Origin of the sequence: Mesorhizobium sp. M0478, from assembly GCF_040321305.1 — a bacterium.
Taxonomy (GTDB): Bacteria; Pseudomonadota; Alphaproteobacteria; order Rhizobiales; family Rhizobiaceae; genus Mesorhizobium.
Genome location: NZ_JAMYRH010000018.1, coordinates 1 through 57,671, shown reverse-complemented (window position 1 = coordinate 57,671; position 57,671 = coordinate 1). Strand labels below are relative to the sequence as shown.

Sequence of the window (57,671 nt, the reverse complement as noted above, 5' to 3'; positions counted from 1 at the left end):
CGGTAGAACAGCAACTGACGCCTGAGCTCAACGGATTTCTGCGAACGATGGCGCGTCGCGCGGTGCCGATATCTGCGGTGGGGACAGCGACATGGCTGCTCGCTCGTACGGGGCTTCTGGCAGGTACACGCTGCACGATACACTGGTCGCGGCTCGCTGCTTTTGCCGAAGTATTCAACCAACCCCGCATAAGCGATTCCCTGTTTGTCAAGGACGGCCAGTTTTCAACCTGCGCAGGAGAACTGGCAGCTTTTGACCTGGCCGTCGATCTGATCGGCAGCCATGCCGGCGGGTATATTGCACAGGAGGTCTGCCGCCACTCGACTGTCCAAGGTCAGCGCTCAGGATCAAACCGCCAGACCGGGCCGTCGGGTCTAGCCTTTGCGGGTGTCAGCGACAAGCTCCTGATGTCAATGCGAATCATGGAGGAAAATGTAGAGTTCCCGCTGACAATGGAGGAGGTCGCGCAACGGGCCGGAGTATCGCGGCGCCAGCTGGAGCGCTTGTTCGCTTCCCATATCGGAGTTCCGCCAGTGCGTCACTATCTCCGCATTCGCACAGACCATGCGAAGCGCCTGATCGAAGGCACACGAATGCCCATCATTGACGTTGCCATGGCCTGCGGGTTTACGTCTGCTTCGCATTTCGCAAAGTGCTTCAGAGCCTTCAATCGAATGTCTCCGCAGCAGTGTCGAGCGATAGTGCCGCCTTGGGTTGGGCCCGGCTTAAGATGATAGTTGGTGTTTGAATTTAGCGGAGAACAGCGCCCCCTCTATCCATGGCAAATGTTCGGAGTCGATCTGCCCAGCAACAAATCAGAAAGCGTTGCAACAATACGCCCGGATCTTTGGCCTCAAAGCGGCGACATGCGCCTACTCCGTTGTCCTCTTCTCTGTCGACCCAAGTTCACCGGGCGACCATTTGATTGAGGGCTTTTGACAACGCCCCGATGATGGTGGCGCAGGACGATCACGATTGTACCATGCAGGGGTGGCGAGGATTTCATTTCGCAAGAAGATCTCTCCGATTGCGTTATTGCGTTGGGAAGATGCTGTAGCTTCTCCGTGATGGCCGTTCGAACAGTCCAGCGCAGCTGCGGTTGGTGACGACTATGCGAAGATCACGCAGCGCCTTGTGGCATTCTAAGGCCGTCAGCTCTGCTTGCTAAGACCGGCCGCAGTTATGCGGGCCCGGCTTATGGCGGAGTCTCCAGGTCAGAATGGCGCGCAGCAGACGGACAAAGCGATTGAGCTAGGACAATGACGAAGAACATGCCGCCTCTCTTCGAGACATTTCTGGAAAAGTTGTCGGAGAGTGTCGATGAAACAGATTTCCGGGATGCCATGGCTGGGGCGGCCGCAGCACTTGATCTACTCACCTTTGCCTATCTGTCTTTGCCGTTGCAGTCTTGTGGCGAGCCCAAGCTGATCTCAAATTATCCACCTCCCTGGACCGCGCACTATCTGCAAAACCAGTATCAGAAAGTCGATCCCGTCATTATACGTGCGCGATGTGGCGGCTCCCCATTTCAATGGCCGGGGTCGGATTTGCGTTGCATTGAGATGTTGCCGGCTCAAGAGAAGCTATTCGATGAGGCGGCCCAGTTCAGCATCCGGTGCGGTTTGACAATCCCGATTATCGATCGCAGAGGCTGTGTTGCAGCTATCACCTTTGCCGCTGACAAGCCCAATTCCGCCTCCCTGCGCGTTGCTGGGCGATACGAACAGGCGCTCCAACTCATGGCGACATGTTTTCACATTTATGCTCGTCGAAAGCTGTCCGGCAATCGAACAGTGGACGGCGTTCCGTTGACACCTCGTGAATATGAATGCCTTCAATGGGCCGCGCGCGGCAAGTCCTCTTGGGCTGTCGGCTGCATCTTGGGCATCAAGCCGCGTACCGTCGATTTCCACCTCGACAATGTGAAGAAGAAGCTCGGCGTGCACACCAAGGATCAGGCCGTAGCCCTGCTGGCCTCATCACGATCTTCAATTCTCTGAGAAGCTGAATTCGTCTTTGGTTCTATTGAGCATGAGCAAAGGCTGTTTTCGGCTGGCCATTCGCCTCCAATGCAAGGTCATCCCTTCCTCTAGACGCATCATGATGCACTTATTGCGGCTGGTTGGTACTGACTTGGCAACGAATTACATGCACCCTCTACGATACCGCGTTTTCAAGGGGAGGCCCCACGGATGTGCGGACGAATGTCGGGCGGGGCGACCATGTTTTGCGATACTGTTTGTGCTGTTGGAAGGAAAGACGGCGCCCAAGGAACCGAGCGTCTGGGAAAGCACCGCCGTGCGCTCGATGTTACGTCATCCACCCCCGAAGCGAGCGGGTAGCGTTCTGTTGGTTTACGAGCTCTTCACAGCTATGATCGAGTTCGGCCCGTCCCGCTGTGCCGGCCCAATTGTCACCGTCACCCATCTGTCCATGGAGCGCATGCTTCGCCGCGCCGGCCGCGCGGACCGGAAACCCACACAAAAACCCGCGGCGTGGCCGCATATCAACGGCTCCAACGAGACGGTGGATGCCGTTCGGCTATGGCGGGTTCATGAGCCGGCGATGTGATGTCGGGCCGTCGTGATCCTGGCGGGCCCGGGCCATGAACTGGGCAGAAGGCAGCGCCGCCGGCCGGCCGGACCGGTGGAAGGCTACCACACCATCGTCGCGTCGCGCGTCGACCTAGCGCGTTAAGGCGATTCTGTCTCGCGGACTCTCTCAGGCGTGATGGGGCGACATCTCCAATCCCCGAGTTCGAGGAGTGGTGCTCAATCCGTACGTCGCCATATGGACCCTATCGATCTGCCCGCCTGGCAGTTGAGACACCGGCTGCGGGCCTTTAATGTATATCATCTTTTTAGCTACGCCCGGATGACTGCCAGATCCTTGTGTCCACCGCAAGCGCGTGGCCGTCGCCTCTGCCTCGTCCTCCAGGCCTTCGGCGGTTCGCCTGCCGGTGGTGGAACGGGAAATGGTTGTGTGCGTCAAGTTCTGCAAAATGGGGCGGCTATGATGCTGGTCATGCGGCTTGGCGCAGAGCGAGCTTCTTGTGCTCGCGCAGGTCGTCCATGTTGATGTATCGGTTGGCCTCCATCCAGTTTTCATTGGTCTCGACGGCCAACGCCCTGACCAGGCGCAGGCGGCTTTCGGTGTTGGGGAAGATGCGCACGACATAGGTGCGCCGGCGGATTTCCTCGTTGAGCCGCTCCAGCATGTTGGTGGATTTGAGATGCTTGTGGTGCTGTCTCGGCAGCCTGAAGAAGGTCAGGGTTTGTTCGATGGCATCCTCGGCCCAGCCTGTCAGGCGCGGATAGCGTGCCGACCATTTGGCAAGCCATGCGGCAAGATCAGCCCTGGCCTCTGCGAGATCGCGCCGGTCGTAGAGCCAGCGCAATTCCTGCAGGCAGTCGTCGCCGTGCTTCCTCGGCAGATGATCGAGCGCGTTCCTGAGGAAGTGCACGTAGCAGCGTTGCCAGGCGGCTTCGGGGATCACCTCGCCGATCGCTGCCACCAGGCCGGCGTGATCGTCGGACACAACCAACTCGACGCCCTTGAGGCCGCGCGCCTTGAGGCCGACGAGGAAGTCCCTCCAGGCCGAGCGGCTCTCGCGATTGGCCATCTCCACGGCCAGGATCTGGCGCCTTCCGTCCAGTCGATACCGACCGCGATCAGCACCGCCTGGCTCATGACAACACCGGCTTCACGCACCTTCTCGTAGCGCGCATCGAGGATGAGGTAAGGAAACGGCTCTTGAAGGGGGCGCCTGGCAAAGGCAGCGAGGCTCTCGTCCAGCCGCTTGTTGATGGCCGAGATCGACGAGGCCGAGAAGGCATGGCCGCACAGTTCTTCCGTGATCGCCTTCACCTTGCGGGTCGACACGCCCTGCACATACATCTCCGCCAGTGTCGCCACCAAGGCCCGCTCGGAACGCTGGTAGCGCTCGAACAGCTCGGTGGAGAAGCGCCCGGCCCGGTCCTGCGGAACCCGCAGCTCGAGCTTGCCGACCCGCGTCACAAGGGTACGGCCGTAATAGCCCGAGCGATAGCCAAGCCGTTCGGGCGTGCGCTCGCTCTTCGAGGCACCCAGCGCCTCGTCCATCTCGGCCTCAAGCACCTCCTGCATCACCGCACGGAGCACTTCGTGCAATCCATCCGGGTTCGAAAGCAAAATGTCTTTGACGGCAGCGCTGGCGGTCTTAACTTCAGTCTTGGTCATGGTGGCGTTCCTTCGCGGGAATCAGGTGACGTGAACAATCACCAGCCTGCCATGACCGCCCCCTCTCAGCGAATTTGCAGAACTCTCAGCACACTACCTGGGAAATGCCGAAACCCTGATCGGCGAGCGAGGTTCAGGCCGGCCGGTGAGCATCCTGCCGACTCTGCGTGGAGGCGTTCGCCGCGCCATCCAGGACATGGAGCGCACGGTGTAATTGTTCAGCCGGCGAACAATTCCTTGTAGCCAGTAGTGACCATCCAGTTCGCACGGTCGAGATGGCTACGAAGAGCCTTCCTGGCGCGCTCCGGTTCGCGTGCTGGATCGATGCCGAGGATGACGTGGGCCATCTCTTCTTCGCTCGCATCATCGGCGGAGGCGTCTAGGAGCCGCATATAAGTCGTGAAATGCGATTTATCGTAGACCGTGAGGCTGTCCGAGCAGTGCACTTCGTCGGCAATTGGCGTGTTCGACTTAGGCTGTAACATCGCTGGTTATACCTCCGGAAAACGGCCTCCGCGAAGCCCTCCGCCAGCGGATTTAGATGCTCAATGTGGATTACATATTATAGTTGATAAACTCAAGCTGCGTAATCCGCTGGCTGTCGTGCATGGATATGCGCAGGTTAGTCGGACGTAATGTGCAGAGCATCAGGCTAAGGAAGCGTCTGACGCAGGAGCAGCTTGCCGAGATTTCCGGGTTCAGCCAGCAGTACATCAGCGGCTTAGAGAAAGGCCGAAGAAATCCGACGATCATCACGATCTATGAACTGGCATTGGCTCTCGGCGTCAGCCACACGGATCTGGTTCGGCCCGACAAACAGACCTGACCCACCCGACTTTCAAGTAATTGCTACGGGCCCGCGTGCGTGACATCGCGGAACCGCGCCGGTCTTCTTCGCAGGCCCAGCCATCTTGTCCCGTTCGGCTTCGCGCCCCTGGCCCGGGCAGCCTATCGGTGACGCCGAGCCCGAATAACGGCTTCTTCAAGTCTCCCGACAATCGGCTGTTATGCGCTGGATGAAGTCGGCGTGGAAAGGGCGCCTGAGGCGCCCTTTCATCTCAGATCGGCTGTCGCACCTTTGCGTCGCGCATCAGAAGCGGTAGGTGACACCTGCGCCTATCAGCCAGGGATCAAGCTCCGCCTTCCCCGTCTGCCTCGCGCCGTCGACGGTGACCTCGAAGTCTGGCTTGAGGAACAGCTTCTTCACGTCGAAGTTAACACCCCAGTGCTGATCCACCATGTAGTCGAATCCGACCTGCAGCGCCGTGCCGAAGGTGTTCTCAACATTGAGAGCATCGGCGCTGCCGGCATCCTGGTCATAGAAGATCGTGTAGTTCACGCCGGCGCCTACATAGGGCTTGAACGCGCCGAAATCGGTAAAATGATACTGCAATGTGAGCGTGGGCGGCAGCAGCCAGACCTTGCCGATATTGCCCAGCGCGCCGATCGCTCCTTGGCCCTCGATGTTGGCGTAGGTGGTGCCGAGGATAAGCTCGGCGGCGATGTTGTCCGTGAAGAAATAGGAGATATCGAGTTCCGGCGTCAACGTGTCCGAATAGGAAAGACCAGAGCCGGGCACCGCATTGACGTGACCCGAATCCTCAGGGATGACCCCCAACCCACGCAGCCGGATCTGCCAAGGGCTTGGCGCTTCCGTGACAAAGGCTCCTGCCTTCGGGACGGTAGCAGCTTGCGCAAGGTCCGCCGCAATGGCCTGCTGTCCCATCACGATGAGGACAACGGCCGCTGTTACTCCCCGCGCGGCCCGCATTTTGTTTCTCGCCATGATATTGTCTCCTTGCTCTTCAGAAATAATGCATTCAACTACGAAAAGTCATGCTCGAATTGCGTGATATTGGCGGAGCGCTCACGCGCAGTGTGCGTGGGACCGCGCACACACATTTGCGCCGTGCTCGCAATCATCCACCTGTACTCACTTACAAGTAAGCGGGATAACCAGAGGCCTGCAGCTTTGCGACCATCTTACGCGCGTGGCCTGGGTGGGCGCGTTCGGCTCGCTTCGTGGTGGCGAGCAGGATCTGCGTAGGCGGCAATGGTGGTCCCGGCCCCACAGCGAGGGCGGATTTCTGGCCGTCTTGCCAGAATTGTAGAGGTACTGACCGCGCCGCATGAACACGGGAATCTTGTCGGGACGGTCGAAGATCGCTGTCAGCGCGTCTTGGTCACGATTGAACTGTGTTCCACCGAACTGCCCCAGGGTCCTGGCCTGGCTGGCGGCCCAGGCAATTGTCTGTTCTCCTTCCACATCTTCGAGCCAAAGATAGGGATCATCGTGCGGGGCATTCAGCGTTGGTTGGAAATCGAATACGGTCATGTCCGGATATCGTGAAGTATGGTGTCGACTGGAAAATAACCGCAACGTCCTGTCGGCTCGGAAAGGCCCGGTTTTCGCAGCTGCGACTGCATGTTCGGCGGGCTCGATCATGATATGATTTCTCCTCAGTCCTTGCCGCAGCGCGTTTGCGGATAGTCTTGCACGTGTCGTGCCAAACGAGAAAACCATTTCACAACAATGACATGGCTCTGACTGCCGTGTGCCTCATGTCGACTTTGTCGCAGACCCGACAACGAGTGCAGCCGTGACCGCCCTGGTAGAATCTCCTGTGCGAGCTCGTGGGCACTGCGGAATAGCAGTGAAGCTCACCGCGAACTGGCCGAGCTTCGGATCGACATCGGCGACGGGACGATTGACGACCACGACGTTGCCGGTGTCGGGCACGGCACGGCCTGAGGAGCTCCGCGGCAGCGATCATCGAAAGCCTGCGTTTACGAGGGCTCCCATTCCTGGCTGACCGGTAGGCGCGCAAAAGACTGCTGCCTCATCCCTCCGCCTGGATTGAGCCGCAGGGATGGAATGGCGTCGTGCTTTGGACCGGCAGAATAACCAATTCTGTTCCGGCTATCTGTACAGAGATTCATTGATGCGCTTAGGCCGGGCATCCGCCCATCCGCGACCATCTGAGCATGAGCATCGATCCTTCACCAAGAAAGAGAATTGCTTCCCATGAGAGAGGCCTCGCGGCGGACATGAGTTTGCGTCACTCTTCGTGATCGCGGCCTCCGAGGATGTCGGGATCGAGCCAGTGCAACGGCACGATAGGGCGAAGGATCTGGCAGCTCTTGCAACTGCTGAGCTCGATGGACACGGCATATCGTGATCTGTCCGACAGAGACGCAGGGTTCTGCACTGTCCGTTCATGAAGACTGTGCTGGTCCCCACAAGATAGAAGTATTCTGATGCAGAGGGTGCCCGATTAGCTATTCGGAAAACTATTTTATCCGAAGTGCAAATCGGGCGCCGCCCTGAAGCGTCCCCCCTCAATGTCGGATGTCGGACAGGATCGTAAATCCGCCAACCCGTTGTTTAATAAAGATTCCTTCTCTGGCACGGCCCATGCATGGGACTCTGCGAACGCATCAGCGAGACGTCGTCCATGATCATGCGCACCGAAAATGCCGTCGCCGTAGTGAACGTCGCCGTAGTGAACACCGCGCTCTCGCCTGCCATCAAGCCGCCGAAAGGCCGGCGCGTCATGGTCGGGCCGGCGATTGGGCCGGCTTCAAACACCTTAATGAGCCTGCAAAGCGTCTCGCGTGACGGCGACGCGGGCATCCAGACGAACGGAAAGACATACGTCGTTGCCCCACGTCGCCGGCCTGACCCCTCGATTTCACCGCGCTGGAATGCTCCGGTCTACATTCGACGACGCGAACGCGCTGGACAAATTCTCGCAAACCCGGTCGGGACCGGTGCTCCGAACGTCCGCGAGGGGGCCTAATGGCTGTGGCCGATATTCGCCGCGAACAAGCCGTCCAGTGGGAAGACTCTATAGGAGGAAGCAGTGGAGTTATCTTGCGTTGGGATCGGTGCTGGCCCGTCCAATTTGAGCCTTGCGTGTCAGCTACACGAGCAAGTTGGGCAAGGAGCGGTGTTCCTGGATCGGCAGGTCGACTTCCGCTGGCATCCAGGCAGTGCATTCGATTCCTCGGAGCTCCAGGTCAGCCACTTCAAGGACCTGGTCACTCTAGTGAATCCGCGATCAGCCTACACTTTCGTAAACTTCCTGCACGAGAACGGGCGTCTGTATCACTTCCTGAACGCACAGTTCGATGCCGTGCTCAGAGTGGAGTTCGAACAATACCTGAACTGGGTCTTCCACAGGAACCCACTTGTGCGTGGCGGTGAGACAGTACGCGAAATCCGCTTTGACGGCGAGTTTCGGGTGCGGACGGATAAGGCGGTTCTCGGCGCCAGAGACGTCGTGGTCGGCATTGGCAAGCAGGCGCAAATTCCGCCTCAGTTCCAGGGCTGGACTGGACGCAACCTGTTCCACTCATCTGTTTTACTGCACATCCACCCTGAGGTGCGGAGAAAGCATGTCTGCGTGGTCGGCGGAGGACAATCGGGAGCCGAGGTGATGTTGCATCTTATCGGCCTGCCGAAAGAACGGCGGCCTGCCTCGATCACTTGGGTCTCGCAGCGCGAAAACTATCTGCCTCTCGACAACAGCCCGTTCACAAACGAGTTGTTCATGCCCTGCTTTTCGGATCGTTTCGCGGCCATGAGCGAGTCGCAGCGTAAGCTGCTCCTGCGGCGTTTCGTGCTTGCCTCGGACGGCATTTCAGAAAGCACGTTGCGGGCGATCTATCAGGCGCTCTACCGCCACGCATTTTTCGAGCCAAACCGATCCGACATCACACTGCGGCCGGGCTGCACCGTCTCGAACTGCATCAACGCCGGCGCGGGTCACAGGCTGACCCTGCAGCACGGCATGGTCGAGGTCGAAGAAGTCAGGGCTGATATCGTCGTGCTGGCCACCGGTTACGAGAACGCGATCCCAGACTTCTTGGAACCTATCGCGCACCGGCTGGAGCATATCGACAATGAATTAGCTATTAGCGAGGATTTTTCGGTGAGCTGGGACGGACCGCGTGACAGGCGCATCTTCGTACAAAACGCGAGCCTCGGGCAGCGCGGCCTGGCCGATCCGAACCTAAGCCTGCTGGCCTGGCGCGCGCGCCGCATCCTCGATAGCCTTCTTGGGCGCGCGCCATGCGCGAACCCCGAGCATCCTGGCTTCATCAGCCATACGTCGATCGAGAGCTGGCCCGCCTCCGTAGCCGAAGAAATGGGCAGCGGGATATGACTCGTAAACTTCTGATCATCGGCGGTGGCATCCTGGGAATGATGTCCGCCTCCGCTGCGAAGGCCGGAGGCTTCTCCGAAGTCATCGTGACCGAACAAGTTCTTGGACCAAGCGGCGCATCGCGTTATTCTGGCGGCGTGCATTTCCCCTACCGTTGTCAAGGCCGTACCAGGTCGCGCACTCGAAAGAGCGCCGTGGTCTTGGGGGCCATGGCTGGGTCGGCGGTCAGCGGATGGTGCCGGCCTTTAGCGATGCGTGTCGTGGCTGGACCGGGTGAAGCGGTTGATCCGGCCCAGTTTACCGAAGCCCTGGACCCGGCCGAGCATGACATAGGCAGTCTCGCGCCGAGCTTCACCGGACAAAATCCGTCGGAGCGGAACGCACTTAGCATCGCCGTCCCACATGCGTGGGCGTCTCCGTGGACCGCAACTAGCCACCGACTGCCCTAATTGGGGTCCGACCAACCAGTCTTTCCAACAGGAGGCTTTTCGCATGTTGACTGATACACAAAGAGACAAGTGGCAGAAAGACGGATACGTCAGGCTCGAAAGCTTCTTTGCGCCAGCGGCTCAGGAAGATATCTCTAATTTTGTCGAAGATGTGTCACGCTGGGATGTCAGCGATGATAAATGGCTCTTGTGGTTCGAGAAGACGACGGACAATCGAAAGATCATATCCAAGATCGAGAATTTTCTCGACTTCCATGATCCATTGCTTCGTTTGCTCTTAGAAGATCAGCGCATAAAGTCAGCAGTCGATGATTTGCTTGGAGAAGATTCGCGCAGGCTCAAGGAGTTGCTGATTTTCCACTACCCCGACAGCGGCGGCTATCTCCCGCATCAGGACATTTATCACATTCCACACAAACTCCCCGACCGGATGGTCCATGCCGTGGTTGCCATAGGCATCGACGACTCCGACCCGGAAAACGGCGGGCTTTTCTTCAGCCCCGGCAACCACAAAAAGGGGGTCTTTCCCATGGATGCCGGTGGGGTGATCTATCCTCAAGTCGCCGAAACGTTCTCCTGGGAACCCGTAGTATGGAAGGCTGGCGACATCTTCATCTTCGACGATTACGCACCGCACTGCTCACGACCGAACAAAAGCAATCGTTCTCGGCGGACACTCTACTTGGTGTTCCAGCGTGCCTCAACCGGTGGGCCGACCCGCGCTGAATATAACGTGCTTAAGCGCGCCCTTAACCCGCCCGAGGGCAAAGTGGCCGATCTCGACAATCTCAAGCCCCCAAATGGGATCTTCTATCGCGATTGAGCTCACGCAGCCAGGCGGAGGCATGCACACGAAACTGATCGACCGCTCAAAAAATGCGCGGACGGTATGGCGGTCTGATTTGCGAGCTCGCGGAGCATCGGACGCTTCGGCCACGTGGATTGTGGAGGTGGTCGCAGGCGGTCTTCTGTGTGCCTACAGCCCGACTAGCGCCCCCCTTGGTCGCCCGCCTGCCGGCCCAGAGCTGCACTATCCTGGCCGGGCCGCCAACGGGTCGGACTGCCGTTTCTCTCCATGAAGTGCACTTGAGGCTGTTCGTTGCAGCCGAAGGTCCGGCCCACTCTTCAACAGCTTAGGTTCGTTGTCATGCGCAAATACACGTTTTCTCGAACGGAGCTGTCGCGGGCGTTCGGTATCGACACGGCCACGCTTGGAACGGGCAGCGCTCGCACGGGGTTTTCGTTCGGAAAGGTTGGACCCGGGGTCATATCCGAGCCCCATCGGCACGACGAAATCGAGGCCTTCGTGGTCCTGTCTGGCGCGGGCAAGGTCACCACCGACCTTGGGGAAATCTCGGTCGCGGCCGGCGACGTCGTTCTGTTCCATCCTTTTGAAGCGCATGTGCTGCGCAACGACGGGAACAAAGACCTAGATTTCGTCGCTGTCTACTGGCGAGACGGCGAGGCCGCCCTTGATGCCGCTGCAAAGTTCACGGCTCCACGCGGCCCAATCTTCGTCTTCTCCACGCCGCCAACGCCAAATGGCGATCTGCATCTGGGGCATCTTTCTGGCCCCTATTTCGGCGCTGATGTCTATACCCGTTTCCTGCGCATGAAAGGACTCGAGGCCTATCACCTGACCGGAAGCGACGATTACCAGAGCTACGTCGCGACACGCGCCGATGCCGATCAATCGACTCCTGCAAACGTGGCGCGCTACTACGCCGACGAGATACGCGCCACGCTTGCACTTCTCGATTGTGAACTCCACAGCTTCCAAGCCACAATGGGCGATGACGGTTACGGCGAGTTCCAAACCGCGTGTTTCCGGAGTCTTCTGAGCAGCGCGGCGGTAGATTTGCGCCAGAGCCCTGCGCTTTTTGATGCCGTGACAGGCCACTATCTTTACGAGCCGGATGTTGGCGGCCTCTGCCCCGATTGCGGCGGCTCCGCCGCTGGCAACATCTGCGAGGAATGCGGTGCCCCAAACCTTTGCCACGACTTAGGTGCAGCGCGGTCACGGAAGTCTGCAAAGGCGCCGGTGGTCGGCTCCCTCCGCCGTCCGGAACTTGCCATGGACCAATGCTACGACAATATCGACCGGCATCTAAGGGCGTCGGGCGTCCCGCTACGGATCTTGGATCTCTTCGCGCGCCTGCGCCAACGCGGCGACTTCTCAGTGCCCATTACCCACCCCTCGGACTGGGGCCTGCCGGCCGAGGGGTTCCCGGGGCAAGTGATCTGGGTGTGGCCGGAGATGGCATTCGGTTTTCTGTACAACATCCAGGCGCTCGGCCGCTCGATGGGTCGCGACTGGAAGGCGGAAATGCCCGGCAACGACTGGCAGATTGTCCATTTCTTCGGCTTCGACAATTCGTTCTACCACGCGCTACTCTACCCCGCTCTTTACGCCGAGGTCTTCTCCCACTGGACGCCACGCATCCGCTATCACGTCAACGAGTTCTACCTGCTCAACGGCAAGAAATTCTCAACCAGCTGCCGCCATGCGGTCTGGGGCAAGGAGGTTCTGAGCCCAAAGACAGTCGACGTCGTGCGCCTCCATTTGGGCCTGACACGCCCAGAAGGTGAGCGGACGGATTTCACGCTGGACGCGCTGCGCCGCACTGAGAACGAGGTGTTCCAAAGGATCTGGCTGAACTGGCTTGAGGCGTTGAACCAGGAAATCAAGCAGGATTTTGCCGGCCGTGTACCCGATGCAGGCGATTGGAGCCCGGTCGACCGCGCCTTCTTTGCTCGGATAGAGATCTATCGCGCGGCGATGGAGCGCGCCTATTCGGACGAAGGCTTCTCGGTTCGGCGCGCGGCCGCTCAGGTCTGCGATTTCGTGCGCGATTGTGTAATCTACCGTGGGGCGCGAGACTATACGGCGGCCCGACGTTTCTATCCCGCCCGCAATCGGACTTCGACAGCCCTTCAGACGACGGCCGCTGCGATCCTGGCACCGACACTCGCTCCGCTGATGCCCCGCTTCGCCAGAACGCTGGCGCGAGGCATCGATGGCGTCTCAACCGAAACATGGCCCCGATCCGCCCAGCGCCTTGCGCCCGGAACGCGCTTTGATCTCGGACCCGTGTTGGTGTTCTACGCCAAATCCGGCAATCCTCATCTTGATGAGGAGGAAGCACTATGAGCCCAAAGGTGCACCAGTGAGCTGTCCCAATCTCGACCAGATCTGCGCGGTAATCAAAGCCGACGATGCCAAATATCTTGACTCGCTGTCAGTGGCGACCGAAGCCGCTATCAAACGGTAGAGACCAGAGTAGCGGACCAGAACCAACGCGTCGTCGACAACCCTGGCCCGCCCTTGGAGGACCGCCCGGCCGATCGCTTCCCAGCCCTTGCTGTTCGTTCCGCAAATGCCGTGTGGGCTCGACTGCGCTGACCAACCTCTTCGGCATCGGGATTTCCGTCCTCCAGCCGGTCAAGGCTGTCATGCGGTTCGACCCGCTTGGTCTCCTGGCGAACCCTGGGTCGTGCGCCGATCACTACTGTGAATGCTGAATGCGAATGCCTGCGTGATGCTATCTTCGGTTCTGTCCGAGTCTGTACCGGCACGGCAGTCGGCCGAAGAACAACTGAGCTACTGACATCGGAAGGTAGCAAATTCTGCCCTACAAACCCGCTACTGCTCGCAACCAGCGTTCACGGTGGCGATGGTGCGCAAGCTTCCAACCAGACCCGCGCAACCACAGCCCGTCGCCTCAGGCGAGGGCCGCCAAAAATCGCGAGCGTCGAGAGATACATCCAGTTTTTTAGGGTCGGCTAAGCTGTGTCTAACGAAAGTAACGTGACATGGACTCAATCTTCAAGCCAAGTACCTCGTACCTGTCCGCTCTCCTGCGTCTGCAATGACTGCGGAGCCGATCTTGACGATCAGCCTGCGAGCCGACTCTTGGGCCGTCCTCGTTGGAACTTTTTTTCTAAGCTCTTCTTGCATCCAATAGCGTTTAGTTGGTGAGCAGCCAGAGACAAAAATTGGGATCTCTCATCAAATTGCGTCTCTCTGTCTCGCGCTTTCGATTGGATCAATGTTCCGAGACGATCACCTTTTGTCTGGTGCCACCTGCGCTGGTGCGGAGAGTTGAGGGGCCGCACACTGTTCCTGATCGCCGGCGGTCGGAAATGGTGTGATCGACCAATCGATTAAATCGACGGCCTGCTGAAGTACCGCCTCGGTACGAGCCCGGATGGGTGAGGCGGCGATAACATGTCCGATCCAGTCCCGGTGATCGCCTTTCCTGACGATCCGCGTCTTGGGCCCAATATAGAATTCGACCTCGGCGACGCCTGGGACAGCAGTCGCCCGACTGTCCCCGTCGATCCAATCGAGCGTGCCATCGCGATCCGGAACTAGGATTCGCGCAGCCGCAATCTGCGAATGCCTTCTACGCAAATCCCATTCCTCGCCGATGACAAGCTTAATGTGCTCGGTGATTAGGTCGACACCATAAGCCAGCTGAATCATTTGAGGATTGGGCAAACCCGCCATACGCGGATTGACTTCAATGACGACTGGCCCACGCTTCGTCCACCGGAGTTCAATGTTCGTTGGCCCCCAGCCAAGGCCGAGAGCTCGCAAACTGTTTTGCGAAATATCTACGATGCGCTCATTCTCATCATCTGTCAGCGGGGCCGGTAGAGTCAATTCACGAAAGACGAAATGCGGTGGGGGGCCGAACTCTCCGGCATAAATCCCAATGACCTCATTTCCCATTATGTCGGCGCAATAGTAGGGGCCTTGTACGAATTCTTCGACCAGTATCCTCGGTGACGACCGCCACATGTGCTTCCCACCCAACAGATAGGTCGTATGTTCGGCCACCTCATCGATGTCGCGGCACAATCGGACACCACTGCTGCCGACTCCTACGGCTGGCTTGAGAACCACCGGAAAGCCGATCTCCCCGGCAGAGCGTGTTACATCCTTCGCATCCGTTGCCAAGCGATAAGACGGCACTGGAACGACGGCCTCCCTGAGGAGCTCACGTTGAACGAATTTGTTGCAACATCGTTCAATAGACGTTGCGTCTGGCCCCGGTAGATCGAAATAGCGGCAGAGCTTGCCAACTGTCGCATAGACCGACTCATTGGCGCACGTAATGCCAGCAATGCCATAGGTCGCACGAAGCCGGGAACATTCGTCGGTCAAGGCATCGAGGTCGGCTGTATCGACACGGATTGCCTCGGCCTCTTCCCTCGCAATATAGTCATACTGAGCTGGATCAGCCGATAGGGTAATCGAATGAAGGCCAAGACGCTGGGTTGCCTGGATGTATAACAGACCAGTCCTCGAGCCTTCAACCAGGATAAGTACTCTTTTGGTCATTGGCTTTTGCATTTTTGATGCGCCCTAATCTCAGACCTGTCGTGAAATTATCACGGGTCGACGATTTACGGTTGTGAAGTTGTATGAATGAATTGTAAACGGCTGTTAATGTGGCCGCTGGATCCTGGGGCGGAAGCGGTGGCGATGGAGGCTAAGAGTGTTGGCCGCTATCGCCGGCATGGGCAAGTACGTTCCTCACCAAGTGGATGCGATAGCGCTGCCATATGGCCGACAAAACCTTGGTGCGCCGCGTTCTTGGCTTCATGGGCATTGGAGACGCCGAGTCGCGAGGCCGCAACGGGTCAGCTTGCGCAGGAACTCCGTCCAATTGGCTCGCCCTCAGACGAGACGTGCCAATCTTATCCCCAGTACCTCGCGTCGTCCGTCCGCGTGACGCCGACGGTATGACGACGGCGACCGAGACGATCGGCCCACCACGGCGGACCTTCGGGCAAGTGGCGTCAACCCACAGGTATGGCCGATCGCCCTCGATCGGCCGCTCGAAGAAAGGCCTCACGTTGATACCAGGCTGCCGCTCACCCCTTGGCGTCAATCGCCGGGTCGAGATGGGCTCAAAATATAGCTTCCTGGATGACGGCGGTCAGCGCGGCGGGGGTTCGAGTAAACCCGGGGAGTACTTCCTTCCTGAGCTTCGGTGCGCAGCTCGACGGCGCCGGAGCGCGCCTCCTTGTCGCGCTCGCGACGTTGCGGGTGGGCGGGGCGCAGCGGGTTCTTCTATAGGCGGGGCCGATGGCTGCGCCCACCTCCATTTCCATTCGCCGTTCGGCAAGCCGACCATCTGCGCAGACATGTTGCTCAACTCCTGATCCCTTTTTGGGGTTGCCCGCAAGGCAAATGCCCGCAGGCGGCAGCGTCCGCATTCAATGGGCCATCAAGAGTCGTGCCATTTTGCTCGCTGCTGCTACTGCTGGCAGCCGTTTGTCAGGGTGTGCATCGCGCACAACGAAGGGACTCGAGGAGCCACCAGCGATCAGATCGCTCGGTCGAAAACGCGCAGTGACCTTAAGGATCTGGATGTCTTGGCGGTGTCGAACGTTCCGCAACATTCCCCTTTGAACGTTTATCCATTGTCGGAAAGCGGACAGAACCGCGTTCGCGCAGACAAATTGAATGAGGACCTCGGAAGCGAACGGTGTTGAACCGAAATTGTTTTTCGACTTGGCACAGCTCATGCGGTTGTACAGTGAAGTTCATGCAGCAACGGACTAGCGACGAAACATTGCGCGAGGTGATGAGCGTTGGTGGGAACTGCCCACTTACTGGCATGCTCCAGCCTTTCGATGAAGCAGGGTAAGGCGACCGTCAGCTTGCCGCTGTCGACTTTTGGCAGCAATCACTGTCCGGGCGCCAAGGTATTTAAGCCAGTCCCGGATACATCGACCGGCCGCCACTCAGGAGATCATGCGACTCGCAAATGAAGACCCTCCGTCGCCGCCGGGCTGCTCAGCACGTCGGCTGCACGGGGCGGATGCGTAAGAACTCGAGAGCTTTGGAGAGAACCCAAATGAAGATGCTGACGATGCAGACTCTAACGCCGACCCTCTCGGGTCCGCGCCGGCCGTTGCGTTTTGGGCGCGAGTCGTTAGCCAACCTCATCGCAAAGAATTTGGACAGGTTTGCGTCGAATATTGCTGTGCGCACGAACGATAATGGCGACGTGAGTTACCGCGAGTTGGGGATGTCCGCGTCCGGCCTTTCAGGGCGCCTGAAGGCTGCTGGGGTCGGCCATGGTGATGCGGTCATTGTCAAACTTCCCCGATCTGTAGAACTGGTTGCGACCATTTTGGCTACTCAATTGCTTGGTGCAGCCTTCGTTCCTATTGACCCAGCGGAAACCGACCAGCGATTGGACTATATCCGCCGCAACACGAAACCCAAGGCCATAGTCGAGCACCATTCCAATGGTTCGATCCGCGTCGAGCGCCTTTCGCAGAGCGGCGGCATCAAGTCAGCCTTCTCGGAGATCGCCTATATCATGCATACCTCCGGAACCACTGGAATCCCGAAAGGGGTGCCGGTTTCCCAGGCAGCTCTTCTGAATTTGGTCGACTGGTATGTCGACATGATCGATTTCTCGGAGCGAGCTAGCATTTCGCAGCTTACGCGCCCTGCGTTCGATGTTTCCATTCCCGAATTCTTCGTACCATTCGTGACAGGCGGTGCGATAGTCTTGCCATCCACTCAACTGCAAACACAGATTATTCAGACGATCGAGTTTCTGGCTCATAGCCGAACCAACGTCGTTCAGATGGTGCCGACGCTGCTGCGACGGTTTCTTGGAACTGTTGAACGTCTGCCTCATATTGCTGAGCAATTCACCGATCTAAAATATCTGGTATGCAATGGTGAGTCCTTGCCAGATTCAGTTAGGCGGCGATTCTATTCGTGCCTTCCCAATGCCATTCTAATAAATAGTTATGGTCCTACCGAGTGCTGCGTTGCCGTTAGTTACCACTATTGCCCTCGAGGTGATGAAGCCAGTCCGATGTTCATCGGCAAGCCAGCGTGCAACGTCGATTTCTTTGTTGTCGATGAGAACGGGTCCAATGTTGGCCTTGAGGCCGAGGGCGAGCTCTGGGTGGGAGGCGTGCAGACGTCACATCGCTATGTCGCTGATGAAGCACAATCGAAATTGCGCTTCGCGCGATGCATAACGGACAATGGTGAGCAAGTTCTGTATCGCACTGGTGATTACGTCATGGCTTCGTCAGAACACGGTCTGCGGTTTCTCGGAAGAAAGGATGAGCAAATAAAGTTTCGCGGAACCAGACTGGAGAAAGGGGAAATCACTAGCGCGATCGACCAGACGGGTGCTTGCAGGGACTCAGCGGTGGTCGTGCTAAATGGAGACGACGACGCGGATCAGGAGCTGGTTTGCTTGGTGACGCCTGCGAGCGCCGACGTGGATGAAATTCAGCGGCGGCTATCCCGTGCGCTGCCGAAAGATCGTGTTCCTCGACTTGTTGTGCCTATTGTCGAGCTTCCCTTCACCGCCAATGGAAAACTCGATCAGCTCGCGCTTGAGAGAGCAGCCAAGGAAGCGCTTCGGGCGAATACTAGGCCTGCCGCAGCTCACCCCCAGGCCGGACAGGGAACGGGGTCACCTTTGGATCATCTACTGAAGGCGGTGCGCGCTGTCACGGAACGACCGGCTTTGCCCAACTGCGCGGCCCGGGAACATGGCATTGATTCCCTGCACTTCCTCGACATACAGCTCATGCTGGCCCAAAGCGGCCTCATGTTCGGCGAAGACGTCTATGAAGCGCAAGGCCTGTCGCTCGAGGAGTGGGCTAGGCGAATTCGACCGATCGACCGCACCGGATTTCAAGCGGGCGCTACTGCCGCGTGCGGGCAAGCTTCCGGATTTGGAAACGAGCTCGCGCAAATTGTTGAATACGTCGAATCACGAGCGCCCAGCACCATTGTCCTGCACTCATCTTTGGTGGCGCTGAGGAACGTAAGTGCGGATGAGGTAACGTCCACTCTTCTGAAAGCATTAGTGCGCGTCTCCGCTTCCTCCACAGTTATTCTCCCCGCGTTCACGTTGAGCTACTGCGCCACCCGGCATTTTCACTGGACGGAGACGAAGTCCGAGACAGGCGTATTGGCCGATCTAGTGTTGAGACAGCTTCCCTCCAGGCGCACCAAACATCCCGCCTATTCGATGGTCGTTATCGGCCCGGGAACGGAACGATTGTGCCAGACAGATTGGTGGCAGGGCAGCCCGTTTGGCGATGACTCGATATTTGGCGAGATCAGCCGCTCAGATGGTTTGATTATCGGCCTCGGCACATCAAGCTTTACACATGTGCATAGGTGCGAGCTGTTAGGGGACGTACCTTACAGCAAGACAATTAACCTAAGGGGGCTCGCTGACTTCGGAGAAGGTCCGGTGGATCTCTCGACCTCGGTTTATGCTCGCGACGTTAAGGGTCGACCCGAGTATTCCTTCTTGGCACACGATACTCAGCGCGACGTTCGCGAAATGAGAGATGTGCTGCGGCAGTTCCCAATAGGCGGGACCCACGCGATGTTGGTGGACGCAAGAGAGATGGAGGCCAAGCTGGTTCCCGTCATGCGGGCCGAGCCATATGGCTTTTTGGACGAGAGAGCCAGAGCCGAGGCGCAACGCGCATATCCGAGCGAAGAAGAGCAGGCCGACCCAGGCTTTCAAGTTTCGACGGAACTTGATGATCTCAGCCCGAGTCCGGGAGTTGAGATATGACCCCTGGCAAGCAAGGTTTCGTCAGCCCACCTAGCTCAAGTCAGGAAACGTTTGATGCGACTCGATCGGATCGCGATTTGCCGACGGTCGTTCATGCGTTTGCGGACGACCGCTTCGCCGGCAATCCGGCGGCAGTCGTGCTCTATGAGAAATATCCGGCAACGGCCGAGTGCCTCCGGCTGGCGCAACGGTTTCGCCAGCCTGTCACCGTCTTTCTTCGCCCGTTGGAAGTTGCAGGTCATTTCGAAATTCGCTGGTTCACGCAGAACGCCGAACTGGATCTCTGCGGGCATGGAACGCTGGCGGCGACATACTGGCTTTATTTTTTCGCCGACTACGGCCGGCACCTTCGAGTGTCCTATCAGTCGCAAAGCGGCCTTCTCCACGGTTGGCTGGAAGGGGACGTCGTGCAAGTCGCGCTTCCGGCAATCGACACGGCTGCGGCAAATTCCATGGAATATGAAACGATCGAACGGTGCATGGGCCTGCCGATCAAGGAAGTTCGGAGGGCGTATGATGATTTCGTTGTCGTCGTCGGCGACGAACGTCTCGTTCTTGACTATGAGCCGAATTTTCGGACCATAGCAGAGATCGATTGCCGCGGTCTCGTTCTCACGGCTCTTGTTGATCCAAAAGGAGCACTCGCCGAGTTTGATATCGTGTCAAGGTTCTTTTCGCCGAGGATCGCTATCAATGAGGATCAGGTCTGCGTGTCCGCGCACTGCAAGCTCTATCCCTATTGGGCAAGGGTCCTGGGGAGGACGGAGCTGCGTGCGCTGCAGGCATCTGAGAGTGGAGGAGTGCTGCAACTCTCATCATCCGATGGTCGTGTGATCGTCGCAGGAAAAGCCAAGCTAGGGAACGAAGGCCCGCTAGATGATCACCACGGATTGCCGTTTGCGTGGAAACGTTGGCCACGAACTTTGCAAGGGCGCGAATAGCAGGTGCCGTGAGAGGCTTATCCGAAATAGTCGCCGTGCGCTCCGGCTAGACTAGGTGTGGATGGAATCTAACATTTGGTGCCCACGTTTGACGGCGGCAATGATCTTGTCGGGGTCGGCGGTCCAACTGAAGGGCTTTGGTTGCTGGTTGTGCTCTTCGAGGAAGCGGTTGATTTGGGCCTGGAGGTCGACGACGGGTGGAAGGCGCCGCGCCTGAGGCGACGCTTCGACAGCTTGGCAAAGAAGCCCTCGACCGCGTTGAGCCACGAGCACGAAGTCGGCGTGAAGTGGAAAGTGAAGCGCTGACGGCGATCGAGCCAGGCCCGCACCTTGGGATGCTTGTGAGCGGCGTAGTTGTCGAGGACGACGTGGACGGCGTTGCTGGCCGGAACATGCGCCTCGATGGCGTTGAGGAAGCGGATGAACTCCTGATGGCGATGCCACTGCACGTTCCTGCCGATAACGGTGCCGTCGAGCACGTTGAGGGCGGCAAACAGCGTGGTCGTGCCATTGCGCTTGTAGTCGTGGGTCATGGTGCCGAGGCTTCCTTTTTTCATCGGCAGGCCCGGCTGGGTGCGGTCAAGCGCCCGGATCTGCTCTTCTCGTCGACCGACAGCACGATGGCGTGAGCAGGCGGATCGACATAGAGGCCTACGACGTCGCGCAGCTTGTCGACAAGCTGCGGATCGTTGGAGAGCTTGAACTGCCGCCAGCGATGCGGCCGCAGCCCGTGCGCCTTCCAGATGCGACGAACAGCGCTTGCGCTGATGCCAGCCGCTTGCGCCATCATGTCTGCGATCCAGTGCGTCGTCTCGCCCGCGGGTCCTGCAACGTCAGCGCCACCACGCGCTCGGCGACTTCAGGCCCGGGTGGTGGAATGCGCGAGGGCCGCGTCTTGCGCGCAACAGTCCTTGGAAGCCTTCGGCGGCGAAGCGCTCCTGCCAGCGCCACACGCAGGTCTTGGACTTGCCGGTTTGCCGCATGATCTGGACGGTCCCGACGCCGTCGCTGCTCAACAGAATGATCTCGGCGCGCCAAACGTGCTTCTGCGTGCGAGATCCCGGATCAGCGCATTCAGGCGCTGGCGATCAATCAACGAAACGGTGAGGGATATTCCTGTGCGCATGCGCCAGACTCGCATGCAAACCCGCGAAAGGGAATCCCAAGCCGGACTCTTATGTCAGGCGAGAACCACTAGTTTCCGTCCATCACTTTGATATTGTTCGGGGGCCCCTAGGTTTTTGCGCAGGCAAGGTCCGGCGGTTTCAGGTACACTTCGCCTCATGGCGCCGAGTCCAAAGCACAATCCGGCACCGCCGGAGCCGACAAGGCGCCGAGAACGCACCGTCCAAGCCAGCATATTCGATCTTTGTCGCCACGCACGAGATCGGCCATGAGTTGAAGGCGGTCTAGTGGCTGGATGAGCACTATGACCTGCTTGGCGCGAGACTTGGTTCGGTGCGGCGTCAAGACCCCCGGGGCAAAGCGGTGCTGCGCTGTGCGTTTCTCGAGCAACACCGCATTCCAACCTCGAAGACTAGCCTCGTTTCGCGCCTTTGCCCGCCTGCCGTGGTCCCTGGAGCCCGCAGAAGTCGGTGCTGCAAAAGACGATCAGCGCAATTCGGCCAGAGACCTGGGAAGAGATCAAACGAGCGCTGCCGTCGAATGCCCCAACTAAAACTGGAAGACGGTGCGGTCGTGCGGCTGGACAGCACTGTGGCCCCGGCGCAGTCCGAACGTTGCTTGCTCAGAACGATCTGTCGAGCATGGCACGTTACATCTGGAACAATACCATCGGCACAGCGAACTCGTTTGACCATCTCCGTCTTGTTCGTGGCTGGTCAGCCTGAGGTCTTTCGCCACTATCGGCCCAACGGTAGGGCAAGCGGCTGACGGCTTCTCGAGCGGTCGAGCGCCGGGCGATGGGCGCGGTCAGGTCCGGGCTGCCGGGTTCGCCACGGTGATTGTTAGTTGCACGTCGCTTTCATGCTGTCGACCGCGGTCGAACCGATGAATCCCACTAAGGACGCGTCGCAATGCTGTTCGTTGCACCGGCAGAGACGACGAGCATGTTAGCCGAACCTTCGCCAACTTGGTGCTGCGCAGGTGCCGCCGGAATTCAACCTGTCGTCACTGCACGTGCCCGGTCAATTGCCGCCCGAGAGTCCCGCAGAGGACCCCAGCCCGACGGCTGCCGTGCCCAGATGCGGTGGGTTTCCCGGAGTTCCTTCCGCTCCCTCGGTGAGGCGCCGAGATTCTCTTGTATCGACAGTACGACAATTTTGTTGCATAGATGACAAAATTTTCCTACAAGAAAATTAGGTCGGCTAGTGGACCGGACGCAATGAGGACTGGACTAGGAGGACTTGATGGATGCCACGGAGAAACAGCTGCACGAGGCCGCAATCATCATTGATGCCGTATGCCCGCTTCTGGATGACCATGCGCGAATTGCGGACTACCAGGCTGGCGGTCTGACTGCGATTGCGCCAACCGTGGGGTATTGGCACGGCGCCGGCGCGACGATGCGGACGATCGGATCATGGCATAGGCTGCTGAGGGAGCGGGATGATCTCGTGTTGGTCCGTGCCGCTGCCGACATTCGGAAGGCCAAGGCACTGGGCAAGACGGGCATCATCATGCACTTCCAAGGGCCGGCACCGATCGAGGACAGTCTCGACCTGATCGACGCTTTCAAAGCGCTTGGCGTTGGCATCATGCAACTCGCGTATAACGTGAAGAACCGCATCGGCGATGGCTGCGAAGAACGCACCGATGCAGGCCTGAGTCGCTTTGGATTGCAAGTAGTCGACCGGATGAACCAAGCGCGCATGATCGTCGATTGCTCGCATACCGGTATTCAGACGACGATGGACGCCATCGAGCATTCTTCTGCGCCCGTCATCATCTCGCACGCAAACGCCAAATCAGTTCATCCGTCGCCCCGCAACATTTCGGACGAGATGATCAAGGCGATCGCTGAGAGCGGCGGCACCATTGGAGTGGTGGGCTTCCCCGGTTTCGTCTCGGGCGACAAGCGTCCGACGATCGACCAGTTTATCGATCATATCGTTTACATGTGCGACCTTGTTGGTACGCAGTGCATCACCCTAGGGATCGATTACTACAGCGGGCAGTCTCCCTACATGGATGATGCCGCTTCGATAAAGGATTATCGTGGGTTCCTTGCCGAAAATATCTGGAGCGCTGACGCCTATCCCGAGCCCCCGCATTTCTATCCCGCAGGCATCGAAACGCCAAAGACCATGTTGGCCCTGACCGAAGCTCTGCTGAGGCGCGGCTTTACGGCTGACGACATTCGCAAGATCTATGGCGATAACCTGCTGCGGATCTACGAAACCATCTGGGGGGATGAAGCAAAAGAAACATGAACGAAACGGTGCATCGGAACTCATTGTCATCGAGAACAGGGGAACTGCAATGAAAAACAAGGTCAGGAAATACAAAGCTGCCGTCGGGCTTCTTGCCCTCATGACAATCGGCCACCCGGCTTTCGCGGGCAAGGCGGACGACACGCTCAATGTTGCCTTTACCAACGAGATCGAGACGCTTGACTACTATACCGGGACCAGCCGAGAATCTCTCTCTGTCGGTCGCATCCTCTACGACGGCCTTGTGTCCAAGGACTTTAAGTCCGGAAAGTTCGTGCCCGAACTGGCCGAGTCATACAAGTTCAACTCCGACACCCAGATCGACTTCAAAATCCGCAAGGGCGTCAAATTTCACGACGGGTCTCCGTTCACCGCCGACGATGTGGTTTTCACCCTAAACCTAGTCTCCCGCCCTGACTTCGGCGCTAAATACGCCATCGCTGTGAATTGGATCGATAAGGCTGAAAAGCTCGACAATGATACTGTCCGACTCACCATGAAGGCTCCTTATCCGTTGGCACTGGAGATGCTCGCCGGCAACGTCCCTATTTACTCCAAGGCCTACTACGAAAAGGTCGGTGCGGCTGGCATGGCTGTCAAGCCCATCGGAACTGGTCCCTATAAACTTGTTGAACTGACGCCTGGTGTCGGAGTCAAGCTTGAGCGATTCCTAGACTACTACAAGGGCGGCCAGAAGGAACAACCGCAGATCGGCAAGATTAACTTCCGGGTCCTGCCGGAAAGCAACACCCAGTATGCCGAATTGCTGAATGGCAACATCGACTGGATCTGGCGTGTTCCCAAAGATGACATCCAGCGGCTTGCCGGTCAACCAGGCGTACACGTCGAAAGCTCGCCTGTTATGCGTTTCGACGAAATCAGCCTCGATCCCCACGTCCCCAACTCACCGCTCGCTGATGTACGCGTTCGCAAGGCCGTCAACTACGCCATCAACCGGAAAGAAATACGCGACGCATTCAAGGGAGAAACTTCTCCGATCATCAACTCGGCCTGCAATCCGGTACAGTTCGGCTGCGAGACCGACGTTACCACCTATGAGTACAATCCGGAAAAGGCAAAGCAGCTGCTCAAGGAAGCCGGATTGGAAAAGGGCATCAACCTGAGCATGGTCATCTCGCCCGAAGGCGTCTCGGTGGCAGAAGCCGTGAAGGCCAACCTCGCCGCGGTCGGGATCAACCTGAACCTCAACAATCTCCAGTATGCAGCGGGCGTAGAACAGTGGCGCGCCCATAAGCAGGACATGTATTATAGTGAATGGGGTTCTTATGGCGTGGGGGATGTCGCGCTGAGCGTTGGTGACTTCTTTGCAGGCACAGGCGACGACGTGGTGAACGACCCTGAGATCGTCGCGCCTGTCGTGGAAGCCTCCAAAATCATGGATAGGGATCGCCGCAAAGCGCTTTATTCAAAGGCTCTGAAGCTGATCGCCGATCGGGCCTATTGGGTTCCACTGTGGGTGTGGAGCATGAACACTGCGATGTCGAAAGACCTCGAGCTGCACATCAATCCAGACGAGTTCATTCCGTTCTACGACGCGAAATGGAAGTGATCTCCTGCCGTCCAGTCGCCACGTGCGGCTGGACGGCATAACCCTTGCAGGAGCGCACAATGTTGCATTTTGCAATGCGGCGGATACTGATGGCTTGCCTCCTCACGCTATTTGTATCGTTTGTCGCTTATTCCTTGATCTTTGCGGCTGGTGATCCTGCGGCTGCCTTGGCCGGCCAAGCCTCGACTGCGGCTGATGCCGATCGACTGCGGCATCTCTACGGTTTCGACCGGCCTATTGTCGTCCAATATGTGCATTGGCTCGGTGGAGTTCTTCGCGGGGATTTTGGAACAAGTCTCTATTTCGGGCAGCCGGTCGCCACGCTTCTTATTGATCGCTTTTCGATGACAGCCCAGCTGGGATTCTTCGCCTTGATTTTGGCGCTGCTCATTGCAGTGCCGCTGGGCGTTGTTGCAGGGCGCTGGCCCAACAGCTTTGTGGATCGGCTGGCTTTGCTATTCGCGGTCGTCGGTCAGGCCATGCCCAGCTTCTGGTTTGCCCTTCTGCTGATCATCCTGTTTTCCGTGAAGCTGGCGATCTTGCCGGCCTCGGGCACGGCCTCATGGCAAAGTTTTATAATGCCTACGGTCGTGCTGGGCTATTTCGCCACCCCGGCAATCATGCGCTTGACGCGTTCAGGCATGATATCGGCCCTTGAGGCTGACTATATTCGCACCGCTCGCGCCATGGGGCTCTCGGAGACGCGGGTTCTATTCGACTACGCCCTGCGCAATGCAGCGCTGCCTGTTATCAGTCTGGCGTCGGCGCAGTTCGGTTTCATGCTGGCAGGCTCCGTAGTTGTCGAGAATGTGTTTGCCATTCACGGAGCGGGCTCTCTAGCCTGGGAAAGCATATCGCGAGCCGATCTACCAACTGTCCAGGCACTCGTGCTCTGCTTCTCGCTGTTCTACGTCGTGCTGACCCTGCTGGCCGATATGCTCAATGCTATGCTTGATCCAAGGATGCGCAGCAAATGACCGACGCCTCAGCATATCCAGCAAGATCGGAACCGATTGCACAAAAGAGCAACTTGCTGCGCTGGCTAAGGCACGGCGGGTTGGTGCTAGGGCTCTTAGTCTTGTTCATCGTCGTTGTTATGGCAGTGTTTGCGCCCTTGCTGGCCCCCTATGACCCGTATCTGCAATCGCTTGCAACCCGCTTTGCCCCTCCAATCTGGTTGCCCGGGGGAAGTTGGGTGCACCCGCTTGGCACCGACCAGCTGGGTCGTGATTACCTGTCACGCATCATCTATGGCGCCCAAATCTCCCTGGTAATCGGCGTTGGGACCGCCGTCGTGTCGGGCATCATCGGAACCACTATCGGGATTTGCGCGGGCTATTTCGGCGGCAAGGTGGACAGCGTGGCGATGTTCGTCATCACCGCTCGTTTGGCAATGCCAGTCATTCTGGTGGCGCTGGCCGTGGTGGCGCTGGTGGGGTCCTCACTTACGGTGGTCATGCTGACGCTCGGGCTCTTGCTTTGGGACCGGTTTGCGCTCGTTACGAGGGCCACGACGATTCAACTGAGGTCAACGGAATTCGTGACCGCGGCGCAGTTGCAGGGCGCCTCCGTCCTCCAGATCGTCAGGCACGAGATCCTCCCAAATCTCCTCAACAATCTGGTCGTGGTGGCTACGCTTGAAATGGCGCAGGCGATGATTCTCGAGGCGGCCCTCTCATTCCTGGGTCTCGGCGTGCCGGCGCCCCTCCCGTCATGGGGCCTGATGATTGCGGAAGGCAAAGCCTCGATCCTGTTTGAGCCTTGGCTTATCACTATACCTGGGGCGTTTCTGTTCACGCTCGTCCTTGGCACGAACCTTCTTGGCGATGGTCTGCGCGATCTGCTGTCGCCCGATGGACGCAATTGAAGGAAGGCCAATGCTTCTCAACGTCGAAAAGCTCAACATTGACATTGCGACGGCGAACGGAACTCTTGCGGCCGTTCAGGATGTAAGCTTCAGCGTGTCGAAAGGCGAAACTCTGTGCATCGTCGGCGAATCCGGCTGTGGAAAGTCGATCACCGCGCTGTCGCTTCTGGGACTCTTGCCCAAGGTGGCAAAGCGGACGGCGCGGGAGGTGAGCTTTGACGGCATCGACATGCAATCGATCTCAAAGCGTCAACTGCGGGGTTTGCGGGGCAACCGTCTGTCGATGATTTTTCAAGAGCCGATGACCGCGCTAAACCCGCTGCACACGATCGGACGGCAGTTATCCGATGTCTATCGGGCGCATCGTTGGGCCACTCGCAGGGAGGCGCGGGAGCGGGCCATCCTACTTCTCGAGCAGGTTGGGATTTCCAACGCGACGCAACGCTTGGGCAACTATCCGCACGAGCTCTCGGGCGGGATGCGCCAGCGTGTCGTAATCGCCATGGCGCTGATGTGCGAGCCCGAGCTGATAGTGGCGGATGAACCGACCACGGCTCTGGACGTCACCATCCAGGCTGAATTGCTGCGACTGCTTATCGACCTGCAGAAGTCTTTCGGGATGGGAATGATCATGATTACGCACGACCTCGGGCTTGTGTCACGCATCGCCGATAAGGTGCTCGTCATGTATGCGGGTCAGGTGGTGGAAACAGCGGCCGCCGAGAAACTGTTCACCAATCCGTCCCATCCCTATACCCGTGCGTTGCTTGGTTCAGTACCTGATCCTTCGCACCCGCGAATGAAGCCGTTGCCCTCTATAGGAGGCACAGTGCCTTCGCTTCTAACGCGTATAGAGAGCTGTCATTTCTACGATAGGTGTCCTCTCGCCTCCGATGCTTGCAGAAGGCCGATTGACCTGGAAGAGATCGGAGACGGCCATCAGGCACGCTGCATAAAGGCCGGCGGAGCAAAAATGCGTCTGAAGGTCGTTGCCTGATGAGCGACAAACCTGTTCTCGAGTTGCGCAAGGTCTCGCACGAATACGGTGGCCGAAGAGGGATTTTCGGCCACAGCGCGCCGATGCGTGCTGTGGATGACGTTTCGATCCGCGTCAGGAAGGGCGACGTTCTTGGTATCGTCGGCGAGTCTGGGTCTGGGAAAAGCACGCTCGCAAAGATCATGCTCGGTCTCCTCCCGCCGACGCAAGGGGACGTACTGCTGCATGGGCGGTCCATCGCCGGCATGACACGTCGGCAGATCGCCCAACGGATGGGGTTCATTTTCCAAGATCCGTATTCGTCGCTGAACCCGCGCCAGACCGTGGGCAAGATCGTGGCCTATCCGCTGTATTTGCGCGGCGAGGGCACGTCGGCGGAGCGGCAAGAACGAGCGCGAAAAATTCTTGACGTGGTGGGTTTGCCGTCACGTTTCCTGGAAGCGTATCCCAGCCAGATGTCGGGCGGCCAACGGCAGCGCGTCGCCATCGCGCGAGCTCTGATCTCACGTCCGAAACTGCTGATATGCGACGAGCCGACCTCGGCGCTTGACGTGTCGGTTCAGTCCCAAGTGCTCAATCTGCTTTTGACGCTGCGCGAGGAATTCGATCTGACATACGTCATGATCAGCCACAACATGAGCGTGATCCAGCATATGACCACGCACGTGGCGGTAATGTACGTAGGCCGGGTCGTCGAAATGAACGTCTCCGAGCGGATCTTCGAAAAGCCGCGCCACCCCTACACACAGCTTCTGCTGAACTCGACGCTGACGGTCGCGCCGGGTGCCGGTGTTCCCGATCTGAGGACTGACGCCGCTGCCCGCCAGGCGATGCGTGATTATCCATCCTACATTGCTCCTTGATGGTAAAAAGACCTCTGACGCCCCAGCCCGATTCGGTATGAGATAGAGATGACGCAGTTGGATTCCATACAGCAGCACAAATATCCACCGGTCGGAGTTACCGTTCAGAAGCTGCGCAAGCAATTCAGGCTCACCCTGAATGACTTGGCGCAGAGATCGGGGCTTTCGATTTCGGCCGTATCAAAAATCGAAAACGGCCAAGTCTCGCCGACATACGACACCATCCTTCGCCTTTCGGTTGGGTTGGGTGTCGATGTGACCGAGCTCTTCGGCAGTATCACCAGCAAACCCGGTGCGGCAGGCCGCCTGGTCGTCACCAGAGGCGGCGAGGGCATTCTGCAACAGACACCTCACTACCAATACGAGTTGCTTGGCGCCGATCTCGCAGCCAAGCAGTTCACGCCTCTGCTGACGCGTGTGCGTGCGCACTCAATCAAAGAATTCACCAAAATCGAGGGCCATCTGGGGGAGGAGTTCTTCTATGTGCTGTCAGGTGAGGTGATCTTGCACACCGAGCACTATGCGCCGGTGCGCCTCTTGCCAGGCGACAGCAGCTACTATGACTCCACAATGGGTCACGCGCTCGTTTCGGCAAGCGAGGAGGATGCACTGATCTTGTGGATCGCCACGCGCGTCCACGGAGTACTGGTCCAGCCCTCTTCAGCCGTTTGAAGCGATCTCGCGCTAGCGCACGATGAACTTTTGCCGAAAAGGCATTCCGGTGATCTGTTCGCATGTGCGCTTTGACGGACGCGCCAAGGGTTTGAGAGGGACAAAATGAATTTGGCTAAGTCTTGAAGAAATTTTATGAGTGACGGAAATGGAAATAACAGCATCGCCGTGATTGGTGCCGGGGTAGCCGGAATCACAACCGCATACGCTCTTGCGAAGCGCGGCATCAACGTAGCTGTCATTGACGCACTCTCCGGCCCGGCCGAAATGTGCAGCCGCGCGAACGCCGGGATCATCGCTGTCGGACACGCGAAAGCCTGGGCAGGACCGCAAGCAATTGGCGCCATGGTGAAAGCCATTGCGGGACGTGACCCGTCGGTCCAAATAACACGCCTGGGAGATCCTGCGCTTTGGCATTGGGGCCTTGAGTTCTTGCTCAACTGCCGCTCTTCGACTCATCTAAGGAACACCGACAAGCTCCAGCGTCTGAGCCGCTATAGCCGCGCTCTCGTCGCCGCGGCCGAAACCGACATGGACCTACCCAAAGAAATCCGACATCAGGGCGGCCTTTATCTGTTCCAGAACAAGACGCAGTTCGACACTTATGTCGCCTCGATCAGGCGTCATGGCGACGGCGCAATCGAGGTGCTTAACCGGAAGGGGCTGATTATGCGCGAACCTGCGCTCGCCGCTATGCCCGATTTGGTTGGAGGGCTGTTCAGTGCAGCAGACTCTGTTGGCGATTGCCGGCTGTTTAGCCAACGAGCAGCCGCCTTCTTGAGCCAGACACACAAGGTAAGTCTGCATTTCGATACCCGCGTCACAGGCTTTCGCCGCGTGGGCAATGCTATCGCGGCGATCGTAACAGACCGCGGAGAAATACCCTGCTCGGCAGTGATCTTGGCCACGGGTGTCGAAACGCCCGACATCACCCGATCGCTCAGCTTTCGCCCCAATATATATCCAGTAAAGGGCTATTCGGGCACTTGGACGATTACGGATCCCGAGGGGGTGCCCACGTTGCCCTATGTCGACGAAACGGAATTGCTGGCTGTCGCAACCTTTGGCGGAAAGCTACGCGTCACCGCGATCGCTGAATTTGCGGCTCGCGATCGCTCTCTTCCCGAGGATCGCATTGAACGGATTGCCGCTTACGCGCGACGGTCTTTCGGGCACGCGGTGGATTTGGCAACGCCGGAATTCTGGTCCGGTCTGCGGCCAACCACACCCGGTGGTCCCCCCTACCTGGGCCGCATCCGGCGGTTCGACAATCTTTGGATCAACGCGGGGCACGGGCAACTCGGCTGGACGATGGCGTTCGGCTGCGGCGAGTTGCTGGCGCAAAGGATCATAGGCGAACAAATATCGTTAGAGGACGTCAGTTCGAGGGCTCGATGGCTTTCATAGCTTTGTGTTGCTGCCTGCAACTTCGACGTGCCGCGATTCTGGACGGAAGCTACGAAGCTCGCCGACGGAGCGATACCACAAGGAGCAAACGGATATGACTGATGCCGCTATCAGGATCATTGATGCCCATGCGACTGCGGCAAGTCTCCCCTTCGATGCACTTGTCGACGCCCTACAGGCCGGTTTTCACAATGGCTGTGTGGTGCCTGCCCGGCATCATCATCGTCTCGAGAAAACTGGTGAGCCGGATGCAACCCTTCTTATCATGCCGGCCTGGGCCAAACCCGAGGATCAGGATCAGTTCCTGGGGGTCAAGCTAGTCACTGTGGTTCCAGGAAACGCAGCCCGAAGCTTACCCGGACTGACGTCCACCTACATCCTCTACGATGCGGTGACAGGCCGACAACTGTCCTTGATGGATGGCAATGTCATCACCTCAAGGCGGACGGCGGCCACGGCCGCATTGGGCGCTCGTTTTCTCGCTCGGGTGGATGCACGCTCACTATTGGTTATAGGCGCTGGTCGGGTCGGCAGCCTCATTCCTGACGCTTACCTCGCCGTTAGACCGATCGAGAAAGTGTCGGTTTGGGATATTCAACATGAGAGCGCTGACAAGCTCACTCGCTCATTGAATGAGCGCGGGATTACCGCTCAGGTCGTGACTGATTTGGAACAGGCCGTAGCCGCCGCGGACATTGTCACAGCTGCAACCCTTGCGACCGAGCCAGTCATCAAAGGACAGTGGATTCGTAAGGGAACACACATCGATCTCATTGGCGCCTTTACCCCGGGAATGAGGGAGGCAGACGATGCAGCGTTGATGATGGCCAGGGTGTTTGTCGATACCCACGAAGCGTTGCACGAGGCGGGTGACCTTGTTCAGCCCATAGGAGGCGGCGTGGTTGCCAAGGAACATGTCCTCGGCACGCTCGAGGACCTTGCAAACGGGAAAGTGAAGGGGCGCACCGCCGTTGATGAGATCACCTATTTCAAAGCGGTTGGATCCGGTTGGCCGACCTTGTCGCGGCTCGCATGGTCTACAAGAGCGTTCGCGCGGCTACCGTGTGTGTTTAGCACAAACCGCATGCGAGCAGTGCGCGAGACGGTGGGCGGCAACGCAGCACCTGCAATTAACTGTCAGGAACGGTTCTCAAACCAGCAACAGCCGGCCCAATTCCCGAAGGGAGCATTGTATGAACGAAAGCGTTGAACCAGCATCGACCAAGCCGGCAGAAGCTCGCTTGCGCGTAGCCATTGCTGGCCTCTTGCACGAGACGAACACGTTCGCCCCGTTTGGCGCCTTCTACGACGACTTCGCTCGGGCCGACGGCTGGCCAGCAATAACGTTTGGCGCTGACATTCTCGATGTCTTTCCTCCCCTTGAGATCCCGATTGGGGGCTTCATTGCTGCCGCCAAAGACACGTGCGATCTCGTGCCCATAGTGTGGGCTGCGGCCGAGCCGACTAGCTTCGTGTCGGACGACGCGTTCGAACGGATCGCCACGGAGATCTGCAGCGGCATCGCGGCCGCTGGGAAGCTCGACGCGATTTTTCTCGACCTTCATGGCGCTATGGCAGTCCAATCATATGAGGATGGTGAAGGAGAATTGCTTCGACGCGTCCGAGCGTTCGTCGGACCTGAGCTGCCCGTCGTCATCAGCCTTGATCTTCACGCCAACGTCACTGAGACGATGGTGGAATTGTGTGATGGCATCGCTCTGTTTCGCACCTACCCGCACATCGACATGGCCGCGACCGGTCAACGCGCCTTTACGCTATTAGGGCACCGCATCCGACATGGCAGGGCTCTGGCAAAAGCGTTCAGAAAGCCGCCGTTTCTGATTCCGCTGGCCGCGCAGTGCACAGACTTCGAGCCTTGCAAGAGCCTGTACCAGAAACTGCCGGACTATCTGGACGCCGCTGTATTCAATGTTGACATGGCGCTAGGTTTTCCTTTGGCTGATATTCGGGACTGCGGCCCGGCGATAGTAGCTTACGGGACAGATGCAGCGGCCGTCGCAGCCGCAGCCGACAAGGCCTGCGCGGCGATGCTCGAGGCTGAAAGCATGTTCGAGATGCCGTTGCTCAGCGTCGGGCAGGCAGTGGAACATGCCCTACTCCACGGAGGCAGGGGCGAAACCATCGTCCTCGCCGATGTTCAGGATAATCCAGGCTGCGGAGGAACATCAGATACCGTAGGACTTCTCAGAGGGATGGTCGAAGGTGGATTGCGGAACAGCGCTCTAGGGCTGCTTTGGGATCCAGAGACAGCAGCGTCAGCTCACGAGGCCGGGGTAGGCGCCGAAATGGACGTACGCCTGGGAGGACGTTTCGGGTATGATGCCGAACCTTACCGGGTCAGAGTTCGCGTCGAGCAACTTTGGGAAGGGGTGTTCACGGCCAATGGACCGTTCCTCGCCGGCGTAAAAGTTGATCTTGGTCGGATGGCGCGCCTGCGAATACTGGACCCGCGTTCCGACGTGCAGGTCGCAGTCTCGACCATCCGATATCAATGCCTAGACCAAGATCTTTTGCGCGCTGTTGGAATAGAGCCGAAGGAGCAGTCCGTCGTCGCAGTCAAGAGTACCATTCACTTCCGCGCGGACTTTGCACCGATGGCCAAAGAAATCGTCATGGTCGAGTCCCCTGGTGCTCACTGGTGCCGCAGCGAGACGCTCCCCTACGAGCGATTGCGGGAGGGCGTGCGCAAAGCCCCGATCTCGCTGACTAGAGACCCCCTTTTGCGCGAAAAAACAGGGTCCCGATTCCATGGTCATTGACAGTTTTCGTCCACATTTCCGCTGTCGAACGTGCGGGCCTCTCGACCCTGGCTGACGGCCAGAAGATCAACTATGAGATCGAGCAGGACCGCCGCACTGGCAAGTCCTCAGCTGGCAGGCTGAGCAAAGCTGGTTGAAATTTTCTCCTGCGTCCTAGCAAGAGTAGGCACGTAGGTCCGGAGGTCCTCACGGCCGCTCGATAGGAGCGAGCAAAAACTGAGGGCAGCAGATTGCTGCAGGCGTCGCGAATTCCTCATGAAACAAAGTTGTTTGAAAGGAAGGCGGGGCTGGCCCCGCCTTTTTATATGACGCGCAGATTAAGCCGATGGCTGCAACGCTCCAGAACGAATCTCGATTGCCGAAATCAAGCCGCGACCTTCTTGCGGGTTCGCTTCGTCGGCGCAGGCTCCGGCGCTTCCGGCGCCTTCGGTTTGCGGCCGAGCCCCATCGTCTTGGCCAATGACGAGCGCGCCGCGGCGTAGTTCGGCGCGACCATGGGATAATCCGCGGGCAGGCCCCATTTGGCCCGATATCCATCCGGCGTCAGCCCATAGTGGGTCGACAGATGGCGCTTTAGCGATTTGAATTTCTTCCCGTCCTCAAGGGAGATGATGTAGTCCGGTGTCACCGATTTCCTGATCGGGACTGCGGGCGTAAGGGCAACCGGCTCTTGCGCAGAGACACCTCCGGCCGTCGCTCTCAGAGCCGCATGCACTTGGCCGATGAGGGCAGGGAGATCCCCCACCGGGATCGGATTGTTGGAGACATAGGCCGACACGACATCGGCGGCAAGCTCAATGAGGGTGTCGACGTTTTTTCCGGCTTCTTCTGTCATGAAACTCTCCAGGCGGTGAAACATAGTCAGCGAAGCGTCGCTTCATAGGGCCGGTTGCCGCTGAAAGCAACAATGTCTCGACAGCGTTATTGCCAATGCTCGTCCAGAAGCGACATCGATGCGCCATATTTCCCGTCGTGACCGCTGAGCCACTCGTTGTTGGCGACCCTGCCGTGGTGCGTGGCGCGTCCCGGCTGTACTTTGCGCCGAAGTTGCTAGTAGTCGAGGCTAAGCGCGCTATTTTTGTCTCGCTTTACTTCTTTGGCTGTGAAATCGAGGGATCGTGATCGCTTGCTGGTGGGCGTCAGGGACGATGGACGGTCATTGGCAATGGCCAAATGTAAGTTCATCGCCCGGTGAGCCGCTCTTCCAAGGGGCTGGGAACCGCCGCTGGTAACCAAGGACATCAATGTATTTCGAGGCGTTTCTTAGCCGGTCCTCGAGAGACGGCAATCGCTGCGGACGACACCTGTTCCACGATATCGAACAGCGCGGCGACACAGGCAGCTTCTCGAATCTGGAGCGGCTTCTCGCAAGTTGGCGCCGCGCCGAGAGGCCGGGCAAGGACAGTGCGTCGCCTGCTTCAATCATACGCGTCAACCAGTCAGCGACGCTGTCCCATACGAATCCCGCGACCGGCCGTGTGATCTCGCCGGTAGTCGCCCCGGCCCTCTGCACGAAGCCTCGGGATGTGCTGATGATCAACCAGGCCACAAAGGTCGACGTCCTGAAGCAGGGATCACATGAGTTTGCCACTATGCGCAGGCTTGCCATGCGCTCCGCGGCATTTTGCGGGGCCTGTGAATTGGGCAAGCTCGACACTTCGATCGACGTGGCGTCAACTCCGGGTCCGTCGCCATCACGCGTTTCGGTCGGGTCCTACGCCGTGACGCTGACGCCGTTCGCGATGCCATTGAACTACCGTGGAGCAACGGCCAGGCGGAAGGGCTGATGAACCGCCTGAAGACGATTAAACGTACCATTGGGCAGAGCGGGCTGCGAACTCATTAGGGCACGCATGCTGCCACTCAGCCCGGCCTGATCACCACACAAAGCGAGGAAGAACCTGGTCAAGTGCAAAGCGACAATTGCCTCGACAGCAGGTCCCGGAAGGTTTATGCTGCCCGATGTTACCGCAATCCTGAATGGCGATTGAGTACCTTCACGACTGAAGGGAGTGGAACTGCTTTGTCGGCCAAATTGTTGACGGAACGCCCGGCGCCCATTGTTGCTACATGTCTAGATTCTTGGGGCGTTTTGGATGATGCAATCCACCATCTCACTCCAAAGGGCAGTGGAATCTGGAACAACGTCGCTTTTGTACGCACTACATCCTTCGTGCCCGATTGGCATATTGTCTTTAACTCTGCTTCTCTTTTTGGGCTCCCTGTTGATATCGAGGCGAGCCCAAACAGGACAATCTTTGCAATCGGCGAACCGCCGACGAAAGCTCATCGTGCATTTCATGAAGGGCAGGGGAAGAATACTATCGTCCTGACGTCTGACGAAGAGCTGGCTGCTCGGCAGAATGCAGCGCGCCGATTCGTTTTGTCTCCACCTATCACTCGGTCTTGGTCTGTAAACAAGACATATGACCAACTTCTGGTCAGCGAAGTCGTGGATAAGCCGTTTCGGCTCTCATGGATTACCAGTAACATCGCCCTGCTAAAAGGACATCGATATCGGCTGGCGTTTCTGGAACGGCTGAGAAAGGAGCTCGATTTTGACCTGTTCGGCCGAGGTTTTCGGCTGATTGGAGATAAATGGAACGCACTCGCACCTTACCGTTACAGTATAGCGTTCGAGAATACTCGTGCTGACTACTATTTTACAGAGAAGCTTATGGACTGCTTCGTTGCTGAAACAATGCCGATCTATTACGGCAGCCCAGCAATCACGAGGTTCTTCCCTTCGGACTCTATGGTTCTGATTGACCCAGAGGACAAGAACGTAACCCAAAAAATTCAAGAAATCATCAACTCAGACCTCTGGAAGGAACGTCGCGGCGCAATAAGAGAGGCGAAGCGGCTAGTCCTCGAGAAATACAATACGTTTGCCTATCTCGCGGGCTTCATCGAAAGCGTTCAGGATAAACCCTTACCGCCAGAAATTATACACATCGAATCGCCTGAAGTTGATTTTTCGATAGACGAATGAAGTACTCCAACGCTCGCTCCGCGTGCCCGGCGGTTGGTGGTCTCACGAGATCGGTGCGGAACGCCCGGCGGAGAATGCCTGCTGCGCAAACGGGCCGGCACGGGCGCACAAGGTCATGCGCCCCCGGCTGCCGCTAATCAGACGAACTGGGGAAGGCCAGGAACGGAATTGAGGACCTCGTCCACGAGTTCGTCGCCGGCATGTTCCTTGGCGCAGGCGATCGTCTCGTTGGCGAGGGCGGCGATCTTTGCCATGCTGAGACCCTCACCCATCAATTGCTGCCCGAGCCCCATAAGGCCGCCACCCTCTGGGTCGTCGCCATGATACTTCGCTACTAATTCCGAAGCTCCCGGAATGGCCTCGATCATGCGCGCGCCGGGACCGTCGGCCGCGTGGCTCCGCAGGAAACCCAGCATTAACCCAACGGCCTTCTCTGCGACAGCCGGGCCGATGCCGGCACCAGTGGCGATGCGCGGTAAGATTTCTTCCATGCAGGGTCTCTCTCTCTTTGATTACGTTTACAAGGGGCCGGTCCGGCGCCGCGCCTTTGGCCGACCCACAATTGAACTCCACAAAATAGGCCAGCGGAGGTGCTATTGCGCCTAAAACCGCCTCTGTCAACGCAAGCTGCGTCGGACGTGCGTGTTTCCCAAACCGAAGATCATTCCAATTCACTTCATTACGCACTGGCAACCGCACAGTTCGCGGTGGCTCGCTTATGAGCCAATGCCCCGCGCCCGTCAAATGATGACGACAACATGGTCATCGCCTAGGATCTGTGGATCAAGGTGTGAGGCAGTTGCAGCGGGTGGACCTGCTCAAGCGCCGCGCCATCCTCGCGTGATGGGATGTTCGTAGAAGCGGAGCTATATGCCGGTGTGACGATCGATGAAGGCAGAACGGCTATTCCGCTACGACCTCCATACTGTCGCATAGACCGTCGCTGCTTAGGTATTGAAACCGCCATCGCTGGTGACATCACAATGTGCAGTCGGCGGGTGTCGACAAGGCCGATTCACGCAATCAGCAGGTCAGGAGGAACGAATGAACCCTGACGTTTCAGAAGCTCACTTTTCGCAAGGCGTGCAGCGCACATCGTGCAAGAGATTGCCAGTCTTGCGGATGCTGTCGACTTTCTCAACCTTGGCTGGAAGATCGCAGTGACCGAATCTACGAAGCCGCCCTCAGGGCGTGCTTTGATGCATAAAACCGGTTGCCAACCAGGGATACTCCTCCTCCCTGAAGTCCAATCGAGAAGAGCGATCACTTCCAAGAGGGTCCCAGCTCAGCTGCGAAAACAGGTGTGAGACCCCGTCCTCTCCCTCAAGCTGATCTAGCTCAGGGCGTTCATGAGCCGCAGATCGCATAATGGCTGCGTGGACGACGCAGGAAGACCAATTATGAAAATCCTATTCAGTACGATGGCTGTCACCTTGCTGGCACCCACCGCCTTTGCTGCGGATTGGATCCCAACCGACCTCAGAGATACGGCATTGGCCACCTTCACGGCTTTGCCATCCACCACGCCGACAGTCGCCAATAACCCGATCACCCCGGAAAAGATCGCTCTCGGCAAGGCACTGTTCTTCGATCCACGCGTCTCGGCGTCAGGCGTCTTGTCGTGCAATTCATGCCACAACCTGGCCACCGGCGGCGACGACAATCACGAAACCTCGATTGGCCATGGTTGGCAGAAGGGACAGCGCAACGCGCCGACTGTACTGAACGCTGTCTTCAATATCGCCCAGTTCTGGGATGGTCGTGCCGAAGACCTGAAGGCTCAGGCGAAGGGACCGGTCCAAGCCGGGATCGAAATGGCCAATACACCGGGCCAACTCATCGCCACTCTCAAGTCCATGCCGCAATATGTCGAGTGGTTCGATGCAGCTTTTCCGGCTGAAGCTGATCGGGTCACCTTCGACAACTTCGCCAAGGCGATCGAAGCCTTCGAGGCGACACTGGTCACACCTGCCCCGTTCGACAGCTTCCTGAATGGTGATGAGGTTGCCATGACTTCCGAACAGAAACAGGGCCTGGTGCTTTTCATGGACAAAGGCTGCTCGTCCTGCCATGCGGGCATCAACGTTGGTGGGCAAGCCTATTACCCATTCGGCCTCGTGGAACGGCCCAGCGCCGAAGTCCTGCCGGACAAAGACAAGGGCCGATTTGAGGTCACCAATGCAGCCGACGATTCCTATGTCTTCCGCGTGGCGCCGCTGCGCAACGTTGCACTCACCGCGCCATACTTTCATTCGGGCAAGGTTTGGGATCTGAAACAGGCCGTCGCCATTATGGGGACCACCCAGCTCGGCGTAGTACTGGCGGACGAAGAAGTTGACCTGCTTGTTGCCTTCCTCAACTCGCTGACCGGAGAGGCACCTGACGTCGCCTATCCCATCTTACCCTCAGAAACGGTGACAACGCCCCGGCCTGTAACGCAGATCTCAGGAAAATAAGGGCCAATCGGCTGCGGACTCGCAATCGAAAATGATTGGCGATTTTTACTTGGCGACACGAATTGCGACGTCCATCTCCGAATTGGCGGGACGCTAGCGATACCCGAACCCTGCCACCTCGCCCGTAGTCTGCGCGATCAACTGGGGGCGGACAGACGCAGCACCATATATTGTCGCTGCCTGAGCGAACGCGCCAAGCAGTCTACTTTGAGAAACGACGCGTGTCCGATTTGTTCGAGGCGCGGGGCCTGTATGTCCCCAAGGAACCAATATTATAGCGTAGTGCCACATTTATATTTCTGCGGGATTAAGACACGTGCCGTAGGGAAATTGCACATTTGCGCCGAGTGGCTCATTTCCAAGAGTGTGCCGGTTTGGCATGTTCACGGCCGACAGGAGCCAGCCGGTAGCTCACCACACGGTGAGGAAGGAGAAGCCTCAGGCCACTTTCTCCCGGAGCGCGCGCGCTGCAGCGACCATGTTCATGAGGGCAGGGCGGACCTCCTCCCATTTGCGTGTTTTGAGGCCACAGTCCGGGTTTACCCACAGTTGGCCGTCGGACAGTCGCTCGCGGGCAAGCATGATTAGGTCCGAAATCTCGCAGACCTCCGGCACACGTGGTGAGTGAATGTCATAGACGCCGGGACCGATCTCGTTCGGATATTTGGAGCTCGTGAAGGCGTCCAGCAGTTCCATCTTGGAGCGCGACGTCTCAATCGAAATGACATCCGCATCCATTCCAGCGATCGCGTCGATGATCTCGTTGAACTCCGAATAGCACATGTGGGTGTGGATTCGAGTCGCGTCCTTTACACCCGTTGAAGCGATCCGGAAGCATTCGACAGCCCAGTCGAGATAGGCTTTCCAGTCAGATTGGCGCAGTGGCAATCCTTCGCGAAACGCGGCCTCATCGATCTGGATCATCCTTGCGCCGGACCTTTCGAGATCCGTCACTTCGTCGCGGATGGCGAGCGCGATCTGGCGGCAGGCTTCGGAGCGGGGTACGTCGTCTCGAACAAAGGACCAGTTGAGAATGGTCACTGGGCCTGTGAGCATTCCCTTCACGGGCTTTTCCGTAAGCGACTGGGCGAATTGCCACCAGCGCACCGTCATCGGATTGCGCCTCGATACGTCCCCGAAGACGATGGGGGGACGCACGTAGCGCGACCCATAGCTTTGCACCCAGGCATGCTGAGTGAAGGCGAAGCCGGACAGCTGCTCGCCGAAATGCTGTACCATATCGTTTCGTTCGAACTCACCGTGCACCAGCACGTCCAGCCCGATCTCTTCCTGCCAACGAATTGCTGACTCGATCTCCTTCTTCAGGAAAATCTCGTAATCGACATAACTGAGCTGGCCCTTCGCATGAGCGGACCGCGCGCGGCGTACCTGCGGCGTCTGCGGGAAGGACCCGATTGTCGTCGTCGGGAACGGCGGCAGCCCGAGCGTGCCGGCCTGGACTCTGGAGCGCTCGCCAAAAGCGCTCTCTCGTCGTTTCATGCTATGGTCAATGCTGGCGATCCGCCCCTCAACAAGCGGGTCATGGATCTTCGTGGACGTCAAGCGAGTGGCGGCAGCCTCGGCAGAAGCTTTCAACGCGGCTGCCACCGCATCCCTGCCTTTGGAAAGGGCCCGGGCCAGCAAGACCAGCTCGTCGGTCTTCTGGGCCGCGAAGGCGAGCCACGACCTGATGTCGGCCTCGAGTTCCGTCTCCATGCGCAGGTCAATCGGCACATGCAGCATCGAGCAAGAAGGCGCGATTTCGACGCGGTCCAAGGGCCAGCCGGCGACGATCGGTTTGATGCGGTCGAGAATGGCGGGCAGGTTCGCACGCCAGACGTTGCGGCCATCGATCAAGCCGAGCGAGAGCACCAGATCCTTCGGAGCGAGCCGACCCACCGTTTCCAGCTGCTCGGGAGCGCGCACGAGATCAATATGCAGGCCGGCCAGGGGCAGAGAAACCGCGGTTTCGAGATTGTCTCCCAGCGACCCGAAATACGTAGCCAGCATGATCTTCAGCTCGGGCGCGGCTTTCGACAGCTGGCCATAGGCGAATTCGAACGCAGCTCGTTCGTTCGGGTTCAGATCCAGGACAAGCGCTGGCTCATCGATCTGCACCCAGTCGGCTCCCGACAGCTTCAGCCTCTGCAGGACTTGCTCGTAAACGGGCAGCAGCCGCGGTAGGAGCGCGATGGGACCGAATCCTTCGGCACGCGATTTCGCCAGCTTGAGGAAGGTGATGGGTCCAAGGATGACTGGGCGTGTGTGAATGCCGAGAGCTTTAGCCTCGAGGAAGTAATCGACCGGCTTCGATGACGAGAGGGCGAACGTCTGATCATCATCGAGTTCCGGCACAATGTAGTGGTAGTTGGTGTCAAACCACTTGGTCATTTCCATCGCGGTTACACCAGGTCCATGAGCCTCCTCCTGGTGACCAGCGTGTCCACAATCCTCCGTCTGACCCTGGTTGCCGCGCGCCATTGCGAAGTAGATGTCAAGTGGGACCTCGCCGCTATTCCAGCCGTACCGGGATGGAATGGCCCCGACCATGGCTGCGGTGTCGAGCACATGGTCGTAAAGCGAGAAGTCGTTCGACGGGATTTTCGACACGCCGCGATCGCGCTGCTCTTCCCAGCTAGCGGCTCGGAGCGCCTTCGACGTCGCAAGAAGGTCGCCAGCGGACGATGTTCCGGACCAGTAGCTTTCGAGGGCGAATTTCAGTTCTCGCCGACGACCGAAGCGCGGCACGCCGAGCGTTGCTACAGGAATTTGCTGAGAGACAGTCATGTCATACCCCGATGGTTGGGGGCGTCGGTGACAAGGAAGGCGCTAGCAGGCCGGCACGCCGGTTGCAGCGGCCACCGAGACACCCCGCCCGTGGACGTAATTCGCCGTGGCAGGTCTCCTGGCTCGCGGGGTCATAGCCTCCACCCGTCTTCCCGAGGGTATTCGCCTCAGTGACATGAGTGGATTGGCTCGCCGCTAACAGTTGCGGGGGCAGCGCCGGCATCGCACCGGCTTCCCTCTTAGCTCCGCTGCGGCAGCACCGTACGCGAGAACCACAACAGCAGACAATCACAGCAACCCGCTCTTTGTCAATGACGCATAATGAAATGTTTATGTCGTTATATGGTCGCGTTTTACGCCTTTGTCTAGCATTGTGAAATATTCAGTCTGCTGCCCGCATTCGGCATCGTGGGACGTGATCGCAAGTCAGGTCCGACCGACGCCGCGAGTTCTCCGTTACCTCAGGAACCTTACTGGCCCCCCAAGCTGAGCTTCTGGAAAATGCTGGTGACGATCTGGAGGACGGTGAATGCCGTCATGGCAAGCACGCCTTGCACCGCTCCTCCAGCGAGCTTCACGGCAGCAGCATGGGTCAGTTCTCCGAAGCGAATGGCTGTCGCTATCAGCGAGCTTTGACACAGTTCCGCCACTGCGGTCATCGCGTCAGTAGGGCGGCTGGTTAGTTGCCCGCGCATCTACAGCAACCCAGCCCCTTCCGCCTCGCGGCGCAAATTCTGCCTTGGCCTTGGGCCGATCTGCTGGATCACCAGGCCGGCCGCCAGCGAGCCAAGGTCGCCGCAGGTCTTGAGGTTGCGGCCCTGCGTGTAGCCATGCAGGAAACCGGCGGCGTAGAGGTCGCCGGCGCCGGTGGTGTCGACCAACTCCTTGATGGCGGTCGCCTCGATGACCACGGTCTCGTCGCCGCGCACGATCACCGAGCCTTTTTCGGAACGGGTGACGGCGGCAATCTTGCAGTCCTTGCGGATCTGAGCCAGCGCCTCGTCGAAGGATTTTGTCTGGTAGAGCGACTTGATCTCGTGGCTGTTGGCAAAGACGATGTCGACAGTGCCCGAGCGCATGAGGTCGAGGAACTCGTCCCGGTAGCGGTCGACGCAGAACGAATCAGACAACGTCATCGACACTTCGCGCCCGGCCTCGTGTGCGAGCTTCGCCGTCTGCCGGATCGCCTCCTTGGCGCGCGGCGGATCCCACAGATAGCCCTCGAAATAGGTAACCTTGGCGCCGGATGCCTTGTCGGCCTCGACATCCTCAGGGCCAAGCTCGACGCAGGCGCCGAGATAGGTGTTCATCGAGCGCTCGCCGTCGGGCGTGACGAAGATCATAGAGCGCGCCGTCGGCGGCTCGCCCTTGAGCGGCCTGGTGTCGAAGGCGACACCCTGTGCATGGATATCGTGCGCATAGATTTCGCCCAGCGCATCGTTGGAGACCTTGCCGAAGAAGGCGGCGCGTCCGCCGAAGCTGGCTACGCCGGCCGCCGTGTTGCCGGCACTGCCGCCGGAGGCCTCGATCGCCGGGCCCATGCGGCTGTAGAGCAGTTCGGCGCGGCGCGTGTCGATCAGGTTCATCGCGCCCTTGATGATGCCGTTGATCTCGAGGAATGCCTCGTCGCACTGGGCGATGATGTCGACAATGGCATTGCCGATGCAAAGCACGTCATAATCCGGCATCAATGTCTCCGCCAAAAAACCCGAGCCGGCTTCTCGCCACGCCTGCCAGGCGCGGGTCTGCCCGGTGGAAATGGGCTTTCCGCTTGCCGATCCGTTCGCCGGCGGCTCTCACGGGGCGGCGAGTCCTGCCTCGCGACGCAATTCGTCCGCCCTGTCTGTCTTCTCCCAGGTGAAATCAGGCTCTTCACGGCCGAAATGGCCATAGGTCGCTGTATTGCGATATATAGGGCGTAAGAGATCAAGCATCTTGATAATGCCTTTCGGTCTGAGATCGAACAACTCAAGAATGAGGCGCTCGATCCTGCTTTCCTCAACCCTGGCTGTCCCGAACGTGTTGACCATGACGGAAACCGGACTGGCCACGCCGATTGCGTAAGCAAGCTGCACCTCGCACACGTCCGCAAGTCCGCTAGCGACGATGTTCTTTGCGACATAGCGGGCTGCATAGGCAGCCGAGCGGTCAACCTTGGACGGGTCCTTGCCCGAGAAGGCGCCGCCGCCATGACGACCCATCCCGCCATAGGAATCGACGATGATCTTGCGTCCAGTGAGACCGCAGTCGCCGCGCGGCCCGCCGACTACGAACCGCCCCGTCGGGTTGACCAGAATTCTGATGCCTTCCGTCTCCAGGTGGGTCGGCAGGACAGGCTTTATGATTTCCTCAATGACGCCCTCGCGGACAGTCTCTTGCGAGACCTGCTCGTCATGTTGCGTCGACACGACGATGGTATCCAGGGCGACCGGGCGCAACCCCTCATAGCGCACTGAGACTTGGGATTTCATGTCAGGACGCAACCAGCCAAGCTGTTGTGCCTTCCGGACATACGCCTGCCGTTTCGTCAAGCGATGAGCGAGCTGGATCGGCAAAGGCATCAGGGTATCGGTTTCGCGGCATGCGTAGCCGAACATGAGGCCCTGATCTCCCGCTCCCTGCTGGAGGTCTTGCCCTCTTCCCTCGTCAACGCCTTGGCTGATGTCGGGCGACTGCTCGGTGAGGGCATGAACGACGGAGCAACGCCGGCCGTCAAAGCCGACGGCCTCGTCGTCGTACCCAATGTCGAGAATCGTATCGCGCGCAACTTGGCTGTAATCCACCTGGGCATCGCTGGTGATCTCGCCAGCCAGAACGACTATCCCTGATTTTACCAAGGCTTCACAGGCGACGCGCGCCTTGGGATCTGTGCGGAGGATGGCATCGAGGATGGCATCCGAGATGTTGTCGGCCAACTTATCCGGGTGCCCCGCGCCAACCGATTCGGAAGAGAACACGAACTGCCTAGCCATGAATACCTCGCTTCGGATGTTGGATGTGGTATGGGCATTTTGCTTGGCCCACCTTACTTGTCGGAGATGCCCGGGACCTCGAACGCAGCGCACAAGTCGGCAACGTCTCTTCGCACGCAGGCATGGAGATCTTCGTCGTCTGGCCGCTGGAGGACGGAGTCAATGAAGCCAGCAATTTGCACCATTTCCACATCGCGCATGCCCATTGACGTCACTGCTGGCGCCCCCAGGCGAATTCCGCTTGTGACCGCCGGATGCCGCGGGTCGCCAGGCACCATATTAAAGTTTGTGATGATTCCTGCCTTTGCTAGTCGCTCGGCATAGGCCTTGCCCGATAGTGGCCGATCGCGAAGATCAAGGATCAGCATGTGATTGTCCGTCCCCCCGGTAACCAGGTCATAACCTCGCTCAAGAAGTGCATGTGCCAGAGCCTTGGCATTCTTGACCGTCTGTTGGCCGTAGCCTCGGAAGGACGGGTTCGCGGCTTCGTGCAAGGCAACCGCTAGCGCAGCGATGGCATTCATGTGAGGTCCGCCTTGCAGGTGAGGGAAGACCGCCCGGTCTATTCGTCTGGCGAGATTGTATTTGCTCTTTGTATGATACAGGGCCTGATAGCGATCTTCGTTCCTTGACAAAATGAAGCCACCGCGGGGACCGCGGATCGACTTGTGGGACGTGCTGCTGACCACGTCGCAATGGCCCACGGGATTCGGGTGCGCTCCCGCCGCAATCAGGCCGCTGATGTGCGCAATGTCGGCTACGAGATAGGAGTTCGCTTCCAGGGCAATTTCTGCCATTGCCGCGTAGTCAAAGACACGCGGGTAAGCGGTTCCGCCGACCCAAATGAGCCGCGGCCGTTCCCGCTTGGCTGTCTCGCGCAAGCGGTCATAGTCAATCTGCTGTGTCTTTTCATCTAGTCCATAGGGCACGCGTTGATAGTCAGTTCCGGAAAAGTTGATGGCCCAACCATGAGTCAGATGGCCCCCTTCCGGAAGGGGCAAGCCCATGACTTTGTCACCGGGACTCAAAAGCGCACGATAGACAGCCTGGTTGGCCGGCGAGCCGGAATAAGGCTGGACATTGGCATGCTCGCTGCCAAATAGCGTTTTCAGGCGCCCAATGGCCAGATCCTCAAGCTCATCAACGATCTCGTTTCCAGCGTAGTAGCGCGCGCCGGGGTACCCCTCGGCGTACTTGTTCGTGAAAATCGAGCCGTTCGCTTCCAGCACGGCCGAGGACGCAAAGTTCTCTGAGGCGATGAGCTTGAGGGTCGTCCGCTCCTGCCGCTCCTGTCTCAGAAGCAGCTCGTGGACGCGGCAATCAACCGCGGCCAAGGAAGACCGCCCGTGGGTGTCCGGCTGTGCGATCGCGCCGTCTGCGGAGTTGTCCATGGTAGCTTCGCGCTCCAATTGGATTGACCTATTTCACGGTCAAGCACGCGGTCCCTTTCGGCCGCGTGTCTCGTACCGCTTCGAGCCGCTGCAGGTCCTGTTTATGATAGCCGTCGCGATGGGGCAGGAGATCGACCAATAATTGAATCAGCCCGCCGTCGTTGGATCCTGCGTTGAGATGGTACGAGCGCCACGGAGGCTGTTCGTTGCAGCAAAGAAAATCGGCTCTGGCGAGCAGCCGGACGTGTCGCGCAACCCGCTCTCGACACACGCTCAGAATCTCCGCTAGCTCGCAGACAGTTAGGTCCGCATGCGCACAAAGGCCCAGGATTCGAAGGCGGTCAGGATGCGCTGCCATGCGTAGGCGACTAACCAGTGTCATCATGGCTCAGGACCAAGTCCTACCGAATTTCTCATTTCGCGTTCTCCGCAGAAGTTGCGATTTCGAAGGGTTGTCCAACGACCGGACAAATCTCGGTGGCCGTGACGACCGTCGATATCCTGTGTCGAACAAACAAATGGGCGCTCTTCTTGCCTTTAGCCGAAATTGCAAGCAGTTCGGCCAGTCGAAGAAGCGGGGCCACGGTTTGGAACCACTGACCTCAGACGTTGCAATAAGCCTACCATTCACAGCGAGCCGGAGTTGCTAAGAGTCTATGAATTTCCTTGAAGGATCTGTTGCAACGTTTGCCCAGCCTGGCCTGCTCCCGGTTTGCAGCGGTCATGGTCAGGCGATCCATCGCCTCTGCGAGCACGATCAGGAATTTGCCCTGCATCGCATCGCTGATCAGCTCCTGAAGGCCGGGACGCAACAGCGACCCGCCGCAGATCGCGCGGTGGGTATTGCTGTCGACGACTGTCCAGCCTTGCTTTTCAGCACGCAAGCAGCAGAGCCGCAACTGATCCTCGATCGAGGCGTCTCGGTGATTGTCAGTTGAGTAGCGAGCGCCAAGCGCGACCTTCATGAGGCGGCCCCTTACTCCGGGACGCGGTCTCGCGTCTGGCTATCCGTTTCGGCTTGAACGAAATCCCGTGCGGCCTGTCGTGCCAGCAGCCGGACCAGATTGACGAAGCGTCGATCGGGCTTCGGCGACGCAGACACAGCCGATTCGCGGGCCGCGCCGGCGACCACACGAAGCTTTTCGGCTGTTGCCGTTTCGGCGCGCTATGATCGCGTTCCTGTCCTGACGCGAAATACTCCGTTTCGAGACAATGATGCCAAGTCACAGTGCTTCGACAAGCTGGAATTCTATCAATAACGCGCGTCGCGCAGGAGCCAGTGCTGGCCGATGACGGGGCACATTGTGCTCCGAAGAAGCCATGGCTATATATCCGGATAGAGAACGGAGGCACGCGATGGGCAACACTGCACAGAAGAGAGCAATTATCGCTCTCGCCTGGCTGAGCGCGGCATCGCGCGGTTCGAGATCCAGGCCTTCGACGCAGACCGCGATCTACTGCGAACTCTTGCCCGAAAATTAACGGAGAGCGGGCCGGATGCCCGACAGCTTCGTCGGACCATACAGCAAGCCGTGGCGGGTGAGCCACCGAAAGCGGGCAGCATTCTCGCCGCGTTGCGTCGCTCGCCTCTGGTTGGCTCCAGTCTCGACCTCAGCCGGCCGCGCGAAGAGGGGCGTAAGACCGACCTGTGACGCGCTACCTTCTTCATGCCAATATCATCAGCAACGTCATAAAGCCGGAGCCTTCGGGCTCGTTGCTGGCCTGGATGGGCGCGCAGAAGGACGAAGACCTCTTCATTGCTTCGCTTACTGTCGCCGAAATTCGCCGAGGCATCCTAGAGAAGCCGAAGGGGAAAAAGCGCAGCAGCCTTGAAACTTGGTTCGAGGGCTCCGAAGGCCCGCAAGCGCTGTTCGCTGGCCGCGTGCTATCGTTCGACGAGAAAGCTGGCCTCGTGTGGGCGCGGCTGATGGCCAACGGCAAAGCCAGAGGCCGTTCGCGGAGCGCCCTAGACACAATCATTGCCGCTGTAGCCGAAGCCAACGAGTGTGTCGTAGTGACCGACAATGAAAAGGACTTCGAGGACGTTCAGATAATCAACCCGCTCCGTAGCTCTGGAAGCCAAGCGGGTGATGATAGCTCCAACGGTCCGGCCGATTCAATTTGAGGATTTCAGCGGCACGGAGTCCGAACGTCTCGTGTTCGCCTACCTTTAGCGATGGCTGGATTGATCTTGCTTAGTTCGGCCAGGGCGTCTCTTCCAGTTCCGCTTTAATGCCATCCCGGTTCATCTAGTCAGCTCGATCTACCAACAGTTCGCTCGCACGAGCGCCGCGGACAAGGCGCGATCGCAGGGACTGCGCGATACGCGTGTCGAGCTCGTCCATCTTACACTCGATCTCGTCTTCGAAGGCCCTCTCGCCAAACGCCACTGTAGTCCATCCCGCGTGCGCCTCGGGGGCCTTCTCATCGAGGGTTTCTCGCCACTGGTCTGGCGCGCTACCAATGGCAAGTTCGCCCGCTGGGAACTCGTCGGTGCACTCCCAGCTCTGGGCATCCACATCAACTGCGGAGCTCTTCATAGCCGTGTTCTGCCTTTAGCTGGCAGCTCTCGAGCTCGACGAGCAGCCGATCAGCGACACCCGCGACCTCAAGTTCGACCCGGTTGACTCGATAACACCCTATTGGCAGATTCAGTCGGGGAGGATCTGCCCACTCCGATCACAAGCCGATCTTTCGACCCCGTAGTCGGGAATTCTCCATGGACCTTCGTGAAGAAGGAATGCAGCGCCGAAAGCCGAAGCGCTTCCGATACATCGAAGCCCCTTCCGAGTCGGAGCCCCGATTAGGCATTCCTGCCACTCTATCTAGCCGACCCCCGTGGCCGCGTTGCCGATCGGTGCGCACTGGTCGCCTACATCGCCCCGGCACGTGAAGATCGTCTCTGCTGACGCTCGTTGACAATTCAGGCCGCCTCCGGCTGGCGTTTGATCAGCGTCAGCGTCAACCAGCGCGCGGTCAGCGCCGGCTTTTTCGAGCCCTCGATCTCAATCGTCACGCCCAGCGCCGTCTGCACCCAGCCCGACGGCCTGACCTTGACGTCGGCTAGTACGAAACGGGTGCGGATGCGCGATCCGGTTTTCACCGGCGCCAGGAAGCGCAGCGATTCGAAGCCATAGTTGACACCCATCTTGCAGTTTTCGAGCGGCCGCATGGTCTCGAAAGTCATCGCCGACAAAAGCGAAAGCGACAGGAAGCCATGTGCGATGGTGCCGCCGAACGGCGTCTCGCGCTTGGCGCGCTCCGGATCGCAGTGGATGAACTGGTGGTCATCGGTGGACTCGGCGAACTGGTCGATCATCCGCTGCGAGACCACCCGCCATGGCGACACGCCGACTTCCTTGCCGACGCTGGCCAGAAGCTCGTCGAGACTGATCGGTTCCAAGCTAATGTCCTCCATTTCAACCGTCCGAGGCGCGAGCGGCTTCATACCGTGAACAGTGTCAGCCCATGCTGCACCGACTGCCGGCCATCCATCGGCAGGATGGCTCCGGTGAGATGACTGCCGTCACAGCTGCACGAATAGAGCGTTCCGCCGGCAATCTCATTCGGCGCACCGATGCGGCCGATCCGAACATGGCTGCAGACGAGCCGGCTTGTACTCGGTCGCGGTGCGCGTCGTGCAGGCCACTGAAAGCAGCTCGTCTTGCTTCCGGTGATCATTCCGCCGGCGCCGCTATGCGGTATTGTCGCAGATTGATAAAATCAATTGTCTGGATAGGAACCATCCGTGTTTCGAATTTGGAGGAGTCCGGCAGACGGGGTGGCTTGGGGTCCTTGTTGAAGCGCGCCGGCCTCATTCACCGGTAGCACTGAGCCGGCAAGAAGCGCCAGTTCAATGACATTGGGTGTCGACACGGCAAAGCGGCATCAGATGCTACTTCATGATGCGGGATGGCGCTTGCTTCAAGAAGCGCTCGGCCTGACGTGGAAGCCAGCACCGGATCTGGACTGTCGATATGCGCCCGATATTCGCGCAGCACAGCCTGCAACCGCAGCGACGATGATCTCAGCCGTTGCGAGCATGCCAACCTTGGTGCCGGCCACTCTGTTAGCTTGAAGCGCAACGCGCATTTGACCCGTCACCAGACCGGGTTGCGTAACTTGGATTTCCAAGGCGTCTTCCTGGGTTTGCACCGTCAGCGCGCTGACAGCAAAGGCAGGTGCGCACGTCAAGGCAAGCGATCGTCTCGATCTCGCGGGCAATTCCAGCCCCACCGCGGGAATCTGACCCGACAAACAACGAGCAGATGCGGTTCTCGCCTCGGCGCCATTGCTCTGTCTTTCGATCCATTCTCGCGTGCGCGCTTCTGGGGCGTCGTTCAGCGCAAAGTCGGTGACCACGGCTGCGCTTTCCGCGCCAGCCTCAAAAAACGCCTTCGAGACGGTCAGGTTGAGGCCGCCGATGCAGACCAATGGGATCGGCGCGACCTGGTGCTCCACCGCTGATCCGCTCGAGTCCTCGCGACGCCCATTCATCTTCTTGAGGCTGTTGGATAGACTGGGGCGAGCGCCACATACTCCGGTTCCGCCACTGGCGCCGTTTCCAGTTCGGTGTGATCGTGGATCGACAGGCCGAGCTTCAATCCGACTTATTTCATCGCCAGCATCGGCGGCAGCCAAATCCTTTTGACCAAGATGGACGAAGTCGCAGCCTTCCACGATTGCCGTGCGCCAAATGTCGTTGACTCACTTGGCAACCATGGACCGCGCAGGCGTCGTTCGCGCGGCGGATTTCCGTCTGCAGTCCTTTCTCGTCCATATCCTTTATCCGGAGCTGCACCAGACTCACGCCGAGCGGAACCAGCCGGTCAATCCAGCCGGCACGTCCACGACTTCATGAGTAGACGGCCCTGCCGATCGTCGGTGGGTAGCGCCGTTCGAGCATTCCCGAGCTGAAAGCTTCACGACCGGCATCGACCGCTTTGCCGAACGCACGCGCCATGCCGACCGGATCGGCCGCCCTCGGGACCGCCGTGTTCAGGAGCACGGCGTCAAACCCCTCTATGACGGTCGCCGCGTACGACGGCCGTCCGAGCCGTGCATGCACAATCAACGGAATGTAGGGGGAATGTCCGCGCATCAACTGGACCTCGGAGCTCAACGCTTCATCGCATTAGAATGAGCGTTCGAAACGCAGGATACCGCCGACACTGCTCTTCTTGTTGGCATTGGTCCAGTTCACTTCGGAAGCTTTCACCTTTCCGACGGCGGAGCCTCCGTAGCGGTCATAGTCGAGTTCAGCCGTAACTGTGAAATCTGGAAGGAACGCATAGGCGACGTTCGCAGCGACACCATAGTTGTTGAGCTGATCACCCGAGAGCTGAAGGTTGAACGAAGCTGACTCGGTGAGCTCGTAACCGGCGCCAGCCCAGAAAGCCCAGTTCCCGCCCCAAGGTTTATAGAAACCGCGACCATGAGCGTCTACCGAATTCGACGAGCCGTAGTTGAGCTGGCCATGGGAACCGTAGCCCAACATTCCGGATAGCAACAGTTCGTTGGTGACATTGATGTCGACACGGACCTTGGCGGCCACCGATTCGTAGTTGCTATCATAAGCTGCAACGCCGGTGATCGCTCCCCAGCCATGTGCGTATTTCAAGCCGCCTACTATGTGGGGAGCGTAGCTGTCGATTGTGCCGACCACGTCCGAGCCTTGTTCCAGCGAAACCACGGCCGAAAAGCCGTTCCCTGCGTCCAAGTAGTACTGAACCACATTGGTATCGAAAGCGCCGTACGGAGCCGGCGTCTGGTTCAGTACATCACCCGCGCAGCCAATAAACATGTCGAAAGCCGACCGGTCCTTACCAACTCGCAGGCCACCAAGCTGAATCCAGGCGATAGTCAGGCCGCTGCCTCCGTTCAAGGCATAGGACCGAGAACTGTCCGAAACCGATGTCTGGTGGCTGCCGAAGTTCACGCGGGTTTCGGTGTAGGTCTTCAACGTCCCGCGTTCGGTCTCCTGGCCGGTCCAGGTTTTCAATGTGAAGCGTGTGTTGTTTTGCAACGCGCTCTGATGCTCACCAGTCCTCACATCCGAGGTTCTTGAGTGGTCAAACAATCCGACGTTGTAACGGACAGAGCCGCCGATTCGCAGGCAGGTCTCGGTGCCTGAAATGTAGACGTAGCCCGAGCCGTAGACGTCGCAGATCTTGACGTACTCAGTCGGGTCAGGCTCGGCGGCGGTGCTGACGGCGCGAGCGTTGGAAACGGCAATCAGTGCCGCAGTTGAGCCGAGGAGGAGGCTCCTAATGGTCATTGTCGATCTCCGCTTTAATAATAAAGTGATGGACGCGAGTGATTCTGTGAACAGCTTTGAAACGTGCGCAGTTTTGCTGCGCGGTCAGCTAAGCCCTGAAGGAAATCCTAGAATGTACTCTGGTGATTGTTGTCCAATATTTGGTTTTAGCTGCCGATAACATAATTTTCGCCGAAATGGAGGTATGCAAAATTTTGTACAATCATCACAGTCAACTCAGCTGGTAAAGGTAGGCGTCACAAAGGGTCCTGCATTCGACCGCAAATGACGTGCCAGCCTGACGACCAGCTGCGGCTTGAAGCTCAATTGTGCGGGCGGACCTTGGTTCGCACTTCCTTGTTTTTGCCTTGCGGATCCACCCAAGCACGAACGGAAAACGTTCGGCTACAGTTCGACTGTTCGCTTCGCGACAGTTTCGTTCAATGGGGACAGCATTGTTTGTGGTGAGCCCGACGTTGAGGCATCATGCGGCGGCACCGCTCGGCACGACGCCGTCATGTTGGCGAGCTGATGCTCGACAACTACGCGCTGCAGCCTTGCACCAAACAACGCTCGGCAATAAGTCTCGACCAGCGCTCAAAGTCCCGATAGGTCCGGCCGTAGGATGGAGTGCGCAGGCCACCCCTTCACGCTGGAATTCTTCGAATGTGATGGCGATACGCTTTATCGCCGAAGATCATCTGTTCGCGGATTGTCGAGCAGAAGACCGAAGTTCGGGGTCGTTACAAGCGCGATTCCAAGTTTCTTTGTCCCCCTAATGATGGCGGTGCGCTGCTCGCCAAGGGTCCACCACGGTTCAATCCGATGATCGTGATTGACGCCGGTTAGAACAACGTCAGCGGTGGCGTCTATGTTGTATGTGCGACAGAGGTTTCGCGCGTTTGGAAGTGAAGCTTCCCGTGTTTGCAATCGATGAGATCGGGCAAGCGCAAGGCGAACACTTTGCCAGCGAGCGGCGTCGTTCGACTGCTTCCATGGTAGATGAGCGGCACGATATCCGCGCTCAATTGGGCAGAACAAACGGCCGTGCGTGGAATGTCCTCAAATCCGAAGCCGCCAACCTCGCGCATCTGCTGCACAAAGAGCTGCGGCTTATGCCGTCGCCAATGCTCACGATTGGCCAAATCTTTGGAAGTTGGCTCTCCGGGATCGATGAATCTGAGAAATACGAATTCGCCATAGCGCTACTCCGGGACGCGGCACTGCCGCATCAAATGCGAAAACGTGATCGGGACCGCGCGGAAGCGCTACACCTCGCAGGTGGGCGTCCACCATCGCTCCGGAATCGCGCCGTTGCTCTGGCGCAAGAACGCGGCGAGGTACGGACTCGCGATCTCACCGACGTCGGCATCCCACGGTGCTACCTCTCCCGGATGTGCGAGGAAGGGCTGTTCGTGAAGGTCGGCTATGGGCGGTATCGAGCCGCTGCCTACGTTGAAGCGAACTGAGCTGGCTAGGCGAGTGACTTCAGGATGACCCCGGAAGTATTATCAAATAGATCGTTGCGGAAAATTCAGATTGGCATGTGCTCAAACGTGATCCAGAATTTCCGTTGAGCAAAGTTGGTAGTGAAAGCGCGTGACCTCGTCGGCGTGTGGCAGAAGGCGATTTCAGCTGTGATTGACAAGACCGCGCCTGCTGGTCGCTGAACGGTCAGCGACAAGAGGCCTGGCACACTAGCACACGTGAGTTCAGGGCTCATGAAAGGGTAATGCTCAACAATCCTGCTCAATGAACGTCGTAATGAATGACGAGCTTGTTCTGAGTATTTAACAGGTGAGCGATTTCAGGGGCGTGAATTCGGTTCATTCAGGTTGTAAGGTCCAAAAAGGTTGCAACTTACTACCGACACCGTCCCGTCATCGCGCAATTGCAATTCGATCTAACCGGCTTATTCTGGCTGTCGGGGAAATGTTACAGCGGAGGGAAACCGTGAACGATTTGCTGAACAAACCGGCTACGCCCAGGTCAAGACATTTCAATCTGAAACTGGCTGTCGCAGCCGTGTCTATCACTTACGCGCTTTTCGGCGTCTACGGCAAATCCTTCGGCGATGCATTCTTCGGCATCATTCTGGCGCTCATAGCCTTCCTCGACGAGTATGGATTTGACACGAACCGTTATGTCGATGCGGCGCGGCAAAAGTTGCAAAGGTTCTATCGGCAAGGTGATAAGATCGCGCGGGTTCTCGTCTTCACTATCGGAGTCGGTGGAACCGCTCTGATCGTGGACTGGATATTCAATCTCAACGTCATCCCGATCGATGCGGTCGATCCATGGATAAAGCGTCTGGCGCCGGCGCTGGTCATTGCCGCGACAACGCTTTTTCTCGTGACTTTCTTTTCCAAGTTTTTCTATCAGCTCAACGTCACCGTCGCGGATCGAATATCGAACCGGATTGAGATCACGCTCTACCTGGCCACATCGCTCTTTATTGTTTCGAACATCGTCTTCTGGATCGGGATTAATGTCGAAAACGCGCTTCCCTCCTCCTCCACCGATCTGAACAGGTATGATCCAGGGCAATGGGCAGATATTTCTCCGTGGTGGCAGAATTTGCTTCTGTCCCTTGTCCTAATCTCCCTGGTTTGGCTGACCGCCAGCTTCATTTGGGCCTTCTCGCGCTACGCGGAATATTATTGGCGCGACGTACCGCTGAACTCCAAGCCCAAGAGGGCTCAGAACCAGGACGGCAGAAGTACGAAATCCAAGTAACAGCCGCAGGTTGGCGGCAGCGATTGATCATGTTCGACCGCAATCGCCGGTGTTAGATAGGAGTGGCTTCTTCGATGTAAAAATGGGCGAACTTCTTGTGGTTGCGTGGAGCCTGAGGTCGGTAAGGTCCGAACCCGGCGCACTGCGGGACGTCGCTGAACTCAAAGCGTGCGTCGACGGTGGGATGGACTACGGCCTCCGGATTGATCTCTCGGAGTTTGGCCTTGTAGCCTAGTTTGGCGGTCAACCATGAGAGCCACGTAGGGGTCCGGCAAACAAAGGCCTGTGATCTTGAGCCGAAGCCAGGGCTTGTTGGCTCACTTGGCTTCGCCCAGTTCCAGCCTCAGCTTGTGCAGGAAGGTTTCGAGAGTGCCCTCGTCTTTCGGCCAATCCGTTGGCATAGACGGTCTTTAAGGCGGAGTCCTTGTAACGGACCGTGCGGCTACGAGCCGGCCTCGGCTACTTTGCGTCCGAATTGGCGTTATGCTAGTATCGGGGATTTATTAGCTAGGTGTGGGACATGGGCATTAACGATATTTCGACAGATCCATTGGCTGACCTCGAGGACGCTTGTGACCTTATGGATGGCAGTTGCGCCGGGCGCACTCACTTCATCCTCCACCAGACCGTGGACGGAAAGCTCACCTACGACACGGTGAAGCCTTGGATTGGGAAAAAGCGTAACAAGTCGCACGCGGTAATTCTCAAAACGGGAGAGGTGGTCCATTTGTGGCCATTCCAAGAGACGAACGTGTGGGCGACGAAGGCAGAGTCCGGCTTGAAGCCAAAGAACGGAAAGCTGCCTAAGTTCGACCTTAAGGGCAAGGCAATTAACATTGAAATAGACTACGAGGAGGGGGGCTCTCCGAACTCGGCGCAGTACACGAGCCTAGCGGCTTGTTATATTGGCGCTTGCCGTACGGTCGATCGAGTTCTCACGATCGTGCCACATATAGAAATCGATCGCGGGATTCCGGACGGCCACAGTGACCCGCAGAACTTCAATTACACGGGATTCTACGAGCGATTGAACGATCTGGGCGTGGACATGGATCGGGTTCCTCGGTTCGACCATGACCGATATTGGGCAAAGGAGTCGTACAAGGTCCCGTACGCGGATGATTGGTTTTCATGGCCACCGGTGCTGACCGGCGACCCGCATGCCAAACCCAAGGGGGTCGAGCGAGTGGCGAGCCCGCACGGCGATCAGCGCGAGTGGGCAGGGATGCTGTCGAAAGATGCCAGCTTTCACCTCGTTTCAACTGGCGCGATTGGGGTCAAAGAGTTCGATCGCCTTATTCGAAGACTTGAGCAGGAGAGGGAGATTCTTGCCGAGGAAACCGAGGAGCGGGATGAAAACTGAGACGACCACGCGCCACGATCTTCCAAACGTTGATCATTACTGGGGCAGCGGCATTCTGAGGCGAGCCAGTGCTCGAGAAGGGTTCGCCGTTCTGCGCGGGCAATCGGGTGTATTTTGGGAATCGGCACGAATGGCGGACGGGAGCTAGCATCTTGTGAGTCATCTAGGAATTGCTGAAACTCCGAGCGCAAAGATGCCCACAGGTGGGCTGCTGATAGCTACGCCTGAAGGAGCGCACTTCAGACAGTCGCTATCGATGTATGAAGTTAGGTCCTTGAGATAAACGCCTTTGGCACTCTTCTGGCTTCTTTCCTGCTCTGGCTAGCGGAAGCTCAATTTTTCCAGCGCTCACTGTACGAAAAAATTGGTGAGCGTCTGTTGTTCGGCAGCCATCGGCAAGCGCTCAGAGGCGCCGAAGGCGCGTTCGTCATGTTGCTCCCATCTGGGCGCCGTCCGATTGCAAAGGAGCAAAGGGCGTGATCGCAAGCTAGTCGAGGCGCTCGGCAAGGCAGCTCCGCCGGTTGTGTGCGTCAAGTTCTGCAAAATGGGCCGGCCATGATGCTGGTCATGCGGCTTGGCGCAGAGCGAGCTTCTTGTGCTCGCGCAGGTCGTCCATGTTGATGTATCGGTTGGCCTCCATCCAGTTTTCATTGGTCTCGACGGCCAACGCCCTGACCAGGCGCAGGCAGCTTTCGGTATTGGGGAAGATGCGCACGACATAGGTGCGCCGGCGGATTTCCTCGTTGAGCCGCTCCAGCATGTTGGTGGATTTGAGATGCTTGTGGTGCTGTCTCGGCAGCC

General features: G+C 58.4%; 42 protein-coding genes, 7 pseudogenes and 1 riboswitch (1 of these 50 running past the window's edge). Of the genes and pseudogenes, 30 read left to right on the top strand and 19 right to left on the bottom strand.

The genetic code is table 11. From position 1 onward, the window contains the following. The 3 genes from NKI64_RS29180 to NKI64_RS29170 all read left to right on the top strand — a co-directional run. Positions 1 to 734 carry the 3' portion of a GlxA family transcriptional regulator gene (locus NKI64_RS29180; RefSeq protein ID WP_023690620.1) on the top strand. It extends 286 nt beyond the left edge of the window, so 734 of the gene's 1,020 nt are visible here — the last part of the coding sequence; its start codon lies off the left edge, out of view; it ends in the stop codon at positions 732 to 734. Between the two features lie 537 nt (positions 735 to 1,271). Further along, positions 1,272 to 2,000, top strand: coding sequence for an autoinducer binding domain-containing protein (locus tag NKI64_RS29175; RefSeq protein WP_031206291.1), 729 nt, complete (start codon positions 1,272 to 1,274; stop codon positions 1,998 to 2,000). Positions 2,001 to 2,031: 31 nt separating this feature from the next. Next, on the top strand, positions 2,032 to 2,571 hold the full coding sequence (locus NKI64_RS29170) for an acyl-homoserine-lactone synthase (RefSeq protein WP_031206289.1): 540 nt from the start codon (positions 2,032 to 2,034) through the stop codon (positions 2,569 to 2,571). 451 nt (positions 2,572 to 3,022) lie between these two features. On the opposite strand, the pseudogene NKI64_RS29165 reads toward NKI64_RS29170, so the two are convergent. Both NKI64_RS29165 and NKI64_RS29160 read right to left on the bottom strand, forming a co-directional pair. Beyond that, positions 3,023 to 4,218, bottom strand: a pseudogene (locus NKI64_RS29165) (IS256 family transposase). A 218-nt stretch (positions 4,219 to 4,436) separates the two neighbouring features. Next, entirely contained in the window at positions 4,437 to 4,703 is a 267-nt protein-coding gene (locus tag NKI64_RS29160; protein WP_023816339.1) for a DNA -binding domain-containing protein, read from the bottom strand. A 122-nt stretch (positions 4,704 to 4,825) separates the two neighbouring features. Between NKI64_RS29160 and NKI64_RS29155 the strand changes: the two genes are divergently transcribed. Further along, positions 4,826 to 5,044 (top strand): helix-turn-helix transcriptional regulator, encoded by a 219-nt coding sequence (locus tag NKI64_RS29155; protein ID WP_023690571.1) that lies wholly within the window; start codon positions 4,826 to 4,828, stop codon positions 5,042 to 5,044. Positions 5,045 to 5,308: 264 nt separating this feature from the next. On the opposite strand, the gene NKI64_RS29150 is transcribed toward NKI64_RS29155, so the two are convergent. Together NKI64_RS29150 and NKI64_RS29145 are read right to left on the bottom strand one after the other, a co-directional pair. Further along, positions 5,309 to 6,004 (bottom strand): OmpW/AlkL family protein, encoded by a 696-nt coding sequence (locus tag NKI64_RS29150; RefSeq protein WP_023690572.1) that lies wholly within the window; start codon positions 6,002 to 6,004, stop codon positions 5,309 to 5,311. A 147-nt stretch (positions 6,005 to 6,151) separates the two neighbouring features. Further along, complete coding sequence (locus tag NKI64_RS29145) at positions 6,152 to 6,553, bottom strand: hypothetical protein (protein WP_352671610.1); 402 nt, start codon at positions 6,551 to 6,553, stop codon at positions 6,152 to 6,154. Between the two features lie 1,120 nt (positions 6,554 to 7,673). Between NKI64_RS29145 and NKI64_RS29140 the strand changes: the two genes are divergently transcribed. From NKI64_RS29140 to NKI64_RS29125, 4 genes are all read left to right on the top strand, one after another. Beyond that, positions 7,674 to 8,018, top strand: coding sequence for a hypothetical protein (locus NKI64_RS29140; protein WP_352671607.1), 345 nt, complete (start codon positions 7,674 to 7,676; stop codon positions 8,016 to 8,018). Positions 8,019 to 8,081: 63 nt separating this feature from the next. Continuing rightward, the gene (locus NKI64_RS29135; RefSeq protein ID WP_352671604.1) at positions 8,082 to 9,386 is read left to right on the top strand and encodes a lysine N(6)-hydroxylase/L-ornithine N(5)-oxygenase family protein; all 1,305 of its coding nucleotides are present in this window, start codon (positions 8,082 to 8,084) and stop codon (positions 9,384 to 9,386) included. Between the two features lie 492 nt (positions 9,387 to 9,878). Further along, positions 9,879 to 10,658 carry a phytanoyl-CoA dioxygenase family protein gene (locus tag NKI64_RS29130; protein ID WP_352671601.1) on the top strand — a complete coding sequence of 260 codons (780 nt, stop codon included), beginning with the start codon at positions 9,879 to 9,881 and terminating at the stop codon, positions 10,656 to 10,658. 324 nt (positions 10,659 to 10,982) lie between these two features. Beyond that, positions 10,983 to 12,986, top strand: coding sequence for a class I tRNA ligase family protein (locus NKI64_RS29125; RefSeq protein WP_352671598.1), 2,004 nt, complete (start codon positions 10,983 to 10,985; stop codon positions 12,984 to 12,986). Between the two features lie 912 nt (positions 12,987 to 13,898). Here NKI64_RS29125 and NKI64_RS29120 read toward each other — a convergent pair. Beyond that, positions 13,899 to 15,182: an ATP-grasp domain-containing protein gene (locus tag NKI64_RS29120; RefSeq protein WP_352671595.1), complete on the bottom strand. Its 1,284-nt coding sequence runs from the start codon at positions 15,180 to 15,182 to the stop codon at positions 13,899 to 13,901. Between the two features lie 1,525 nt (positions 15,183 to 16,707). Here NKI64_RS29120 and NKI64_RS29115 point away from each other — a divergent pair. Further along, complete coding sequence (locus NKI64_RS29115) at positions 16,708 to 19,428, top strand: AMP-binding protein (protein ID WP_245263165.1); 2,721 nt, start codon at positions 16,708 to 16,710, stop codon at positions 19,426 to 19,428. Further along, the gene (locus tag NKI64_RS29110; RefSeq protein ID WP_352671592.1) at positions 19,425 to 20,369 is read left to right on the top strand and encodes a PhzF family phenazine biosynthesis protein; all 945 of its coding nucleotides are present in this window, start codon (positions 19,425 to 19,427) and stop codon (positions 20,367 to 20,369) included. The genes NKI64_RS29115 and NKI64_RS29110 overlap by 4 nt, the downstream gene beginning before the upstream one ends. A 51-nt stretch (positions 20,370 to 20,420) precedes the next feature. Here the strand turns inward: NKI64_RS29110 and NKI64_RS29105 are convergent. Further along, positions 20,421 to 21,495, bottom strand: a pseudogene (locus NKI64_RS29105) (IS630 family transposase). A gap of 157 nt (positions 21,496 to 21,652) precedes the next feature. Here NKI64_RS29105 and NKI64_RS29100 point away from each other — a divergent pair. The 12 genes and pseudogenes from NKI64_RS29100 to NKI64_RS29045 form a co-directional block, all read left to right on the top strand. After that, positions 21,653 to 22,097, top strand: a pseudogene (locus tag NKI64_RS29100) (hypothetical protein); the annotation flags it as partial. Positions 22,098 to 22,738: 641 nt separating this feature from the next. Then, the gene (locus NKI64_RS29095) at positions 22,739 to 23,761 is read left to right on the top strand and encodes a dipeptidase (RefSeq protein ID WP_023685646.1); all 1,023 of its coding nucleotides are present in this window, start codon (positions 22,739 to 22,741) and stop codon (positions 23,759 to 23,761) included. 49 nt (positions 23,762 to 23,810) lie between these two features. After that, complete coding sequence (locus NKI64_RS29090) at positions 23,811 to 25,331, top strand: ABC transporter substrate-binding protein (protein WP_352671589.1); 1,521 nt, start codon at positions 23,811 to 23,813, stop codon at positions 25,329 to 25,331. A 59-nt stretch (positions 25,332 to 25,390) separates the two neighbouring features. Then, on the top strand, positions 25,391 to 26,308 hold the full coding sequence (locus tag NKI64_RS29085) for an ABC transporter permease (protein ID WP_023685644.1): 918 nt from the start codon (positions 25,391 to 25,393) through the stop codon (positions 26,306 to 26,308). After that, on the top strand, positions 26,305 to 27,198 hold the full coding sequence (locus NKI64_RS29080; protein ID WP_023685643.1) for an ABC transporter permease: 894 nt from the start codon (positions 26,305 to 26,307) through the stop codon (positions 27,196 to 27,198). The genes NKI64_RS29085 and NKI64_RS29080 overlap by 4 nt, the downstream gene beginning before the upstream one ends. 10 nt (positions 27,199 to 27,208) lie before the next feature. Then, on the top strand, positions 27,209 to 28,195 hold the full coding sequence (locus NKI64_RS29075) for an ABC transporter ATP-binding protein (RefSeq protein ID WP_352671585.1): 987 nt from the start codon (positions 27,209 to 27,211) through the stop codon (positions 28,193 to 28,195). After that, a complete protein-coding gene (locus NKI64_RS29070; protein ID WP_352671582.1) occupies positions 28,195 to 29,058 on the top strand; it encodes an ATP-binding cassette domain-containing protein in 864 nt (287 codons plus the stop codon). The genes NKI64_RS29075 and NKI64_RS29070 overlap by 1 nt, the downstream gene beginning before the upstream one ends. A 48-nt stretch (positions 29,059 to 29,106) precedes the next feature. Further along, entirely contained in the window at positions 29,107 to 29,730 is a 624-nt protein-coding gene (locus NKI64_RS29065) for a helix-turn-helix domain-containing protein (protein WP_023685640.1), read from the top strand. Between the two features lie 135 nt (positions 29,731 to 29,865). Continuing rightward, complete coding sequence (locus tag NKI64_RS29060) at positions 29,866 to 31,137, top strand: FAD-dependent oxidoreductase (protein ID WP_352671579.1); 1,272 nt, start codon at positions 29,866 to 29,868, stop codon at positions 31,135 to 31,137. Between the two features lie 94 nt (positions 31,138 to 31,231). Then, a pseudogene (lhpI, locus tag NKI64_RS29055) lies at positions 31,232 to 32,211 on the top strand (bifunctional Delta(1)-pyrroline-2-carboxylate/Delta(1)-piperideine-2-carboxylate reductase). 119 nt (positions 32,212 to 32,330) lie between these two features. Further along, on the top strand, positions 32,331 to 33,917 hold the full coding sequence (locus NKI64_RS29050) for a M81 family metallopeptidase (protein ID WP_352671576.1): 1,587 nt from the start codon (positions 32,331 to 32,333) through the stop codon (positions 33,915 to 33,917). Between the two features lie 2 nt (positions 33,918 to 33,919). Next, positions 33,920 to 34,054, top strand: a pseudogene (locus tag NKI64_RS29045) (cold-shock protein); the annotation flags it as partial. A 227-nt stretch (positions 34,055 to 34,281) separates the two neighbouring features. Here NKI64_RS29045 and NKI64_RS29040 read toward each other — a convergent pair. Beyond that, complete coding sequence (locus tag NKI64_RS29040) at positions 34,282 to 34,752, bottom strand: Ros/MucR family transcriptional regulator (protein ID WP_023685635.1); 471 nt, start codon at positions 34,750 to 34,752, stop codon at positions 34,282 to 34,284. A gap of 409 nt (positions 34,753 to 35,161) precedes the next feature. On the opposite strand from NKI64_RS29040, the gene NKI64_RS29035 reads away from it, so the two are divergent. Together NKI64_RS29035 and NKI64_RS29030 are read left to right on the top strand one after the other, a co-directional pair. After that, a complete protein-coding gene (locus tag NKI64_RS29035) occupies positions 35,162 to 35,704 on the top strand; it encodes a hypothetical protein (protein ID WP_502901409.1) in 543 nt (180 codons plus the stop codon). 200 nt (positions 35,705 to 35,904) lie between these two features. After that, positions 35,905 to 36,909: a glycosyltransferase family 10 domain-containing protein gene (locus NKI64_RS29030; RefSeq protein WP_198031542.1), complete on the top strand. Its 1,005-nt coding sequence runs from the start codon at positions 35,905 to 35,907 to the stop codon at positions 36,907 to 36,909. A 137-nt stretch (positions 36,910 to 37,046) separates the two neighbouring features. Here NKI64_RS29030 and NKI64_RS29025 read toward each other — a convergent pair whose 3' ends face one another. Then, complete coding sequence (locus NKI64_RS29025) at positions 37,047 to 37,400, bottom strand: hypothetical protein (protein WP_023702970.1); 354 nt, start codon at positions 37,398 to 37,400, stop codon at positions 37,047 to 37,049. 909 nt (positions 37,401 to 38,309) lie between these two features. On the opposite strand from NKI64_RS29025, the gene NKI64_RS29020 reads away from it, so the two are divergent. After that, a complete protein-coding gene (locus NKI64_RS29020) occupies positions 38,310 to 39,365 on the top strand; it encodes a cytochrome-c peroxidase (RefSeq protein WP_023702971.1) in 1,056 nt (351 codons plus the stop codon). 438 nt (positions 39,366 to 39,803) lie between these two features. Here NKI64_RS29020 and metE read toward each other — a convergent pair whose 3' ends face one another. The 6 genes from metE to NKI64_RS28985 all read right to left on the bottom strand — a co-directional run bounded on the left by metE (position 39,804) and on the right by NKI64_RS28985 (position 47,480). Then, positions 39,804 to 42,152 (bottom strand): 5-methyltetrahydropteroyltriglutamate--homocysteine S-methyltransferase, encoded by a 2,349-nt coding sequence (gene metE / locus NKI64_RS29015; protein WP_352671571.1) that lies wholly within the window; start codon positions 42,150 to 42,152, stop codon positions 39,804 to 39,806. A 91-nt stretch (positions 42,153 to 42,243) separates the two neighbouring features. Beyond that, a riboswitch (cobalamin riboswitch) is annotated at positions 42,244 to 42,444 on the bottom strand. Positions 42,445 to 42,622: 178 nt separating this feature from the next. After that, positions 42,623 to 42,847, bottom strand: a complete 225-nt coding sequence (locus NKI64_RS29010; protein WP_352671568.1) for a hypothetical protein — start codon at positions 42,845 to 42,847, stop codon at positions 42,623 to 42,625. Beyond that, complete coding sequence (locus NKI64_RS29005) at positions 42,848 to 43,840, bottom strand: adenosine kinase (protein WP_352671565.1); 993 nt, start codon at positions 43,838 to 43,840, stop codon at positions 42,848 to 42,850. 108 nt (positions 43,841 to 43,948) lie between these two features. Then, positions 43,949 to 45,124 carry a methionine adenosyltransferase gene (gene metK / locus NKI64_RS29000; RefSeq protein WP_023693516.1) on the bottom strand — a complete coding sequence of 392 codons (1,176 nt, stop codon included), beginning with the start codon at positions 45,122 to 45,124 and terminating at the stop codon, positions 43,949 to 43,951. Positions 45,125 to 45,177: 53 nt separating this feature from the next. Continuing rightward, positions 45,178 to 46,515, bottom strand: a complete 1,338-nt coding sequence (gene glyA / locus NKI64_RS28995) for a serine hydroxymethyltransferase (RefSeq protein WP_023702973.1) — start codon at positions 46,513 to 46,515, stop codon at positions 45,178 to 45,180. A 620-nt stretch (positions 46,516 to 47,135) separates the two neighbouring features. Further along, positions 47,136 to 47,480 carry a recombinase family protein gene (locus NKI64_RS28985; RefSeq protein ID WP_023690648.1) on the bottom strand — a complete coding sequence of 115 codons (345 nt, stop codon included), beginning with the start codon at positions 47,478 to 47,480 and terminating at the stop codon, positions 47,136 to 47,138. Between the two features lie 391 nt (positions 47,481 to 47,871). Between NKI64_RS28985 and NKI64_RS28980 the strand changes: the two are divergent. Continuing rightward, a pseudogene (locus tag NKI64_RS28980) lies at positions 47,872 to 48,167 on the top strand (hypothetical protein). Then, complete coding sequence (locus tag NKI64_RS28975) at positions 48,164 to 48,640, top strand: type II toxin-antitoxin system VapC family toxin (RefSeq protein WP_352671561.1); 477 nt, start codon at positions 48,164 to 48,166, stop codon at positions 48,638 to 48,640. The pseudogene NKI64_RS28980 and the gene NKI64_RS28975 overlap by 4 nt, the downstream one beginning before the upstream one ends. A 798-nt stretch (positions 48,641 to 49,438) precedes the next feature. Here NKI64_RS28975 and NKI64_RS28970 read toward each other — a convergent pair. The 4 genes and pseudogenes from NKI64_RS28970 to NKI64_RS28950 form a co-directional block, all read right to left on the bottom strand. Further along, positions 49,439 to 49,933, bottom strand: a complete 495-nt coding sequence (locus NKI64_RS28970; protein WP_031194149.1) for a MaoC family dehydratase — start codon at positions 49,931 to 49,933, stop codon at positions 49,439 to 49,441. A gap of 506 nt (positions 49,934 to 50,439) precedes the next feature. Further along, positions 50,440 to 50,976 (bottom strand): bifunctional hydroxymethylpyrimidine kinase/phosphomethylpyrimidine kinase, encoded by a 537-nt coding sequence (locus tag NKI64_RS32240; protein WP_502901408.1) that lies wholly within the window; start codon positions 50,974 to 50,976, stop codon positions 50,440 to 50,442. A gap of 394 nt (positions 50,977 to 51,370) precedes the next feature. Then, positions 51,371 to 51,631 (bottom strand): annotated as a pseudogene (locus NKI64_RS28955) (thiazole synthase); the annotation flags it as partial. A gap of 18 nt (positions 51,632 to 51,649) precedes the next feature. Continuing rightward, positions 51,650 to 52,792 (bottom strand): porin, encoded by a 1,143-nt coding sequence (locus tag NKI64_RS28950; protein WP_352671558.1) that lies wholly within the window; start codon positions 52,790 to 52,792, stop codon positions 51,650 to 51,652. Positions 52,793 to 53,691: 899 nt separating this feature from the next. Between NKI64_RS28950 and NKI64_RS28945 the strand changes: the two genes are divergently transcribed. The 3 genes from NKI64_RS28945 to NKI64_RS28935 all read left to right on the top strand — a co-directional run bounded on the left by NKI64_RS28945 (position 53,692) and on the right by NKI64_RS28935 (position 56,870). After that, positions 53,692 to 54,240: a type IV toxin-antitoxin system AbiEi family antitoxin domain-containing protein gene (locus NKI64_RS28945; RefSeq protein WP_245274543.1), complete on the top strand. Its 549-nt coding sequence runs from the start codon at positions 53,692 to 53,694 to the stop codon at positions 54,238 to 54,240. A 484-nt stretch (positions 54,241 to 54,724) separates the two neighbouring features. Beyond that, positions 54,725 to 55,507 carry a hypothetical protein gene (locus NKI64_RS28940; RefSeq protein ID WP_023820166.1) on the top strand — a complete coding sequence of 261 codons (783 nt, stop codon included), beginning with the start codon at positions 54,725 to 54,727 and terminating at the stop codon, positions 55,505 to 55,507. Positions 55,508 to 56,027: 520 nt separating this feature from the next. Beyond that, positions 56,028 to 56,870, top strand: coding sequence for an N-acetylmuramoyl-L-alanine amidase (locus NKI64_RS28935; protein WP_023702986.1), 843 nt, complete (start codon positions 56,028 to 56,030; stop codon positions 56,868 to 56,870). A 565-nt stretch (positions 56,871 to 57,435) separates the two neighbouring features. On the opposite strand, the gene NKI64_RS28930 is transcribed toward NKI64_RS28935, so the two are convergent. Next, a partial coding sequence (locus tag NKI64_RS28930) for a transposase (RefSeq protein ID WP_352544348.1) occupies positions 57,436 to 57,671 on the bottom strand: 236 nt, incomplete at its 5' end.

Bases quoted from the DNA above. Each gene is read 5' to 3' on its own strand.
- NKI64_RS29175 (WP_031206291.1), top strand. From the start codon at position 1,272: ATGCCGCCTCTCTTCGAGACATTTCTGGAAAAGTTGTCGGAGAGTGTC.
- NKI64_RS29170 (WP_031206289.1), top strand. From the start codon at position 2,032: ATGAGCAAAGGCTGTTTTCGGCTGGCCATTCGCCTCCAATGCAAGGTC.
- NKI64_RS29160 (WP_023816339.1), bottom strand. From the start codon at position 4,703: ATGTTACAGCCTAAGTCGAACACGCCAATTGCCGACGAAGTGCACTGC.
- NKI64_RS29155 (WP_023690571.1), top strand. From the start codon at position 4,826: ATGGATATGCGCAGGTTAGTCGGACGTAATGTGCAGAGCATCAGGCTA.
- NKI64_RS29150 (WP_023690572.1), bottom strand. From the start codon at position 6,004: ATGGCGAGAAACAAAATGCGGGCCGCGCGGGGAGTAACAGCGGCCGTT.
- NKI64_RS29145 (WP_352671610.1), bottom strand. From the start codon at position 6,553: ATGACCGTATTCGATTTCCAACCAACGCTGAATGCCCCGCACGATGAT.
- NKI64_RS29140 (WP_352671607.1), top strand. From the start codon at position 7,674: ATGATCATGCGCACCGAAAATGCCGTCGCCGTAGTGAACGTCGCCGTA.
- NKI64_RS29130 (WP_352671601.1), top strand. From the start codon at position 9,879: ATGTTGACTGATACACAAAGAGACAAGTGGCAGAAAGACGGATACGTC.
- NKI64_RS29125 (WP_352671598.1), top strand. From the start codon at position 10,983: ATGCGCAAATACACGTTTTCTCGAACGGAGCTGTCGCGGGCGTTCGGT.
- NKI64_RS29120 (WP_352671595.1), bottom strand. From the start codon at position 15,182: ATGACCAAAAGAGTACTTATCCTGGTTGAAGGCTCGAGGACTGGTCTG.
- NKI64_RS29115 (WP_245263165.1), top strand. From the start codon at position 16,708: ATGAAGATGCTGACGATGCAGACTCTAACGCCGACCCTCTCGGGTCCG.
- NKI64_RS29110 (WP_352671592.1), top strand. From the start codon at position 19,425: ATGACCCCTGGCAAGCAAGGTTTCGTCAGCCCACCTAGCTCAAGTCAG.
- NKI64_RS29095 (WP_023685646.1), top strand. From the start codon at position 22,739: ATGGATGCCACGGAGAAACAGCTGCACGAGGCCGCAATCATCATTGAT.
- NKI64_RS29090 (WP_352671589.1), top strand. From the start codon at position 23,811: ATGAAAAACAAGGTCAGGAAATACAAAGCTGCCGTCGGGCTTCTTGCC.
- NKI64_RS29085 (WP_023685644.1), top strand. From the start codon at position 25,391: ATGTTGCATTTTGCAATGCGGCGGATACTGATGGCTTGCCTCCTCACG.
- NKI64_RS29080 (WP_023685643.1), top strand. From the start codon at position 26,305: ATGACCGACGCCTCAGCATATCCAGCAAGATCGGAACCGATTGCACAA.
- NKI64_RS29075 (WP_352671585.1), top strand. From the start codon at position 27,209: ATGCTTCTCAACGTCGAAAAGCTCAACATTGACATTGCGACGGCGAAC.
- NKI64_RS29070 (WP_352671582.1), top strand. From the start codon at position 28,195: ATGAGCGACAAACCTGTTCTCGAGTTGCGCAAGGTCTCGCACGAATAC.
- NKI64_RS29065 (WP_023685640.1), top strand. From the start codon at position 29,107: ATGACGCAGTTGGATTCCATACAGCAGCACAAATATCCACCGGTCGGA.
- NKI64_RS29060 (WP_352671579.1), top strand. From the start codon at position 29,866: ATGAGTGACGGAAATGGAAATAACAGCATCGCCGTGATTGGTGCCGGG.
- NKI64_RS29050 (WP_352671576.1), top strand. From the start codon at position 32,331: ATGAACGAAAGCGTTGAACCAGCATCGACCAAGCCGGCAGAAGCTCGC.
- NKI64_RS29040 (WP_023685635.1), bottom strand. From the start codon at position 34,752: ATGACAGAAGAAGCCGGAAAAAACGTCGACACCCTCATTGAGCTTGCC.
- NKI64_RS29035 (WP_502901409.1), top strand. From the start codon at position 35,162: ATGTATTTCGAGGCGTTTCTTAGCCGGTCCTCGAGAGACGGCAATCGC.
- NKI64_RS29025 (WP_023702970.1), bottom strand. From the start codon at position 37,400: ATGGAAGAAATCTTACCGCGCATCGCCACTGGTGCCGGCATCGGCCCG.
- NKI64_RS29020 (WP_023702971.1), top strand. From the start codon at position 38,310: ATGAAAATCCTATTCAGTACGATGGCTGTCACCTTGCTGGCACCCACC.
- metE (WP_352671571.1), bottom strand. From the start codon at position 42,152: ATGACTGTCTCTCAGCAAATTCCTGTAGCAACGCTCGGCGTGCCGCGC.
- NKI64_RS29010 (WP_352671568.1), bottom strand. From the start codon at position 42,847: ATGCGCGGGCAACTAACCAGCCGCCCTACTGACGCGATGACCGCAGTG.
- NKI64_RS29005 (WP_352671565.1), bottom strand. From the start codon at position 43,840: ATGCCGGATTATGACGTGCTTTGCATCGGCAATGCCATTGTCGACATC.
- metK (WP_023693516.1), bottom strand. From the start codon at position 45,124: ATGGCTAGGCAGTTCGTGTTCTCTTCCGAATCGGTTGGCGCGGGGCAC.
- glyA (WP_023702973.1), bottom strand. From the start codon at position 46,515: ATGGACAACTCCGCAGACGGCGCGATCGCACAGCCGGACACCCACGGG.
- NKI64_RS28985 (WP_023690648.1), bottom strand. From the start codon at position 47,480: ATGAAGGTCGCGCTTGGCGCTCGCTACTCAACTGACAATCACCGAGAC.
- NKI64_RS28970 (WP_031194149.1), bottom strand. From the start codon at position 49,933: ATGGAGGACATTAGCTTGGAACCGATCAGTCTCGACGAGCTTCTGGCC.
- NKI64_RS28950 (WP_352671558.1), bottom strand. From the start codon at position 52,792: ATGACCATTAGGAGCCTCCTCCTCGGCTCAACTGCGGCACTGATTGCC.
- NKI64_RS28935 (WP_023702986.1), top strand. From the start codon at position 56,028: ATGGGCATTAACGATATTTCGACAGATCCATTGGCTGACCTCGAGGAC.